This is a genomic window from Aureimonas sp. AU12 (assembly GCF_001463705.1).
Lineage (GTDB): Bacteria > Pseudomonadota > Alphaproteobacteria > Rhizobiales > Rhizobiaceae > Aureimonas.
In genome coordinates this window covers 56,431-111,096 of the sequence record NZ_BBWH01000015.1, presented here as the reverse complement: position 1 = coordinate 111,096, position 54,666 = coordinate 56,431, and the positions used below count along the sequence as shown (strand labels likewise).

Here is a 54,666-nt window from a genome sequence, read left to right as displayed (position 1 = left end):
ACTGATCCGGGCAGTGCGGGCGCGCCATCCCGGCATTCTCCTCTATCTTAACGAGACCTACGGCACGACCCTGTCGGAACTCGTCATGAGCGGGCGCATGGACCTCGCGGTGCTGTATGGCGGGCGGGTCGCAGTGCATGGCCTCGCCTTCCGCCCGCTCCTCTCCGAGCGCCTGTTTCTCGTCGGGCCGGAGACGATGGCGGCGCCCTCGGCCGGTTCGGTGCGGCTCTGCGAGATCCTCGCGCACGAACTCTACATGCCGCGCCCCTACAACGTGGTGCGCAAGATGGTGGACGATGCCTGCGCCGGGATCGGCGTGGCGCCGCGCATCGTCGCCGAGATCGAGTCGGACGGGACCTTGACGGCGGTGCTGGCCGAAGGGCTGGGCGCGACGATCCTGCCCGAGGCCATGGCACGCCAGCTCGTCGCCTCCTGCGACGCCTGGGCCCGGCCGATCTGCGAGCCGGCCATCGAGGCGCCGCTGGCCCTGTGCGAGAGCGACCATCTGCCCTTGTCGGAACCGGCGCAGGCGGTGAGGGACATCCTCCTCGAGCTCGCCGCCGAACTGCCGGGCTTCGCCGCGGCGGGCGTCGGTGCGCCGACACCATAAGATGCCCTTATCCACCAAGAGACAAACCGTCTTGGAAGCGTCTTCCCCCGCTCGATAACCTCGCCCGACCAAGGACGCCCTGTGCGGCGGGACGAGTGGGCAGACGATGGACATCGACGAGATCAAGGCCCTGATGCAGGCCATGGCCGCCTCCGACCTCACGAGCCTTGAGGTGACCCGGAACGGCTGGACGCTCCGTCTGACCCGCGGCAACGAGGCCGAAGGGGCGGCGGTGGGGTCGATCGCCGGCCCGCACGGGGCCATGGTGCCTGCCGCGCCGGCACTTGCGCAGAAGTTCACCGCCAGGCCCGCCGCCGACGCGAACGTGCGCTCGCCGCTCTCGGGCGTCGTCCATTTCCGCCCGGCGCCGGACGCAGCCCCCTTCGTGGAGGCCGGGGGAACGGTCTCGGTCGGCGATGTCCTGTGCCTCGTCGAGGCGATGAAGATGTTCAACGAGGTGCGGGCCGAGCGGGCCGGCACGGTCGAGGCGCTGCTTGCCGCGCCCGGCGCGGAGGTCGAGGCCGGCCAGCCGCTCCTGCGGATCGCGTGAGCGCCATGGTCCGCTCCCTCCTCATCGCCAATCGCGGCGAGATCGCCCTGCGCATCCAGCGCGCAGCCCGCTCGCTCGGCCTCGCCACGATCGCCGTCCATTCGGAGGCCGACCGCGACGCACGGCACGTGGCGCTCGCCGACAAGGCGGTCTGCATCGGGCCGGCCCCGGCGGCGCGCTCCTATCTCGATCCCGCCGCGATCCTTCTGGCGGCCGAGGCGACGGGGGCCGATGCCGTGCATCCCGGCTATGGGTTCCTGTCGGAGAACGCCGATTTCGCCGAGAGCTGCGCGGCGGCCGGCCTCGTCTTCGTCGGCCCCGATGCGCAGGCGATCCGCATCATGGGCGACAAGGTTGCGGCCAAGCGCGCCATGCGCCGCGCCGGCGTCCCCTGCGTCCCCGGTCCCGACACCGGACTTCCCGACGATCCGGACGCGGTGCGCCGCGTCGCCGCCGAGATCGGCTATCCCGTGATCCTCAAGGCGGCCGGGGGCGGGGGCGGGCGCGGCATGCGTGTCGTCGACGGCGAGGCGGGGTTGCTCGACGCCCTCGCCCTGACGCGCGAGGAGGCGCGGCGGGCCTTCGGCAATCCCGAAATCTATGTCGAGAAGTTCCTGACCCGGCCGCGCCACGTCGAGATCCAGGTTCTGGCCGATCGGCACGGCAACGCCCTCTGGCTCGGAAGCCGCGATTGCTCGCTGCAGCGCCGGCACCAGAAGGTGCTGGAGGAGGCACCGGCGCCGGGGCTCGATCCCGCTCTCGTCGCCGAGGTCGGGGAGCGCTGCACGCAGGCCTGCCGGCAGATCGGCTATGTCGGGGCCGGCACGTTCGAATTCCTCTACGAGGACGGCGTCTTCTCCTTCATCGAGATGAACACGCGGGTGCAGGTCGAACATCCGATCACCGAGGAGACCAGCGGCATCGACATCGTGCGCGAGGGCATCCGGGTGGCGCTCGGGCATCCCCTGACGATCCGACAGGACGAGATCGTGGCGCGCGGCCACGCCTTCGAATGCCGCATCAATGCCGAGGACCCGGAGACCTTCCGGCCGTCTCCGGGCTGGGTGACGCGCTTCGACATGCCGGGCGGCCCCGGCATTCGCGTCGACACCCACATGGTTCCGGGCGCGCGCGTGCCGCCGTACTACGATTCCCTCATCGCCAAGATCATCGCCCACGGCCCGACGCGCGAGGAGGCGCTCATGCGCCTGCGCATCGCCCTGTCGGAGGCGCGAGTGGAGGGCGTCGCGACCAACCTGCCGCTGCACCGGCGGATCGTCGACGATCCCGGCTTCTGCGCCGGGGGCGTCGACATCCACCATTTGGAAAAGCTCCTGAAGGGCGGAGATCACGCATGAGCGCCGGCCAGCCCGTCATCAGCCTACTCGGCACCACCGCGCTCCTGTTCGAGGCGCCGGGCGAGACCTCGCTCGATCACCAGCAGCGCATCTGGTCGTTGGCGAGGGAGGCCGAAACCTGGCCGGAGGTGCGCGAGGCCGTGCCCGGCGTCAACAATCTCCTCGTCAGCTTCCGGGGCGTGCCGCGCCGCGTCGAGCCGCTGGAGATGCGGCTCTGCGAGGCCTGGGCGACGGCGGACCTCCTTGCGCTCGGCGGCCGCGTCATCGAACTGCCGGTCACCTATGGCGGTGAGGGCGGGCCGCACATGGCCGACGTCGTCGCTCATACGGGGCTGGATCTGGACGAGATCGTCGCGATCCATTCGGCGCCGGTCTATCCCGTCTTCGCGCTCGGCAGCCATCCCGGCTATTGCTATCTCGGAGGCATGGACCCGCGGATCGCGACGCCCCGGCGCCGGGTTCCGGTGGTGAAGATCCCTGGCGGCGCCGTGTCGATCGGCGGCGCGCAGACCGGCGTCTCCGCCTCCGACGGGCCGAGCGGCTGGAACACGATCGGCTCCACGCAGATGCGCTTCTTCGATCCCTCGCGCGATCCCCCGGTGCTGCTACAGCCCGGCGACAGCATCGCTTTCACGGTTCGGGAGATCCGGCTTTGATCGAGATCCTCTCGCGCACCGCGCTCGCCAGCGTCCAGGATCTCGGCCGGCTCGACGCGTTTCGCTGGGGTGTCGGCCTGTCCGGCGCCATGGACCCGCTGGCGCTTGCCTGCGGCAACATCCTCGTCGGCAACGAGGACGGGGCGGCCGGGGTGGAGATGCAGGTCTTTCCCTTCGCGCTGCGCTTCACCGCCGATACGCTCTTCGCCCTCACCGGGGCCGATTGTGCCGCCAAGCTGAACGACGCGCCGCTTCTGCCCTGGAGCCGCTGCACGGCCAAGGCCGGGGATGTCGTGACCCTTGGATACCCCCAAGCCGGGCGCTGGCGCGGGGCGCGGGCCTATCTCTGCGTCGCCGGCGGCATCGATGTCCCTGAGGTGCTCGGCTCCCGGTCGACGCAGTTGCGCGGCACCATCGGCGGGCATGAGGGGCGCATGCTGCGAGAGGGCGATCAGCTGCCCGTCGGCGTCAAACCCGGCAGCGAGGGAAGGGCGCTGGCGACCGTTGTCGAACTCGGCCTCGTGCCGCCCGGGCTTGCCCTGCCGCTCGACATCGACGGATGTCCGGCCGTGCGCGTCCTCCCCGCCGCCGAATACGAGCGGTTCACCTCGTCCTCGCTCGAGGCGTTCTGGCGCGAGCCCTTCCGCATCACGCCGCAAAGCGACCGCTACGGCTTCCGGCTCGCCGGCCCGAACCTCGACCCGATCGCGCCGATGGAGCTTCGCTCGCACGGCATCGTTCCCGGCGTCATCCAGGTGCCCCATAGCGGCCAGCCGATCGTCCAGATGTGCGAGGGCCAGCCCTCCGGCGGCTATCCCAAGATCGGCACCGTGATCGAGGCCGACCTCTGGCGCCTCGGCCAGATGCCGATCGGCACGCACTTCCGCTTTCTGCGGACCGACTGGGACGGCGCGCTCGAAGCGCTCGACGAGCGGCAGCGCTGGCTCACGGAAACGCGGCGCATCGTCGGCTTGGCGACGTCCTGGAGCGCGGGGCGATGATCCCCGCGGCTTCGAACCCGACGGTATCCGTCCTCGAACCCAAGGCGTTGCCCCCGATGACCACGCCTCTCGACCACATTCCCCTGCTGGCCGCCTGGCTCGCCGAGACCGGGCTGGACTCGCTCGATCTGTCGGGCCCGGAGGGGAGCGTCAGCCTGCGCCGAGGCTCCAGCTCAGCGCCGGGGCTCACGCCCGCTCCGACGCCAGGGGATAAAATCGACGGCGCGGCCGAAACGTTCGTCCGATCGCCCGGCATCGGCGCCTTCCTGCGCGCCCATCCTCTGCGGGACGAACCCTTGGTGGAAGACGGCGCGACGGTCGAGGCCGGACAGATCCTGGCGCTCCTGCGGGTCGGCGCGGCGCTGTTTCCGGTTCGGGCGACCGCGAGCGGTGTCCTCGCCGCCGTCCTGCGGGAGGAGGGCGCGCTGACCGGCTACGGCGATCCGCTCTTCGACATCCGACCGTCCCTCTAGAGGAGCTTCCATGCGGATCGATCTGAACGCCGATCTCGGCGAGGGTTTCGGCCCCTGGCGCATGGGCGAGGACGAGGCCCTGCTGGGCGTCCTGTCCTCGGCCAATGTCGCCTGTGGCTTCCATGCCGGCGACCCGCTCATCATGGAGCACACCGTGAAGGCGGCGCTGGCGCGCGGCGTCGATATCGGCGCCCATGTCGGCTTTCCCGATCTTCAGGGCTTCGGGCGCCGCCGCATGGACCTGCCCGCCGAGGAACTGGCCGCCATCGTCACCTACCAGCTTGCGGCGCTCGCCGGCATCGCCAGGACCTCTGGGCACCGCATGACCCACATGAGCTTTCACGGCGCGATGGGAAATCTCGCGGCTGCCGAGGCGACGGTGGCCGATCCGCTCGTCGAGGCCGTTGCCCGCTTCGACCCCGACCTCACGATCGTCACCTCGTCCAGCCGGGCGATCGAGGGCGCGGCGGCCCGCTGCGGACTGCGGACCGCGATCGCCTTCCTCGCCGACCGCGCCTATCACGCCGACGGCCTCCTCGTGCCGCGCCGGCTGGCGGGGGCGGTGATCCACGACGAGGACGCCGTGCTCGATCGCGTTCGTCGGCTGGTGGGGGAGGGCGTCGTCATCACCCATGAGGGCGAGCGCCTGGCGATGAAGGCCGACAGCATCCTCGTCCACGGCGACACCGCCGGCGCCCTCGATCTCGCCCGCGCCATCCGCACGACGATCGAGGCGGCGGGCGGCAAAGTGGTGCCGGTATCGCGCCTCGGCCGCTGAGATCTCGCGCATCTGCACAAATCGTTAGCGCGGTGCAGCAATAGGCATAAGCCGGTCTTATCGCTCCACAGCCAATCCGTCTTGGCCCCGGCCCTCCACTCTTCGGTAAGCTCCGGGCAACAGTTTGGAACCCAAGTCCCATGCCATTCTCTGACTATCAGACCGCTCTCGTCACCGGCGCTTCGTCCGGCATCGGCGCCGCCGTGGTGGAGCGTCTGGCCCGTGAGGGATTGACCGTCCACGCTCTGGCGCGCAGCGCCGAGCCGTTGCAGGCGCTGGCCGCGAAGACCGGCTGCATCCCGCATGCGATCGACGTCACCGACCGGGCCGCGCTGCGCGCTCTGACCGACGAGGTCGCCTTCGACATCCTCGTCAACAATGCCGGCGTCGACCGTCCGAAGAAGTTTCTCGAGGCCGACGAGAGCGACATCGATCTCCTCGTCGACGTCAATCTTCGCGCGGTCCTCCACCTCTGCCGCATGGTCGTGCCGGGCATGGCGGCGCGCGATCGCGGCCATGTGGTCAACATCTCCTCGATCGCCGGCAACTACAATTTCGGCGGAAACTCGACCTACCACGCCACGAAGGCGGGCGTCGCGATGCTCTCCAACCAGCTGCGCATCGACACGTTTGGCCGCCGCGTGCGCGTCACCGAGATCTGCCCGGGCCGGGTGGCCACCGACATCTTCGCCCATGTCCACGGCGACAGCCCCGAGATCCGCGAGCGCTTCCTCGACGGGTTCGAACTGCCGAACGCGGGCGACATCGCCGACGCCATCGCTTTCGCCATCGCCGCGCCCGTCTCGATGAACATCGGCCACATGGAGATCACGCCGACGCTGCAGGTCATGGGTGGGCTGCAGACCGCCCGGCCCGCGACCGCCGGCGGCGACCCGGAGGCGCAATGAGCGGTTTCGACATCGCGGCGGTTCTTTCCAATCCCGAATTCTTCTGGATGCTGGTCTATGGCCTCCAGCTGACCTTCGTGATCGCGGCCGGCTCTTGGACGCTCGCCATGAGTCTGGGCTTCCTGCTCCTGGTGATCCGGCAGATCCCGGGGCCCATCGCCGACCGCGCGGTTGCCGCCTACGTCTCCTACCACCGCAACGTGCCGACCCTCGTGCAGCTCATCCTCTGGTATTTCGGCATTTCCAGCCTGCTGCCCGAGGCGATGCAATACTGGCTGAGCGACCACAATGCGGAAGCGATCTTCGCGGTGATCGCGCTCGGCCTCTGCCAGGCCGCCTATTTCACCGAGGATCTGCGCTCAGGGCTACGCGCCGTGCCGAAGGGACAGATGGAAGCCGCCCGCGCGCTCGGCCACGGGCATGTCTCCTCCATGCGCTCCATCCTGTTGCCGCAGGCCGTGCGCAACGCGCTGCCCGCGCTCGTCAATCACTCGGTCTCGCTGTTCAAGAATTCCAGCCTCGCCATGGCCATCGGCGTGTCGGAACTGACGCATGCCGTGCGCGAGGTCGAGAACCTCTCCTTCCGCACCTTCGAGGTCTACGCCATCGCGACCATCGCCTATCTCGTCTGCTCGCTGGTCATCATGGCGATCGGGGCGGGGCTGATGAAGCGCGCGGCGATCGTGGGAGCGCGCTGAGCCATGATCGCCAACGTCGTCGCCATCGTCCAGGAGAACTGGCTTCTCCTCCTCGTCGGGCAGTATCCGAACGGGCCGCTGGGCGGGCTCGCCTCGACCTTCATCCTGTCGGTCTTGAGCATCGTCCTCGCCTTTCCCGTCGGCATCCTCCTGGCGCTCGCCCGGCTGTCGCCCTGGCGCCTCGTCTTCTGGCCCGCGACGGGTTTCGTCTACGTGGCGCGCGGCGTGCCGCTCCTGATGCTGATCCTCTGGGTCTACTTCATGGTGCCGCTCCTCATCGGGCGCAACGTTCCGGGCTTCGTCACCATGCTGGTGACGCTCGTCCTCTACGAGGCGGCGTTCCTCAGCGAGATCATCCGCGCCGGCATCCTGTCGCTCGGCCGCGGGCAGATGGAGGCGGCCCGCTCCCTCGGCCACAGCCACTTCAGTGCCATGGCCTACGTTATCCTGCCGCAGGCCCTCTACAACATGCTGCCCAGCATCCTCAGCCAGTTCGTCTCGACCATCAAGGAAACGACGCTCGGCTACGTCATCAACGTGCCGGAGCTGACCTTTGCGGCCAACCAGATCAACAACCGCCTGCTGACGCAGCCCTTCGAGGTCTTCTTCATCCTGGCGGCCGTCTATTACGTGATCTGCTGGAGCCTGACGAAGGTCGCCACCACGCTGGAGCGGCGGATCGCCGACAAGCGCGCGGGACCGCGCCGCGCCGCGCCCGAATTGCGCCCCCAGGCGCTCACCGCCGAGCTTTGAGAAGGACCGTCGCCATGACCGATCCGAAGGGGAGCGACGCCTCCGCCATGATCCGCTTCTCCCGCGTCAACAAGCACTATGGCGAGTATCACGCCCTCGTCGACATCGACGCCTCCGTCGCAAAGGGCGAGGTTCTGGTGGTCTGCGGTCCCTCGGGCTCGGGCAAGTCGACGCTGATCCGCACGGTGAACCGGCTGGAGGAGATCGACTCGGGCTCGATCAGCTTCGACGGGCAGGAGGTGACGGGGCGCCTGCGCCGGGCCGATCTCAACCGGCTGCGCTCGCGCGTCGGCTTCGTGTTCCAGAGCTTCAACCTCTTCCCGCATCTCTCGACGCTGGAGAACGTCACGCTCTCGCCGATCCGCATCAACGGCCTGGCCAGGGACGTCGCGAAGGACAAGGCGATGGCGCTGCTGGACCGCGTCGGGCTCGCCGACAAGGCTGGCGCCTATCCCGCGCAGCTCTCCGGCGGCCAGCAGCAGCGGGTCGCCATCGCCCGCGCCCTCGCGATGGAGCCGCCGGCCATGCTCTTCGACGAGCCGACCTCGGCGCTCGATCCCGAAATGGTCGGCGAGGTCCTGGCCGTGATGAAGAGCCTGGCGGCCGACGGGATGACGATGATCTGCGTCACGCACGAGATGGGCTTTGCCCGCGAGGTCGCCGACCGGATCTGGTTCATGGATGCGGGCCGCATCCTCGAAAGCGCCGATCCCGAGACCTTCTTCACCGATCCGCAGCACCCGCGCGCCCGGCGCTTCCTGTCGGACCTTCGCCACTGACGTTTCAACCCCGCTAGGAGACCTGCATGCTCATCGAACGATATGCCCTCAGCGCCTCGCTGATCGTCCTCGGTCTCGCCGCCGGCGTTTCGGCCGCCAAGGCCGACAAGCTCGCCGACATCCAGGCCGCGGGGACGCTCAAATGCGGCACCTTCGCCGACGTGCCGCCGTTCGCCGCGCCCGATGCGCAGACGCGCGAGATGGTCGGCTTCGACGTCGACCTGTGCACCCTGATCGCCAAGCATCTCGGCGTGAAGGCCGAGATCACGCCGCTCTCCGTCGAGGCCCGCGTGCCCGAGGTCAAGCTCGGCCGCGTCGACCTGACGATCGCCAACCTCGCCTACACGCTCGGCCGCGCCGAGCAGATCCAGTTCAGCGATCCCTACTATCTCGCCAAGGAGATGCTGGCGGTGAAGGCCAGCGATCCCGGCGTCACCAAGGACGACTTCAAGGACAAGCGCATCGCCTCCACCAAGGGCTCGACCTCGGAAGCGGCGATCAAGATGAACGGCTCCGATCCCCTGACCTTCCAGGACACGGGCTCGGCCTTCATGGCGGTGCAGCAGAACAAGGCGCGCGGCATGGTGGCCAACACCATGACGATCACCAAGCTCGTCAACCAGTCGCAGACCGCAGGCGTGCCGCTGAAGATGATCGAGACGCCGATGCTCTACCAGCCGGTGGCGATCGGCATGATGAAGGGCGAGGACGCGCTTCTGGCCAAGGTCAACGAAACCCTGCGCACCATGGACGAGGCCGGCGAGATCAACGCCGCCTGGAACAAGTGGCTGGGACCGACGACCGAGTACAAGATGACGCGCACCGACAAGGTCGTGCCGCTCGGCGAACTGAAGTTCCAGCCCATCCCGTAAGCCGCCCCGGCCCGCCCGCCCCGATCGGCTGCCGCGAATTCTCGGCAGCCGATCGCATTCGTCGTGGTATCGGCCGTGACGAGCATCGACGGCACGATGAACTGGTCGATTGCAAGCACGCCCGAATGGAAGTTGTGGCGGCTTGTAGCAACCAGGGGGTGAGGATCGGTCCTTGCCGAGCATGTCGGATGAAACGAGAATTCGTATTCACCTGCCGATTCTGATGTCCATACTTAGACATGCGGATCAGCAAGTCTGCCTGCTTATTGTCGTGCTCGGGAGCGGCAGCTTAGCTTGAGACGTTCTTCATTGTTTGCGGATAGACTTGAAACGATCAAGCTATTCCCGAACGGAGTCCGTCGCGTGCGTATCGGAATCAAGGCCAAGCTCGTCGGGTCGTCGACCCTTCTGCTGCTCATGCTGGCGGGATCGGGCGTCCTAGGGGTGTCGAGCCTTCGCGAGAGCAAGAACGCAATGGACCGGTTCGCCGAGCGCCAGTTCGTTCAGGTGCAGGCCGCTCAGGCGCTGCAGACCGGGCTCATGGACGTCCGCCGCGCGATCCTTCGCGGCATGACGGTTCCCGACAGTGCCTCGCTCGTCGGGCTCCTGCAGGAATACGAAGGCGCTTGGACGACGATCTCGCAGGAAATCGACCGCTTCAGCGCCAGCCTTCCGCCCGAGCGTCAGGGTGACGTGCGGGAGTTGACGCCGAAGTTCGAAGCCCTTCGAACCATGTCGGACCAGACGCTCCAGACCATCGCCAGCGTCGACATCGCCTTCCAGGATTCGGCTCTGTCGGTGTTATCGCCGGTCATGACGAGCGTCACCGCCGAGCTCGATGGGATCGAGCACCTGCTGGAGGGCAACGAGGCGGCGGCGGCCGAGATCGCAGTCATGCGCGGTGCGCTCTCGAGTGCGATGGCGGCAACGCTGTCGACGCTCGGTTGGAGCGAGACCGGACGAATCCAGGCGGAGACCGAAGCGCTGAACGAGGCGATCAAGCGGTTCTCGACCGCCTTGGACGCCATCCGCGCTTTCGCCTCCTCCGCCGCGTTGGCACAGATCGACATCCAGTGGTCGGTCGCGTCGGATCGCATGCGACGCTACGCGGATGTCGGAACCAAGAACTGGTCGGACGTCGCATTCGCCGATCTCAATCAGAAGGTGGTTCCGGCCGCGGGCGACCTGTCGATCAGTCTCGGCAACCTCGTCCTGCAGGCGCAGTCGGGCGCAGCGGACACGCTGACCCAGTCGCTTGCGACCTACGAATGGACGCGCAACGTCCTCATCGGCTCGATCCTCGCCGGCATCGCCGCGGGTCTGGCCGTCGCGGGCTGGCTGGCCTTTTCGATCTCGCGTCGGCTTCGCCGCGCCGTGGATCACGTCAACGCCATCGCTTCTGGCGACGTGACGCAGGACATCACACCCCAGGGCCGCGACGAGATCGGCGATCTGCTGGTGTCCATGGGCACTATGCGCCTTCGTCTGCGCGAGATCATCGGCAGCGTCCGGCAGTCGGCCGGACAGGTCTCGTCGGGATCGACCCTGTCGGCGCAGACCGCCGAACAGCTGTCGTCCGGCTCCACCGAGCAGGCCGCAGCGTCCGAGCAGGCCTCCGCCGCGATCGAGGAGATGGCGGCGAACGTGCGCCAGAACGCCGACAACGCCTCGACGACCGAGCGCATCGCGGCACAGGCCAGCCAGCGCGCGCAGGCGACGGGCCAGGCGGTGCTGACGTCGGTGGAAGCGATGCGCTCCATCGCCGAACGCATCCATGTCATTCAGGAGATCGCCCGCCAGACCGATCTCCTGGCGTTGAACGCCGCGATCGAGGCGGCGCGGGCCGGCCAGCACGGCAAGGGCTTCGCGGTGGTCGCATCGGAAGTGCGCAAGCTCGCCGAGCGCTCGGCCCTCGCGGCGAGCGAGATCAGTGCGCTTTCCCTGTCGACGTTGAACAGTTCCGAGGATGCCGGACGCCAGCTGGAAGAACTGGTTCCCGACATCCAGCGCACCGCCGAACTCGTCACCGAAATCTCGGCCGCCTGCCGCGAACAGTCGGTCGGCATCGATCAGATCAACCAGGCCATTCAGCAGCTGGACCAGGTCACGCAGGCCAATGCCGGCGCGGCGAACGAGATGTCGGCGACCGCCGAACAGCTGTCGGGAGAAGCGCGGACGCTCGAGGATCGCGCGGCCTTCTTCCGTCTCGAGACGGAAGAAGGCCTGGCGCTTGGCGAAGCCCAGACGGCCCTGTCCCTGCAGATGCCGGGCGGCCCTCCGCTGGGTGAGGGGGCGACGCAGGCATTCGAGCACCGGGGCGCTGGCGAGCGTCCGGCAAGGACGAGACGCGCGAACCTGACGCCGGTGTCGATCCCGCGCCAGCGCCGACACGCCTGACCCCGCCCTTCTCCGCCGATTTCAAGCGAGCTTCTCATGATGGCCAATCTGCACCGCCGCGGCTTCCTTCTCGGATCCGCCTCCCTCCTCGCGGCCCCTTTCGTGCTGCGCCCGACCGGCGCCCGCGCGGCGACGTCGCTGCGCCTCGGTCACGGATCGTCCGAGACCCACAGCAAGCATTTCGCCATGCTGGCGATCGCCGACGCGGTGCGGCGCGGCACGCAGGGCCGGGTCTCGATCGAGGTCGGACCCAACGCCGCCTTCGGCAATGACGGCGAGATGATGAAGCGCCTCGTGTCGGGCGAACTCGACCTGACGCTGAATGCCCAGGGCGCAGCCTCGGCCGTCGTGCCGGAGCTTGCTATCTTCGGCCTGCCGTTCCTGTTCCGCGATGCGGCGGCGGCGCTGGCCATCGCGGACGGTCCTGTCGGGCAGCACGTGAACGGTCGTTTCGAGGCCGCCAAGCTCTTCTGCCTCGGCTACTTCGACAATGGCGTGCGCCACATGACCAATTCCAGGCGCCCGATCCGCGAGCCGAAGGACGTGGCGGGGCTTCGCATGCGCACACCCAGCGATCCGATGACCACCGACATCTTCCAGACGCTCGGCGCGGCGACAAAGACGATTTCCTATCGCGAGGTGCGCGCAGCGCTCGAAAAGGGCGTCGTCGACGGACAGGAAAATCCGCCGACGAACATTTGCGAACTCGGCTTCCAGGAGGTCAATCCCTTCATCAGCCTCACGGCTCACAAGTGGGAATGCTCGCCGCTGCTGATGACGCAGGCGACGCGCGAGCGGCTGGGCGCCGATCTCGACGTGGTTCTGGCAGCGGCGCACGAGGCGGCAACGGCGCAGCGCACCGCCATGCAGCTTGCGCAGGACAAGGCCCTCGCGACCTGCCGGGCGACGCCGGGCGTCCAGGTCATCGAGGTCGATCCCGTGCCCTTCATCGCGGCGACGGCACCGGTGGCGCGTCTGTGGAAGAACCTCGGCTACGGCCAGTTCGTCGCCGAGATCGAGACGGCCGCGCGGGCCTGAACCCGCGCGCTTGCGCGTCACAGCGGGCCGATCGGATCGCGCCGGTGGCCAGGACGACGGCGCGAGGGGGGGCTCGTCAGCCGGCCGGCCGCGGCGATCGGCCGGTCCCGCCGGAGGTGGGGAAGGCGACGCGGATCGTCAGGCCGGGATCGCCGTCCCTCGCCTCGATGGTGCCGCCGTGCAGTTCGACGATGGCCGCGGCGAGGGCGAGGCCGAGGCCGTTGCCCGGCGTCGTCCGGCTGCGGTCGAGCCGATAGAGCCGCCGGAAGATCCGCTCGCGCTCTTCGGCCGGCACGCCCGGCCCGTCGTCGGACACCTCGACGACGACGCCGCTCGGTTCCGCGGCGTGGGCCGCGAGCCGGATCGCGGCGGGGGCGGGGACATGGGTGATGGCGTTCTCGACGAGGTTGGCGAAGAGTTGCTGTAGGAGATCGCGGTCGCCCTCGATGACCTGGCCGGGCGACACGGCGAGTTCGAGCCGGTGGCCGCTTTCCTCCGCTACGGTCTCGAAGACGTCGTGGATCTCCGACAGGAGCTGCGAGAGATCGATCCGGCGAAACTTGGCCTTTCGGGCGCCGGCTTCGATCTGGGCGATGCGCAGGAGCGCGTTGAAGGTCTCGATGATCAAGTCCGTCTCGACCACCGCGCTGTCGATCGCCTCGCGCAGATCAATCGGGTTGGCGGCATCGCGCTGGGCGCCTTCCAGCCGCTGGCGCATGCGGGCGAGCGGGGTGCGCAGGTCGTGGGCGATGTCGGTGGAGACCTGCTTGAGACTGCTCATCAGCACCTCGATGCGCGACAGCATGCCGTTGATGTCGCTCGACAGACGGTCGAGCTCGTCACGCCGCCCGCTGACCGGCAGCCGCTTGTCGAAGCGTCCGTCCGAGACGATGCGCATGGCGGCGGCGATCGCGTCCACCCGGCGCGTCGGGCCGATGCTGACGACGTAGCCGCCGCCGAGTGCCAAGAGGCTCGTTACCAAACTGCCCCAGAGGAGGCCCGCGAGGATGATCTCCTGCGTCTCGTCGAGGACATGGGAGTTGCGGGCCGCCAGCACGTGGAAGGGCCCGAGGGTCTCGCCGAGGGCGAAGAGCCGGACCTCGCGGTCGGAGTTCTTCGCCGCGGCATCGGCGAGCGCGGGGCTCGCCGCGACCGTCGCGCCGTCCACCTTCCACTCGCTCCAGCCGCTGCGCCAGACGCCCGGCGGCACGTTGCCGGCAATCTCGGCGCCCGAGCCATCGGTGAGGAGATAGAAGTGCTCGTCGCTCGCGCCCTTCACCCGATCCTCGACGAGCGCGTGCAAGCCATCGCCGCCGCCCGTCTGGAACGCCTCGCGGAACGTGTCCATGTCCTCCACCACGGAGAGCCGCACGATGCCGGCGACCTCGGCGGTTGCGGCGAGATAGATCGTGCCGAGGATCGCCATCACCGAAAGAAGGAAGAGCCCCGCATAGAAGGTGCCCAGCCGGAAGGACGTCGAGCGGAACTGGTCAGGCAGGCGCATGGAGCGCGTATCCGGCGCCGCGCACGGTGCGGATCATCTCCGCCGCGAAGGGCTTGTCGACCTTGGCGCGAAGCCGGCTGATATGGGTCTCGACGACGTTGGTCTTGGGATCGAAGTGGAAGTCCCAGACCCGCTCGAGCAACATGGTGCGCGTCAGCACGCGGCCGCGATTGCGCATTAGGTATTCGAGGAGGCGGAACTCGCGCGGCTGCAGGTCGATCGGCTGGCCGTCGCGCAGCACCGTGCGGGCGATGAGGTTCATCTCCAGGCCGCCGACCTTGAGCACGGTTTCCTCGCGCTTCGAGGGCGCCCGGCGGCCGAGCGCGTTCAGCCGCGCCAGCAGCTCCGAGAAGGCGAAGGGCTTGAGAAGGTAGTCGTCGCCGCCGGCCTCCAGGCCCTCGACCCGGTCGTCGACGCCGCCGATCGAGGTCAGGAACAGGACCGGCGTGTCGCGCCGCGCGGCGCGAAGGGCCCGCACGATCGAAAGCCCGTCGAGGCCCGGCAGCATGCGGTCGATCACGAGGACGTCGTAGTCGCGCGAGACGGCGAGTTCGAGGCCGTTGGGGCCGCTGGCGCAGTGATCGACGTCGTGGCCTTCCTGGCGAAGGCCGGTCTGCACATAGGCCGCCGTCTGTTCGTCGTCCTCGATCACCAGGATCTTCATCGATGGCGGTTCCGTCAATCCTCGAACGCGACGAGTTCGCGCCGCTCCTCCTTCCAATAGGCCGCAAACCGGGAAAAGGCACGGTCCATGGCGACGGTGCGCGAGCCCAGCCAGGGAAAATGACCGTAGGCGATCGAGAGCTGACCGGCCGCCTGTGCCTCGTCCGAGCGCTCGACCACGAGTTCGTGGATGGCGGCGACGAGGCCGGAGCGATCCGAACCGCCCTGGCAGTGGACGAGGATCGGGCGCGGGGCCTCGTTGAGGATCCGGGCGATCTCGATCATCGTCGCCATCTCCGGCACAGATCGCGCCGAGATCGCGAGCGAGCGATGGTCGATGCCGCTTTCGCGCGCGACCGCCACTTCCTGCCGATACCAGTCCGCTTCCGGATGCGCGCCGCGAAGGTTGAGGATCGTGCGGATGCCCTTGTCGGCGACGAGTCGGCGCAGGGCCGGCCCGTCGAGCTGCCCCGAGCGGTAGAGGACGCCGGCCTCCACCTCGTGCACGTTGCCGCTGGCATAGCGCAGGCCCACCAGGGCGAAGGGGGCCATGAGGAGAAGAAGGCCGCACAGGAGCGCGACCCGGATGCGGGGCCTGTCGATGATCATGGAACCTCGCGGGTGGGTGCGTTGGCTCCGACGAATTACCCGCTGCGCCCGTCAGGGCCATGACGCCCGCTATACGGATCGTCCATCACGGCCGGTGGCGAAACGGCTCGCAAGCCTTGGCGCGCAGGCGCTTGGCCACGATCGGGTCCGCCCGATTGCCAATCGGTATTGTTTCGGACATCTCCCCATGCCTGAAACGAGCTAGGGACCTCCCGTATCGGTCTCGCGCTTCGCGGGGGACCTGACGCTGGAAGAGGCTGCTGCCGCCATGAAAGACGCGACGCCGGGTGGCGTGATGGAAACCGCATCCGGCACGCGCGCTGCGACGGAAGCGCACGGCATGGTCTGGCGCCTCGCGCCCTATCTGGCGCTGGCGCTTCTCTGCGCGGCCTCGCTCGCCTCGCGCCCGCTCCTGCCGCCGGACGAGACGCGCTATCTCACCGTCGCCTTCGAGATGCTGCAGTCGAAGGGCTGGTTCGTCCCGACGCTGAACTTCGCGCCCTACCACCACAAGCCGCCGCTCCTTTTCTGGCTGATCGATCTGTCTTGGTCGGTCTTCGGGGTCGGCAGGGCGCAGGCCATGCTCGTGGTCTTCGCGGTCTCCTCGCTCGTCCTCCGGCTGACGCAGCAGGCGGGCCGGGCGCTCTGGCCAGAGCGCGAGGACGTCGCGCGTCGTATCCCGTGGCTGATGCTCGGCAGCGTTCCCTTCGTCGTCTATTCGAGCCTCGTCCTGTTCGATCTCCTGCTGACGGCCTGCATCCTCTCGGCGTTTCTGGCGCTCCTCGCCTTCGCGCGCGGGAGGGGCCGGCGCTGGGCGGTGCTGGCGGGTTTCGCGATCGGGTTCGGGGTCCTCGCCAAGGGGCCCGTGGTCCTCGTCCACGTCGTCTGGCCCTTCGCGCTCTATCCGCTCTGGCGCACGAAACGAGAGATCGTGTCGGGCGCCGCCTTCGCGCGCGGCGCCGGGCTGGCCTTCCTCGCCGCGCTGCTGCCGGTGGCGCTCTGGCTCGTGCCGGCGCTGCTCAAGACCGACGGGCAGTTCGCCAGGGATCTCGTCTGGGAGCAGTCGGCGGGGCGGATATCCGGCAATATGGAAGCCTCCCACCCGCGCCCGGTCTTCTTCTACCTGCTCATGCTGCCGCTCCTGGCGATGCCGTGGATGCTGTCGCCCGATCTGTGGCGCACCCGGCCGCTGCAGCGCCTGTCACGCGCGCTGCGGGGGCAGGGCGACGAGGGGCGCACGTCGCGCCTTCTCCTCCTCTGGGGGCTCGGCATCCTCGTGGTGTTCAGCGCCATCTCGGGCAAGCAGCCGCACTATCTCGTGCCGATGCTGGCGCTGACGGTGCTGGCGCTGGCGCGCGCCATGGCGCCGGTTTCGCTCGAGCGCATCCGCATCGCCTCGCTCGCCACCGTGGCGGTGCTGGCGCTGGCGCAAGGCATCGCGTCGCCGCTCTACTTCGCGCAGTTCGATCTCGCGCCCGTCTCGGCGCTCATCGAGGCGAAGGGGGATGCGCCGGTCGGCTTCGTCGGGCGCTACCAGGGAGAACTGGGGTTCCTGGCGCGGCTCCGCCGGCCGGTGGATCTCGTCGCCGCCCCGGATGCGGCCTCATGGCTGGCCGCCCATCCCGGCGGCACGCTCGTCGTCGCCGACCGGCGCGACGTTGCGGATATGCCGCCCGAGGCGCTGGAGATCGCCTATCGCGGCCGTCGCCTCGCGCTGTTCGGCCCGAGCGCTTTGCCGGATCAGGCGCGCTGATCGGCGGCCGGTGCGAGCGCTGCGCCCGGCAGCATCAGGTTGCGGGCGTAGATGAAGAGGCCCGTCGCCTGGCCGATAGCGAAGACGGGATCGCGGCGATGCAGCGCATAGCCGAAGAGGACGAGGCCGCCGAGCAGGCTGAAATACCAGAAGGCACGCGGCAGGACGCTCTCGCCGCGGCGCTCCGAGGCGATCCACTGGACGAAGAAGCGCATGAAGAACAGGCCCTGGCCGAGGAGGCCGATGCCGAGCCAGAGCGTGTCGAGGCCGATCATGGACGGGCGCTCCGCAGCTCGGTCGCCGCATGGTCGGACGGCAGGCGGCGGCGGGCGAGCCATGCGACGCCGATGAGATCGACCAGACCGACGAAGGCCCGGTTCCAGAACCCGTACTTGGACCGGCCGGCGACGCGGGGACGGTGCGAGACCGGCACATGGACCAGCCGGACGCCGCCGCGCAGCAGCAGCGCGGGCAGGAACCGGTGCATGTGGTCGAAATAGGGAAGCGCCAGGAAGTCCTCGCGCCGCATCAGCTTAAGGCTGCAACCGGTGTCGCGCGTTTCGTCGCCGAGGATCGTCTTGCGCACGGCATTGGCGAGGCGCGACGAGGCCCGGCGCAGGGGCGAATCGAACCGGTCGCGGCGCTCTCCGAGCACGGCGACGGACCCGTTGCGCAGCGCCTCCTGCCAGAACGAGGCGTAGAGTTCTGCGATGTCGGCGGGGCTGTTCTGTCCGTCGCCGTCGATGAAGACGAGGAGGTCCTGCGTCGCCGCCCGCGCGCCGCTCAGCATGGCCGCGGACTGGCCGAGGCGCCGGGGATGCTGGATCACTCTCAGAAGCGGCGTCGTCGCCCGGCGCGCCGTGAGGACCGCCACCGTGGCATCGTCGCTGCCGTCGTCGACATAGAGGATCTCGCGGATGGGCACGGATTTTGAGGCATCCACGATCTCGGCGACCAGACGGGCGATATTCTCTGCCTCGTTGAGGACGGGGACGACGACTGAGATCATGGGACGGTACTCGAAGAGGCGGCGGAGATCGGGGATCCGTTAGCGCGCCGAGTGCGGTCAGGTGCTGGCCGAAAGTTTACGGTTTCGTATAGTTCGCCGGTGTGCTCGCGGCCGTCGCGAGCGCATGTCCGGTGGAAACCTTGTGCGCGGACGGGAGTTGGAGGCCTATGACGTCCCAAACCCCTTCCGGCGCCGTGCCGATGCGAGCGAGCGAATGGCCGATCCCGGCCGCCGTGGCGCTGGGCTCGGCGGTGCGCGCCAAGGGGATCGAGCGCGAGATCCGGCGACGCCTGCCCATCGAGCTTCGCCCCGGCCTGACGGTGACGGGCGCGCGCGCGGTCCTGAGCCTGCCGGAGGCGGTGGGGCCGGCCTTCGAGGCGGCGGCTTCGAGCGTCTCGGAAATCCTGGCGGGGCTCGACGCGCTGCCGGTGTTTCCGAGGGAAGCCGACGACATCCTGACGATCCTGCCGCGCGAGCGGCTGAAATGGACGAAGGATGGCCGGCTGCAGAGCGCGGGAACGCGGACGGTGAAGCTGCGCGGCCGCGCCAAGGCCGTCACCTTCCACGTCTTCGACCCCCGGCATATCGAGGATGTCCTCGACCGCGACCTGCCGGCGCTCTGGCGTCAGGACGACAAGCAGGCCGCGAGCGAGGCCCGCCGCCGCGCAGCCGGAAAGGCCGCCGTGACGCGGGGCGCAGGCACGGACGGCGCCCAAGCGAAGATCCGCAAAGTGCGGGCCGCCAAGACGAGCGCGAGAGACGAGCGGAAGCCAGCGCTCGACGCTTGGGAGGCGTTCGCCGCCGACGGGTTCCTGCGCTGACGTCCAGCTCCGGTCGGCCTATCGCGGGGTGGCGGACGATGCGGACACGTTCGGTTGAAGCGACCGGCAGACGCCCGACTGCTATACCCTTTCCCGATCCAGCTTCCTAAATGCTTCTGCAGTCATATCGGAACGTCATGAATGCAGCGCGAAGATCTCGTCGACCTCAATGCCTTCCTGACCATCGCCGAGGAGCGCAGCTTCACCCGCGCGGCGGCCAAGCTCGGTACTTCGCAGTCGGCGCTCAGTCATACGCTGCGCCGGCTGGAGGCGCGGCTCGGCGTGCGCCTGCTCACGCGCACCACGCGCAGCCTGTCGCCGACGCTGGCGGGCGAGCGGCTGCTGCGAACGCTTGGTCCCGCGCTCGACACGATCGACGTCGAGCTCGCCTCGCTCAGCGCGTTGCGCGACAAGCCGGCGGGGACGATCCGCATCACCGCGGCCGAACACGCCGTCGACACGATCCTCTGGCCGGCCCTGGAGCGCCTGCTGCCCGAGCATCCCGACATCGTCGTCGAGACCACGATCGATTACGGCCTGACCGACATCGTCGCCGAGCGCTACGATGCCGGCATCCGCTTCGGCGAGCAGGTGGCCAAGGACATGATCGCCGTGCGCATCGGCCCGGACACGCGCATGGCGGCGGTTGCGACGCCCGCCTATTTCGCCGAGCGCCCCAAGCCGCTCGTGCCGCAGGATCTCGTCGAGCATCGCTGCATCAACCTGCGCCTGCCGACGCTCGGCGGACTCTATGCCTGGGAGTTCGAGCGGGACGGGCGGGAATTGCGGGTGCGTGTCGACGGGCAGCTCGTCTTCAACAATTCCACGCAGGTTCTCAAGGCCGCGCTCAAGGGCTTCGGCCTCGCCTTCCTTCCCGAGGACCACATGCAGCCGGGACTGGAGAGCGGCGCGCTCGTGCGGGTGCTGGAGGACTGGTGCCCGCCCTTTCCGGGCTATCACCTCTATTATCCCAGCCGCCGCCAGTTGACGCCGGCCTTCGCGCTTCTCGTCGAGCAACTGCGCTATCGCCCCCGCGCGGCGAGTTGAGGACGCGGCATCGGGCAAAGACGAAAAAGGCCCGGACGCGATGTCCGGGCCTTCTCGTCGTCCGTCTTGTGAGCCGTCAGGCGACGTCGGGCAGGCGGTCGATCAGCTTCTCGAGGGTGATCGGATACTGGCGCACGCGAAGACCGGTGGCGTTGTGGATCGCGTTGGCGACCGCCGCGCCGACCCCGCAGATGCCGAGTTCGCCGACGCCCTTGGCCTTCATCGGCGAGGACATCGGATCGGTCTCGTCGAGGAAGATCACCTCCTGATGCGGGATGTCGGCGTGAACCGGCACCTCGTAGCCCGCGAGATCGTGGTTGACGAAGAAGCCGCGGCGCTTGTCCACGACGAGGTGCTCCATCAGCGTCGAGCCCGCGCCCATCACCATGCCGCCGATGACCTGGCTGCGCGCCGACTTGGGGTTGATGATGCGCCCGGCCGCGCAGACCGCGAGCATGCGCCGGATGCGGACTTCGCCGGTGGCGGCATCGACGCCGACCTCGACGAAATGGCCGCCGAAGGTCGACTGCTGATGGGTCTTGTCGAGATCGCCGAACTCGATCGTGTCCTCGGCGACGATCTCGCCGTCACGGGCGGCGTCGCCCAGCGCCACACTGGTATTGCCGACCCGCACCATGCCGTCCTCGAAGACGGCCGCGGCGGCATCGAGATCGAGCTTGCGGGCCACCGCCTCGCGCAGCTTGACGCAGGCCGCATAGACGCCGGCGGTGGCGGAGTTGGCGCCCCACTGGCCGCCCGAGCCCGCCGAGACCGGGAAGCTGGAATCGCCCAGACTCACCGCGATCCTGTCGATCGGCAGGCCCATCATTTCGGCCGCCGTCTGGGCGATGATCGTGTAGGAGCCGGTGCCGATGTCGGTCATGTCGGTCTCGACCGTCACGACGCCTTCGGCATCGAGCCGCACGCGGGCGCCCGAGCTCATCACCTGGTTGTTGCGGAAGGCGCTGGCGACGCCCATGCCGACGAGCCACCGGCCGTCGCGAACCGTTCCCGGCGTCTTCGCCCGGTTCGCCCAGCCGAAGCGTTCGGCGCCCGTCTCGAGGCACTGGACGAGCTGGCGCTGCGAGAAGGGACGCGAGGGATCTTCCGGGTCGACCTGCGTGTCGTTGAGGACGCGGAAGGCCACGGGATCGAGGCCGAGCTTCTCGGCCATCTCGTCCATCGCGACTTCGAGCGCCATCAGCCCCGGCGCCTCGCCGGGCGCGCGCATGGCGTTGCCCTCGGGCAGGTCGAGCACCGCGAGCTTCAGCGAGGTCATCCGGTTGGCACCGGCATAGAGCAGGCGCGTCTGCTGGGTCGCGACCTCGGGGCTGCCGCCCGGCAGGTCGCCCGACCAGCTCTCGTGGCCGATCGCGGTGATGTGGCCGTCGCTGGTGGCACCGATGCGCACGCGCTGGATCGTGGCGGGACGATGGGTCGTGTTGTTGAACATCAGCGGGCGCGGCAGTGCCACCTTGACCGGACGGCCGGCGGCGCGGGCGCCGAGCGCGGCGAGGATCGCATCGGCGCGCACGAAGAGCTTGCCGCCGAAACCGCCGCCGACATAGGGCGAGATCAGGCGGACCTTCTCCTTGGGAATGCCGAGCGTCTTGGCGACGTCGCCGGTGCTCCAGTCGATCATCTGGTTCGAGGTCCAGAGGGTCAGCTCGTCGCCTTCCCACAGGGCCATCGAAGCGTGCGGCTCGATCATCGCATGGGCGTGGTCGGGCGTCTCGTACATGGCATCGAGCTGCACCGGGGCAGCCGCGAAGGCGCCGGCGAAGTCGCCGACCGAGGTCTGCATCGGGCTTTCGGGCTTCGACGGCGCATCGGGGGCGCCGTCCTTCTCTTCGGCGAGATCGAAGGCGCCTTCGGCTTCGTCATAGGTCACGTGGATCAGCGAGCCGGCGGCGCGCGCCTGTTCGAAGGTCTCGGCGACCACGAGCGCGATCGCCTGATGGTAGTGCTGGATCTCGGGCCCGCCGAGGAGTTTGGCGGTGTTGTAGTCGCCCTTGGCGAGCGAGCCGGCGGTCTCGGCGGTGACCACCGCGAGGACGCCGGGCGCGCGGCGGGCCTCGGCGGTGTCCATCCTGGTGATCCGGCCCTTGGCGATGCCGGCGCCGACGACATGGCCATAGGCTTGGTTCGGCACGGCCTCGTGGTGCTCGTAGGCGTAGGGCGCGGTGCCCGTGGTCTTGAAGCGGCCGTCGATGCGGTCGAGCGGGTGACCGACGACGCGCAGGCGGTCGATCGGATTGGTGCCGGCGGGGGTGTCGAACTTCATCGTCTCAGCTCCTCGCCTCTGCCAGCACGGCTTTGAGCGTGCGCTCCACCAGCGGCAGCTTGAATGCGTTCTCTTCGGTGGTCCGGGCGCCGTCGAGCAGCACGGCGGCGCTCGCCTTGGCGCCGCGCGGCAATTCGGCTTCGGCCGCCTCGACGCGCCAGGGCTTGTGCGCGACGCCGCCCACCGCGACGCGGCCCGTGCCGTCGGGCTGCACCACGGCCGCGACCGAGATCAGCGCGAAGGCGTAGGACGCGCGGTCGCGGACCTTGCGGTAGATCTGCGTGCCGCCGAGCGGCGCGGGCAGGGTGACCGCGGTGATCAGCTCACCGGGCTCCAGCGCGGTCTCGACATGAGGCGTGTCGCCGGGCAGGCGGTGGAAGTCGGCCATTGGGATGGCGCGGGTCTCGCCGTCCGGCTTCACCGTCTCCACCACGGCGTCGAGCGCACGCAGCGCGACGTTCATGTCGGACGGGTTGGTCGCAATGCAACTCTCGCTCGTGCCGACCACCGCCAGAAGGCGCGTGAAGCCGCCGATCGCGGCGCAACCCGAGCCGGGGACGCGTTTGTTGCAGGGCTGATTCGTGTCGTAGAAGTAGGAGCAGCGGGTGCGCTGCAGGAGGTTGCCAGCGGTCGTCGCGCGGTTGCGCAGCTGGCCGGAGGCGCCGGCGAGAAGGGCGCGCGACAGGAGCCCGTAGTCGCGGCGAACGCGCGCATCGGCGGCGAGATCGGTGTTGCGCACGAGCGCGCCGATGCGAAGGCCGCCCTCGGGCGTCGCCTCGATCGTGTCGAGGGCGAGCCCGTTGACGTCGATGAGATGGGCCGGCGTCTCGATCTGCAGTTTCATGAGATCGAGGAGATTGGTGCCGCCGGCGATGAAGCGCGCGCCTGGCTTGGCGGAGGCCGCCGCCGCAGCGGCCGCGGGCGAGGTCGCCTTCTCGTAGGTGAAGGATTTCATGCGGGCCTCCCGGCGACTTCGGTCATCGCCTCGACGATGTTGGAATAGGCGCCGCAGCGGCAGATGTTGCCGCTCATGCGCTCGCGCAGCTCCTCGCCCGTCGCCTCTGGCGCGGCGTTGAGATCGGCGCTGACATGGCTGGGAATGCCGGCCTTCACCTCTTCGAGCACCGAGACGGCCGAGCAGATCTGTCCGGGCGTGCAGTAGCCGCACTGGTAGCCGTCGTGCTTGACGAAGGCGGCCTGCATGGCATGCAGGTCGTCGGGCGTGCCGAGACCCTCGATCGTGGTGATGGCGTCGCCCTCGTGCATGACGGCGAGCGACAGGCAGGAATTCATCCGCCGTCCCTCGACGATCACCGTGCAGGCGCCGCACTGGCCGTGGTCGCAGCCCTTCTTGGTGCCGGTGAGTTGCAGGTGCTCGCGCAGCGCGTCGAGAAGCGTGGTGCGCAGGTCGAGGTCGAGCTCGCGGCGCTCGCCGTTCACCTCGAAGGAGACCTTCGACAGGACGGGCGCCTCGCTGTCACCGGACACCGCGGCAGGCGCGCCCTGCGCCATCGCCATGGCCGGCATGGCGGTCACGGCGGCGGAAGCCGAGGCGCCGACGAGGAGATCCCGCCTGCTGAGTTCGAAGTCGGAAGGACTTGGCATGGGATGACCGATCCTGGGTTTGCGGCCGCGCGGGAGATGCTGCGGCGTGTCTCGAAACTGCGCGGGATGCACGGGCTCCTACCCGCGCGAGGTTCGGGCCGTGCTCCTGCCGGACGTCGCTCCACCCGGTCGGGCAGTTTGGAGCGTTTCCAATCTGATGGGGAGCTAGGCCGTTCGCGAGCCGCGATTACCCGTTGCGGATGGCATGATGTGATGCGCGGGATTCATGAATGACGCGAACCCCGTCAGCGGGCGGGTCGCTGGTGCCGGAAGCGGGTCGCGCGAAAGCCAATGCCGCGAACGTGAAGTTCGTTCGAGGGGTCAGGCGAGTTCCGTGAGACCGGCGCGCAACCGGTCGGGATCGACCGTCGACAGTGCGGCCTCGACCTCGACATGGGTGCGGTCCCAGATCGGGACGGCTTGGCGGAGGAGGGCGCGTCCCGCCTCCGTCAGTCGCAGCCGGCGGGCGCGCTTGTCGGTCTCGTCGGGCGCGACGACGAGAAGACCACGCCGCTCCAGCGGCTTGAGGTTGGCAGTCAGGGTGGTCCGGTCCATCGCCAGGAGCCGGGCGACCGAGCCGAGGGTCGGCGGCTCCGGGCGGTTGAGCGAGATGAGGAGCGAGAACTGCCCGCTCGTCAGCCCGATCGGGCGCATCGCCTCGTCGAAGCGCCGCGCCAGCGCCCGCGCCGCCCGCTGCGTGTGGAGGCACAGGCAATGGTCGCGCACCAGCAGCGTCGTCGCATAGGGAATATCGGGTTCGGCAGGGCGCTTTACAGTCATGGCCACTTATGTTGATATCAACTCAAATGATCAAGGGAGGTTGGTCATGCTGAAGTATCAGACGTCGTCGGCGATCGTCGCCGTGTCGGATCTCGATCGCGCCCGCCGCTTCTACCGCGACATGCTCGGGCTGGAGGTGGTGGAGGACGACGGGGAGATGGTGATCGTGCTGCGCACCGGCGCCACGCATCTCGTTATCTATGTCTCTGCGGAGGCCGGCACGAACCGCGCCAACGCCGCGGTCTGGACGGTCGGCGAGGGGATCGAGGCCATCGTCGCCGACCTGAAGGCCAAGGGCGTCGCCTTCGAGCATTATCATGACATGGAGGGCCTGATGCTGGATGGCGATATCCACCGTGCCGGCGACCTCAAGCTCGTCTGGCTGAAAGATCCCGACGGCAACATCCCGCATCTCAACACGATGCCGGCCGCAGCGTGAGGGCGGGCGGGTCCATGCGAACCATCCGCGTCACCGCCTTCGACTGGGTGCCCGCCTTCGCGCAGGGTCAGGTCCGCGACCTCCGGGTGCGCTGGGCGCTGGAGGAGGCCGGCCTGCCCTACGAGGCGATCCTCCTCGACCAGGGCACGCAAGGCGACCCCGAGAACCTCGCCCGCCAACCGTTCGGCCAGGTGCCGGCGCTGGAGATCGACGGGCGCACGCTGTTCGAATCCGGCGCGATCGTCTGGCGCATTGCAGAGGAAAGCGAGGCGCTCCTGCCGGCCGATCCGGCAGCCCGCGAGCGGGTTCTCTGCTGGCTTCTCGCCAGCCTCAACTCGGTCGAGCCGCCGGTCGGCGCGCTCGCCGATCTCGATTTCTTCGTCGCGGACGAGGGCGTGAAGGCCGCGCAGCGCCCCGGCGCGCTGGCTGCCGTTCAGGCCCGTCTCGGCCAGCTTCAGGCGGCGCTCGGCAAGGCGGATGCGCTCGTCGATCGCTTCAGCGCCGCCGACCTGATGATGACGAGCGTGCTGCGCATCCTCGACCACACCGACATCCTCGCCGGGTTCCCCGCACTCGCCCGATATGTCGAGCGGCACACGGCGCGTCCGGCCTTCCGCAAGGCGCTGGCCGACCAGATGCGGCCCTTCCGCGAGAACGCCGCTCGTTACGAGGCGGCCTGAACGGCGCGACGACGACCGTTCCACCCCCCGAGAGAAGGAGACTGGCATGACCTATGTCGATGGCTTCGTCGCCGCCGTGCCGACGGCGAACAAGGACCGGTATCGCGAGCATGCGGCCAGCGCCCTAACGCTGTTTCTCAAACACGGCGCGATCCGCTGCGTCGAATGCTGGGGCGACGACGTGCCGAAGGGAACGGTCACGGACTTCCATCGCGCGGTGCAGGCCAGCGAGGACGAGACGGTGATCTTCTCCTGGATCGAATGGCCGGACAAGGCGGCGCGCGATGCCGGCATGGCGAAGGTCTTCGAGGAAATGCCGCAGGCGATGAAGGACAATCCGATGCCCTTCGACGGCAAGCGCATGATCTTCGGCGGATTCCAGTCGCTGCTCGACGAGCGCGACGGCTGAAGCCCTCGCATCCGCTGGCGGATCGGCCTTTGGCGGATCCGTCCTAGACGTCGGCGGCTTCCGTCCGGGCCGGGTTCGCCGGCCGGGGCGCGGCGGCGGGACCCGGGGCGACGTCCGGCTCGAAGCGGCGCAGCGCACTTGGCAGGATGCCGCCGGCGGCCAGCACCGTCGCCAGCACCAGCGCGATGCGCGCCCCATCGGTCGGAACCAGCCCGAAGATCACCGCGAGGAAGGCGACGCCGAGCGACTGGCCGACGAGGCGCGCGGTGGACTGTATGCCGCTCGCTCCGCCCGAACGCTCGCGCGGGGCGCTGGCGATCAGCACCTTGTTGTTGGGCGACTGGAACGTGCCGAAGCCGAGGCCTGCCAGAACGAGACGCCAGACGAGGTCCGCGTCGCTCGGCGCATCGGGCATCAGCACGAGCGCCACAAGGCCGGCGGCGAAAACGGCGAGGCCGACCGCGGCGAGCCGTCCCGGCGCCATGCGGTCGGCCAGGCGCCCCGAGACGAAGGCGGCGGCCGCCGTCGCGATCGGCCAGGGGGTCATCAGCAGGCCCGTCTCGGCGGCCGAACGCCCGAGCGTGTCGTGCAGGAGAAAGGGCAGCGAGACGAAGGCGATCGACTGTGCCGCAAAGGAGCAGATCGAGGTCACGGCCGACAGCGCGAAGACCGGCCGTGCCAGGAGATCCACCGGCAGCATGGGCGCGGGCAGGCGCAGCTGCGAGCGCACGAAGACGACGCCGATCGCCAGACCCAGCACGATCTGGCCGAGCGCGAGGCCGAGGCCCTCGGAATGGCCGAGCCCGTTGATGCCGGAGATCACGAGGCCGAAGGTCGCCGCGCTGAGAAGCGCGCTGCGCCAGTCGAACGGATGAACCGAGAGCGGCGTCGCGGGCAGGGTCCGCCATCCCACGAAGAGCGCGAGAAGCCCGACCGGCACGTTGACCAGAAACAGCGCCTGCCACGGCGCGATCGACAGGATCAGGCCCGCGATCGACGGGCCGGCGGCGGCGGAGACGCCGACGATCACCGCGACGTTGCCGACGGCGCGCCCTAACATGGCGCGCGGGAAGATGAAGCGCACGAGCGCGATGTTGATGCTCATGACGCCCGCCGCGCCGAGCCCTTGCAACGTGCGCGCGGCGACGAGCGTCGGCAGGCTGGAGGAGAGGGCGCAGAGGAGCGAGGCCAGCGTGAAGAGGGCGAGGCCGCCGAGATAGACGCGGCGATAGCCGATCCGCTCGCCGAGCGAGGCCAGCGGCAGCAGCACCATCGTGACGGCGAGCTGGTAGGCGTTGACCACCCAGATCGCATCCACGGGACGGATGCCGAGTTCGCGGGTGATCGGCGGCAGGGCGATGTTGGCGATGGCGCCGTCGAGAACCGCGACGAAGAGCGCGAGCGCGATCGTCGCAAAGGCGAGCGAGCGCTGGGGTTGGGGCAGACCGTCCTGTGGGGGCATGGACTCGGGGCCTTCGTCCGGGCAGCCCGCTCGGGCTTCTGCGGCACTGCATCGAAGAAGCCGGCGGCATAGCGCGCGCGGCGTCGATTGCCTAGCCCACTGCCGTCGCTTCGTAAGCAAGACATATCGTCGCCGCTGGCGTGACCTGCAGGTGGCCGGAAGGGGATGATGCGCTGGTCGTCTTGCGGCAGGACATCGATCAGGCGCGATGTCGATGACCGGAAAGTTTGCCCCTGTCGCTTCCCGCGCCTTGGCGGACGCGATGCGGGTTCGGTGGCGCGGCTTACGCCTGCAATGGTCCCTGGTTCGGCAGGCTCGGCAACGGCCCGTCGAAGTTCGCTCCACCCATCCAGTTCAGGCGTCGTGAACAGTCCGCTGCGGCTGGATCTCGTGCGTTGGAGATAGACCGTCAGGCGTGAGGCGTATCGAGACAGCCGAGCTCGACGGCCTTTCCGCTCCCGTGGTGATGCAAGACTGCAGTGACGGTGCGATCAGCAGGGTCGGATGGCGCCGCGACCGACAGCGCAGAAGAAGGCGTCGCCTTGCAGCGCGTCATCTTGGGAACCGCAGCAGACACTACAGGCTCGGATAGAACGTTCCGAGCTTCGCCGTTGCCGGATCGTCCGAGGTCACGAGCTTGAAGCGCCCGTCGGGATCGTCCTCCCAGCGCGCGATGTCGGCTTCGCCGATCGCGAGCGAGTATTGGCGAAAGGTCACCGAGCCCGGCGCCTTCGCACGTGCAATATCATTCCATCCGATCGTCAACATTGCTTTGCCCCGAAATGTCGTCCCAGGCAGACTGTACAACGTTGTTCTGACTCGAAGATGTCGAGAACAGGGAAAATCTTCGCCTGTGTTCGCAAGGTCACGGTCATCTTTGACGCGGCGTCCCGGCGAGGCGTGCGCGCAGCGGCCGAACGTGTCCGAAGGCCATCGGCGTTGCCGATGGTCAGAGTTCGGCCGGAAGGGCGCCCATCGTCCGTTGCACCGTGTCGAGCACGAGCTGCGGCGTGAAGGGTTTGTTGATGAACTCGGCCTGGTCGGGCAGGTCGCCGGGGCCGGGACGGACCGCACCGGAGGCAACGATCACCGAGACATGCGGCCAGCGCTCGGCCACCAGCCGGGCGAGCTGGAACCCGTCGAGATCGCCGGGCATCTGCACGTCGGTGAAGACGAGGCGCAGGCTCGGGTGCCGTTCGAGGAAGGCGAAGGCCTCGTCAGCCGTTCGCGCTTCCACGACATGAAAACCGGCGTCGCAGAGGATGTCACCCGTGTCCATGCGGATCAACGGTTCGTCGTCGACCACGAGGGCGATGGGCTGTTCGATGTCGTCGGTGCGGGGGCGATCCATAGGCGGACAAGTGGATGGGTCGGCTTCGGTTCCCGCATTGCGACAGTTTCCCCGGATTGTTCGCAAGGGATCAACGAGTTGCAATCGGTTCCTATCGTCGAAGCGTCACTCGCTCCCTTCGGCGCATGGCACCTATGCAAAAATGCCTCTCGTCATGTGCGTTGCAGCATGGCTATATCGCACTGCATCGTTTCCTCCCAGATACATGCATTGACTAGCCCGCTCGGTCCTCCCCCGAGCGGGTTTTTTCTGTCTGCATGTCCGGATCGTGCCTCAGGCCACCGTTGCCGACAAACGCGCTGCGGGTTCGTCGGCGCTTGGGGGCGCATGCTCGTGCCCATCGGCGCGCTGGTCGCCGGGACCCTTGGCGCGCGACAGGTTGAGCGCGGTGACGACGAGGCCGACATGGCTGAAGGCCTGTGGGAAGTTGCCGAGCATCTCGCCGGCCTTCGGGTCGTACTCTTCCGCCAGCAGGCCGACGTCGTTCTGGAGCATCCGCAACCGTTCGAAGAGGCGCGCGGCGTCCTCGATGCGCCCGAGCAGCACATAGGCGTCGGCGAGCCAAAAGGAGCAGGCGAGAAACGCCCCTTCCTCGCCGGCCAGCCCGTCGTCGGTCTCGCTCGTGTCGTAGCGCAGCACGAAACCGTGGTGCAGCAGGCGCCGCTCGATCGCCGCCACGGTGCCGACGACGCGAGGGTCCTCCGGCGGCAGGAAGCCGGTCAGCAGGATGTGGAGGAGGCTGGCATCGAGCGACTTCGAGCCGTAGGCCTGCACGAAGCTGCCGAGCTCAGCGTCGAAGCCGCGCGCGCAGACATCGGCGTGGATCTCCTGCGCCACGGCGCGCCAGGCCACGGCCTCGTCGGCGCCGCCCTCGCGGGTCTCGGCCATCTTGGCGGCCCGGTCGAAGGCGACCCAGGCCATCACCTTCGAATGCACGAAATGCTGGCGCTCGCCGCGGACCTCCCAGATCCCCTCGTCGGGCTCGCGCCAGTTCGCTTCGAGGAAGGGCATGATGGCGCCCGCAATGGCGGGGGTGCGGGGATGAGGCTCGAGGCCGCCGGTCTGGGCCTGCGCCAGCATGTCGGCCAGCTCGCCGTAGACGTCGATCTGGAACTGGCCGGCGGCGGCGTTGCCGACCCGCACGGGCTTGGAGGCACGGAAGCCGTCGAGCCACGGCACCTCCCATTCGAGGAGGTGGCGCTCGCCGGCGACGCCGTACATGATCTGCATCTGCGCGGGATTGCCGGCCACCGCGCGCATCAGCCAGTCGCGCCAGGCATGGGCTTCCTCGTAATAGCCCAGATGCATGAAGGCCATCAGCGTCAGCGTGGCATCGCGCAGCCAGCAGTAGCGATAGTCCCAGTTGCGCGCGCCGCCGGCCAGTTCCGGCAGCGACGTGGTGGCCGCCGCGACGATGCCCCCGGTCGGGCGGTAGGTCAGCGCCTTCAGCGTGATGAGCGAGCGCTTGACGTCCTCGGTGTAGCCGTCGACCTCGGGGCAGCGGTCGGAGAATTCGCGCCAGAAGGCTTGCGTGTCCGCCAGCGAATGTTCGGGGTCGATGGGGGCGAGCGGGGCGAGATGCGAGGGCTGGTGGCTCATGGTGAAGGCGACACGTTGGCCGGCAGTGACGCGGAAGCTACCGCGCGTGTGCATGTCCTCGCCGTGGAGGTCCACCGGGGCCGAGAGCACCAGCATGTCGGGGCCGGCGATCGCCGTCAGCGTGCCGTCATCGAGCGTGCTGACCCAGGGGACCGAGCGGCCGTAGTCGAAGCGCATGACGAGATCGAAGTCGAACTCGACCGCGCCCTCCAGCCCGACGACGATCCGCACGAGATCCGGGCGCCCGTCGCGGGGCGGCATGAAGTCGATCAGCATCGCCGCGCCGGTGGGCGTGCGGAAGGTCGTTTCGAGGATCAGCGTGCCCGCGCGGTAGCGGCGCTCGCAGGTGGCGCCCTCATCGGTCGGCGCGATGCGCCAGCGCCCGTTCTCGGGCGAGCCGAGGAGGGCGGCGAAGACGGCGGGCGAATCGAAGCGCGGAAAGCAGAGCCAGTCGATCGAGCCGTCGCGCCCGACGAGCGCCGCCGTCTCGCAATCGCCGATGAGGGCGTAGTCTTCGATCCGGGGATGCATCGCAGGGTCTCCTGACGGGTCTCGGGCTTCGGCTGGCGTGCGGGGCCGAATGGAAGGGCGCGACTGCAAAGAGGCCGCGTGCCGCCGACGTCAAGCCGGTGACCGCCGTGTTCCGCGGGTAGGGCGGTCCCGTCAGGCGAGTTCGCCGGCGGAGACGACATGCGTCCCCGGCCGTGCTCTGATCGCGGCCTCGACCAGCGTGGCTGCGATGGTGTCGGCGGGGTTGATGCGCCAGCGGCGCGGCAGGACCGGCGCGAGCGCGCCGAGAACGAGGCCGGCGACGTGCTCGCCGGTCCGGCGTTCGGCGCGTTCGCCGCCGATGAGGCCCGGTCGAATGAGCGCGAGGGAGGAAAAGCCGAGGTGCGCCAGATCCTCTTCCAGTTCGCCCTTCACCCGAAGGTAGAAGATCCGCGATGCCGCATCGGCGCCGGCCGCCGAGTTCAGCGCCAAAATGCGGGCGCCGTGCTCGTAGGCCAGCCGGGCGACGGCCAGCGGCACGCCGTGGTCCACCCTGCGGAAGGCGTCTTGCGAGCCCGCCGCGCGGATCGTGGTGCCGAAGGCCGAGATCATCGCGTCCACCGGTCCGATGTCGTCGATCTCGCCGGGACGCTCGAAATCGACGAGGGGCGCGGAGAGCTTGGGCTGCGGCGCGATCGCGCGTCGCACCGGCGCGACCACAGCGGTGACGCGTTCGTCGCGCAGCAGGCGAGTGAGGACATGGCCGCCGACGAGGCCGGTGGCGCCGAGGAGAAGGATGCGCATGGGCGGGTTCGTCTCCGTTCGGCGGATGGCCTCGTGCGGCCGCCTATGCCGTCAGCTGGCGCCGGCGTCGGGCGCGGGTTCCTCGGTGGAGATGGCGTCGGTGGTGCGTCCCGGCAACTCGGACGAGCCGTCGGCGTGCTCGATCGTGATCTTCACCGGGCCGGGCTCCATGTCGCCGAAGGGCGAGGCGAAGGCGATCTCCGCGGCGTCGCGCCCGACGCCGATGCGCACCAGCCCGTCGAGATTGGCCTGCCGCGTGCCGTCGAAGAGCCACCAGCGCCCGCCGAGATAGGCCTCGAACACGGCGTGGAAGTCACGCGGCTCCAGCCCGTAGGCGTAGCAGGAGACGAAGCGGGCGGGGATGTTCAGCGCCCGGCAGAAGGCGATGCCGAGATGGGCGAAGTCGCGGCAGACGCCGGCGCGCAGGATCAGGCTCTCGTCGGCGGTGGTCTGTTCGTCCGACGAGCCGCGGCGATAGTCGAGATTGTCGTAGAGCCAGTTGCAGATGGCGTTGACGCGCCCGTGGCCCGTCGGCATGTGGCCGAATTCCTTCTGCGCGAAGGCGGCGAGCCGATCCGACGACACGAAGCGCGAGGGCAGGAGGAAGGGCATGATGTCGAGCGGGATCTCGGCGAGCGGCGTCTCGTCGATCCCGGCCGGCTCGGCGCGGAAGACGTCGAGCGTCACCTCCGCCTCGTAATGCACGTTGAGCGGACCGGGCTGGGCCTCGATCGCGAAGTAGCGGTTCTGGACGGACGGCACCGTATAGACCCGGCGCGCCGTGTCCGGCGTGATCGTCAGGCGCTCGACCAGGTCGTGATGACGCTGGAGCTTCGCCACTTCGAGGTTGAAGATGAAGACGGTGGTCGACTTGATCTCGTAGGAAAGATCGCAGCCCAGTTTGTAGCGAACCGTCATCGTCCGTCCCTCTCGCATGGTCGCGACCCTCCGAGGCCGCTGGCAGAGGGGAAAATGGACTTCGCATGTGCGAAACGAAGATGCCGTTCGAAGATTTTCGTGAGGTCGGCGCAGCCGTGGTTCGTTTGGGAGACCGTGCGTCGCGCTTGAGCCCGCGTGGCGGGCATGCCAAGCCGTCGCATCCGCTTCCTTGATGAAGGACATGAGACCCGATGAAACTCTTCTACAAGCCCGGCGCCTGCTCGCTCGCACCCCACATCGTCGCCTGCGAGGCCGGCGTCGCGATCGATCTCGTGCCCGTCGATCTCGCGGCCAAGTCGCTTCCCGATGGCGGCGACTATTTCGCCGTCAACCCGAACGGCTACGTTCCCGCGCTCGACATCGGCGACGGTCCGGTTCTGACCGAGGCCTCGGTGGTCGTCCAGTATCTCGCCGACCAGAACCCGTCCTCCGGCCTGATGCCGCCGGCCGGCGATCCCGCGCGCTACCGGGTGCAGCAGTGGCTCGCCTTCGTCGCCACCGAGTTGCACAAGTCCTTCAGCCCGCTGTTCAAGCCCGGCACGCCCGAGGAGACGAAGGCGGCATCGCGCACGCTTCTCGCCAAGCGCCTCGGCTTCGTCGACGAAGCGCTGAAGGACCGGACCTTCCTCACCGGCGAGACCTTCACGGCGGCCGATGCCTACGCGTTCACGGTGCTGCGCTGGGCCGCGCCGATGAAGATCGACCTGTCGGGCTTCCCGGCCGTCGAGCGGTTCATGGCGGCGGCGGGCGCGCGTCCGGGCGTCCGGCAGGCGCTCGCGGCGGAAGGCATCGCCTGATCCGAAAAGAGGGGGCCGGCTCGCCGGCCCCACTTACAGCGCCAGCGCGAACTGCACGGGCGCGGCCTCGCCCGGCTCGGCGAAGGACGACACGGTGACGCCCAGAAGCCGGATGCCCTTCGGCGCCGGCAGCAGTGCCTGCAGAAGCTCAAGCACGGGGCGCTCCAGCGCGGCGCGCGAGGCCACGGGCGCAGCGTTCGAGCGGGCGCGGGTGATCTGCTGGAAGTCGGCGAACTTGACCTTCAGCGTCACGGTTCGCCCGGCGAGGCCATGCGTCTCGCAATGGCGCCAGACCTTGTCGATGAGCGGCGCGAGTGCGGCCTCCAGGTCCTCGCGCTCGCGAAGATCGTTCGAGAACGTGGTCTCCGACCCCACCGACTTGCGCTCCCGATTGGCCCGCACCGGGCGATGGTCGATGCCCCGCGCGATGCCGTGATAATAGGGGCCGGCCTTGCCGAAATGGGCGGTGAGGAACTCCATCGTCTGGGCCCGCAGGTCCGCCCCGGTGTGGAGGCCGAGTCGGTGCATGCGCTCGGCGGTGGCGGGGCCGACGCCGTGGAACTTCTTCACCGGCAGGGTTTCCACGAAGCCCGGCCCCATGGCGGGGGTGATGACGAAGAGCCCGTCCGGTTTCATCTGGTCCGACGCGATCTTGGCGAGGAACTTGTTGTAGGAGACCCCGGCCGAGGCGGTGAGACCGGTGCGCCGGCGGATCTCGGCCCGGATCGCCTCGGCGATGGCGGTGGCCGAGGCGATGCCCCGGATGTTCTCGGTCACGTCGAGATAGGCCTCGTCGAGCGACAGCGGCTCGATGATCGCGGTGTGCTCGGCGAAGACGGCGCGGATCTCGGCGGAGATCGCCTTGTAGACCTCGAAGCGCGGCTTGACGAAGACGAGGTCGGGGCAGCGCCGGCGCGCGGTGACGGAGGGCATGGCGGAATGGACGCCGAAGCGGCGCGCCTCGTAGCTCGCCGCCGCGACCACGCCGCGTTCGCGCGAGCCGCCGACCGCCACCGGCAGGCCGCGCAGCGAAGGGTCGTCGCGCTGTTCGACCGAGGCGTAGAAGGCGTCCATGTCGACATGGATGATCTTGCGCCGGGGTGGCCCCGCTGCCGCCGAATCATCCGATGATCTCGTTTCGTTCTGCACGGGTCGTTCATACCAAACGGGGGCGCCTCCTTTCCAGAGGCGCCCCCGCGGCAGGTCGTCGATCAGGCCGGCCCTTCTAGCGCGCGTCGGCCTCGGCGGGCCGCAGCCGGCCCAGAGCGGCGGAGACGAGCGGCCAGACGAGGAGGAGAATGGCGAGGCCCATCAGCGAGCCCACCAGCGGGTTCGACCAGAAGATCGAGAGCGAGCCGCCGGAATAGAGCATCGACTGGCGGAAGGCGTCCTCGGCCTTGTCGCCGAGCACCATGGCCAGCACCAGCGGCGCGATCGGATAGTCCAGCCGCTTGAAGACGTAGCCGACGATGCCGAAGGCCACGGCCAGCCAGACGTCGAAGGCCGCGTTCGCCACCGTGTAGGCGCCGATGAGGCAGACCACGATGATGATCGGGCCGATGATGCCGAAGGGAATGCGCAGGATCGAGGCGAAGAGCGGCACGGTGGCGAGCACCAGCACCACGGCGATGACGTTGGAAAGATACATCGAGGCGATGAGGCCCCAGACGAAGTCGGGCTGCTCGACGAAGAGGAGCGGGCCGGGCTGCAGCCCCCAGATCATCAGGCCGCCCATCATCACCGCGGCGGTCGCCGAGCCGGGGACGCCGAGCGCCAGCATGGGCAGCAGGGCCGAGGTGCCGGCGGAATGGTCGGCGACTTCCGGTGCGACGACGCCTTCCGGCTCGCCCTTGCCGAAGTTCTTGCCGTAGCGGCCGAAGCGCCGGCCGATGCCGTAGCTCATGAAGGAGGCCGCGGTCGGCCCGCCCGGGGTGATGCCCATCCAGACGCCGATCGCCGCCGAGCGCATGAAGGTCGCCCAGTAGTGCGGCAGGCGAGCGAGCGCCTTGAAGATCTCGCGGATCTCGATCTTCGAGGAGACGCCCTTGAACTTCAGCTCCTCCTGCACCGTCAGGAGCAGTTCGCCGATGCCGAAGAGGCCGATCACGGCGACGAGGAAGGAGACGCCGCGCAGGAGATCGGTGAAGCCGAAGGTGAGGCGCAACTCGCCCGAGACCGTGTCCATGCCGACGGTGGCGAAGGCGAGGCCCGCCAGCAGCGAGACGCCGGCCTTCATCGGATCACCGCCGCCGAGCCCGATGAAGGAGCAGAAGGCGAGGAGGTAGATCGCGAAGAATTCTGGGCTGGAGAAGCGCAGCGCGAACTCGGCGATCCAGCCGGCCAGCAGCGTGATGACGATGACGCCGGTGAGCGCGCCGATGCCGGCCGAGAAGAAGGCGGTGGCCAGCGCTTCCGTGGCGCGGCCCTGCTTGGCCATCGGATAGCCGTCGAAGGTCGTGGCGACGGAGGAGGGCTCGCCGGGAATGTTGAAGAGGATCGAGGTGGTGGAGCCGCCGAACAGCGCGCCCCAGTACATCGAGGAGAGGAGGATGATCGCCGAGACCGGATCCATCGTGAAGGTCAGCGGCAGGAGCAGCGTCACGCCGTTGGGCGCGCCGAGGCCCGGCAGCACGCCGACGAGGATGCCGAGCAGCACGCCGGCGATGATCAGCGCCACATGGTAGAAGGACAGCGCGACCGAGAAGCCGTGCATGAGGTTTGCGAAATCGGCCATGTCAGCGGATCCTCAATAGATGCCGAGGAGCGGCATCAGCACGCCCTTGGCGAGCGGCACCTGGAACCAGAATTCGAAGAGCACGAAGAAGGCGCCCATCGTGCAGAGCGCGATCAGGAGGGCCTTGGCCACCCCGACCTTGCCGAGAGTCATCATCGAGAAGACGAGGAAGAGCGCGCCGGACAGATAGAGCCCGAGCCAGGGGATCAGCGCCGCCGAGACGGCGGTGGGAATGAAGACCGAGGCGATGCGCCCGAGGGAGCCGGGCTCGAAGAAGCGCTCGTCGAAGCTCGTCGGCGCATGCAATGCGGCCGGGCCGGCAATCTCCGTGTCGGTGACGACGGCGGTGCTCAAAGCCGCCGCGCGGCGCCCGGTCAGGCCGTACTTGACGGCGATGGCGAGCCCCAGAGCCACGAGGAGGAGGCCGATGCGCAAGGGGAAGTAGCCGGCGGCGGGACCGAAATCGGTCCATCCCGTGCCGTTCTCCAGGCTGCCATAGGCGGTGATGCCGCCGAGCGCGGCGAGCGCCAGGCCGGTGGCGACTTCGACATGACGACGCGTCAGCATCGGCGGGCTCCCTCGATGTGTCGGGACGGGAAGGCGCGGGGCGGCGACTGCGGGCCGCACCGTCGGCGTCCCGTCCGCCTCATCGGGCGAACGGGACGCCGGGGCGCGAGGCTTACTTCGCGAGCCAGCCGTCGGCGGCGAACTGCGCCTTGGACTTGTCCAGATCGGCGGCGATGAAGCTCTTGAACTCGTCGCCGGTCATGAAGCGCGAGGTCTGCGACGTCGTCTTCAGATAGTTCTGGAATTCCGGCGTCTCCGACGCCTTCTTCAGAAGCTCGGTGTAGTAGGCGAGCGCCTGCGGATCGGCATCCTTCGGGGCAAAGACGGTGCGCGGCATCTGGAAGCCCTCGAGCGCCAGACCCTGCTCCTTGCAGGTCGGGATGTCGTTCCACGACATCGTCTCCGTTACCTTCTCCTTGTAGGCCATGCGCTGGGGCGCGACCACGCAGAGCGGCTTGGCCTGTCCGGCGCGCCACTGGCCGACATTCTCGGCCGGATTGTTCGTGTTGCCGTCGATGTGGTTGCCGGCGAGTTGCACCGCCGCTTCCGAGCCCGACTTGAAGGGGATGTAGACGAACTTGGCGCCTGTGGCGTTCTCGATCTGGCGCAGCAGGGTCTGGTCGACATCCTTCGACTGCGAGCCGCCGAACTTCAGCTTGCCGGGGTTCTCCTTGCCGGCCGCGGCGAGATCCATGATCGTCTTGTAGGGCGCATCGGCCTGGACCCAGACGATGAACTCGTCGAGGGCGAGCGCGGCGACCGGCGTCAGGTCCTCGGCCTGGAAGCCGAGCTTGGTGACGAGCGGCAGGGTCCACTCGTTCGAGGTGCCGAAGATCAGCTTGTGATCGTCGCCGGCCGCACCCTTGCCGTAGATGAAGGCTTCCGCGCCGGAGCCGCCGCCCTTGTTGGCGACGACGACGTTCTCGTCCGTGAGGTTTGCCTTGGCGATCGCCGCCTGGATCTGGCGGGCGAACTGGTCGGTGCCGCCGCCTGCGCCGCCGGCGGCGATGAACTCGATGGGCTTGGACGGCGCCCATTGCGCCTGCGCCGACGTCGCGAGCGTGGCGGCGGCAATGGCGATGAGGCTGGCTGCGATACGGGTGTTCATGGTGTCATCCTCCCAGATGGATCGAAGGGTTGAAGGGGGCCGGTCGGCACCCTCGTAGAGGGCATGCGTCAGGCGGGCTGTGCCTGGGTCTGCGGGGTCTGTCCGCCGGTGTCGTCGTCCGTCAGCAGCGCGGCGACGGTGCGGGCGCAGAGCGCCAGCGACACCGCGCCGGCATCGGGATGGCCGAGGCTGCGGGTGGCCAGCGGCCGGGCGCGGCCGAGTTTCGGGGTGAGCTCGGCGGTGGCGTCGGCCGCTTGCGTCGCAACCGCGGCGGCGGCGGCCCAGCTCTCGGGAAGGGAGCGGCCGGCCTCGATCTTAGCCGCCAGCGTCTGCGTGAAGGGCAGGAGCGCATCGACGAGCGTCTTGTCGCCGAGCCTGGCGCGGCCGAGCGTGGTCACCGCGTCGGCGCCGGCCCTTGCACCGGCCGCGACGCGTGCGGCGTCCGCCGTGCCGGTGTCACCGAGCGCGCCGCCCCAGGCCCGCAGGAGCAGGCCCCAGATGGCGCCGGACGTGCCGCCGGCCGTGTCGGCCCAGGCATCGCCCGCCGCCGCCAGCAGCGAGCCTGCGCCGGCGCCCGCCGAAAGGGCGGAGCGCGCCGCGACGGCTGCGGCCTGCGAGCCGCGATGCATGCCCTGTCCGTGGTCGCCGTCGCCGGCGATCGCGTCGATCCGGCCGAGTTCCGCTTCGGCATCCGCGAGCGCCCCGGCGATCGCCTCGATCGCGGCCAGCACCTTGGCGGCCGATGCCTTCGAGGCTTCGTCGGCCGGCGCGAAGCTCTGCGTCTCGTCGGCGAGGACGATCGGGGGCGCGGCCTCGCGTTCAGTCACCGCGCCGCGCCGGAAGGCGGCGGTGTCGGTGGGCGCGCACCAGAGCGGCTCCAGCTCCTCGTCGAGCCAAGTCAGCGTCAGGGAGCAGCCGGCCATGTCGAGGCTGGTGACGAACTCGCCGACTTCCGGCTGCACCAGCGTCAGGTCCTCGTCCGCCAAGCGCGCGGCGATGTGGGTCCAGAGGACGAAGAGTTCCTCATACTTCGTGGCGCCGAGCCCGTTGAGGATCGCAGCGACGCGGCCGCTGGCGCCCGACGGGCGTTCCGCGAGGAGCGGCGCCACGAGAAGGTCTGCGAGCTTGGCGGCCGGCATCGCCGCCTCGTCGCGAATGCCGGGCTCGCCGTGAATGCCGAGACCCACCGCCACCGTGCCGGGCTCCACCGTGAAGAGCGGGCCCTCGGCGCCGGGCAGGCGGCAGCCGGAAAAGGCGATGCCGAAGGAGCCGGTGCGGGCGTTGGCGAGGCGCGCGAGGCGCTCCACCGTGTCGAGGTCGTGCCCGGCCTCGGCGGCCGCGCCGGCGATCTTGAAGACCGCGACGTCGCCGGCGACGCCCCGGCGAAGCGCCGGGGTCTCGGCCGGTGCGCTCGCGACGTCGTCGGTCACGGCGAGAATGCGAACGTCGATGCCCTCGGCGCGAAGGCGCGTCGCCGCCGCACCGAAGTTGAGCACGTCGCCGGCATAGTTGCCGAAGCCGAGCACGATGCCGCCGCCCCGGTTCGCCAGCCGGCAGATGCGCGCGACGCCTTGCGTCGAGGGCGAGGCGAAGACGTCGCCGGCCACCGCGGCATCGGCGAAACCGGGGCCGACATAGCCGAGGAAGGCGGGATAATGGCCCGAGCCACCGCCGATCACGAGCGCGACCTTGCCAGCGTCTGTGACGCTGGCGCGCAGCGCGCCCGACGGCACGGGGCGCACGAGGCGGGCATGGACGTCGCAGAAGCCCTTGAGCGCGCTGGCGGCGAAGCGTTCGGGTTCGTCGGATATCGAGGTCATACGTCCGCCTCCGGGCGCGGCAGGATGCGACGCAGGTAGTCGCGGTTGGTGGCGCTGACGCTCAGGCCGTCGCCGCCGTAATGCTCGACGAGAAGGGCGGAGCGGAAGCCGTGGGCGAGCGCCATGCGCAGGGCGGTGCGGTAGTTGATGAGACCGAATTCGAGCGGGGCGGGCGCGGTCATCACAGCGCCGGTGGTCTCGTCCTCGATGCGGATGTAGTTCTTTACGTGCCAGTAGCCGGCGAAGGGCGCGACCTTCTCCATCATCGCCTGCCAGTGCTCGACGGGGCGATGCAGGCGGATGAGATTGCCGAGATCGGCGTTGATCTTCACGTTCGGCAGGTCGACGTCGGTGACGAAGCGCACGGCGCTGTCGGCGGTGCCGAGATAGGTGTCCTCGTACATTTCGAGCGCAATCTCGAGGCCGAGATCGGCGGCGTGGCGGCCGAGGTCGCGCACCCGCCGGGTGCCGAGCGCCCAGGTGGCTGCATCGTCCGGATTGCGCTCGCCCTGCACGGTCCAGAACCACAGGGCCTTTTTCTGTGCCTCGTTCAGCGGTCCGAAGAAGCCGAAGGAGACGGCCTTTGCGCCGATCGCCGCGGCGGTGTCGAGAAGCCGGTGGCCATAGGCGACATGGGCCTCGCCGTGCACGGGATCGACGAGGTTCTTGCGCGCGGTGGAGACGGCGGGGATCGTCAGGCCGCGGTCGCGCACCACGCCCATGAACTCGTCCAGCCGCGAGGCGTCGAGGTCGGCGATGCGCAGCCAGCCGTCGGTCGGATCGAGTTCGGTGAAGCCGGCGTCGGAGACGTCGGCGAGCGTCGCCGACCATTCGTCCGCGGACTGATCCTGCGTCGATCGGCCGTCCGGCAGGGTGCCGGGATACTGGATCATCGCCGCGGCGATGGGCCAGTTCGTCCGGTCGAGCTTGGTTTGAGATGTCATGCGCTTGGGCTCCCCCGCTGGACTGACGACTGTTCGGCTGGGGGCCTCCACCCCCGGCCGAAGGCGGGTCGAACTACTCGGCGGCGACGCGGAGCTGGTGCTGCTGGTTGGCCATGCGCACGGCGAGGCGGAAGGCCTCGCGGGTGGCGCCGATATCGGCCTTGCCGGTGCCGGCAATGTCGTAGGCGGTGCCGTGGGCGGGGGTGCAGAGCGGGAAGGGCAGGCCACCCATCATCGTCACGCCCTTGTCGAAGCCCATCATCTTCATCGCGATCTGACCCTGGTCGTGATACATGGTCAGCACCGCGTGATAGCCCTCGTTGAGCGCCCGCAGGAACACCGTGTCGGCCGGGAACGGCCCCTCGACGTCGAAGCCTTGAGCCTTCGCCGCGGCCACGGCCGGCTCGATGATGTCGATCTCCTCCATGCCGAAGGATCCGCCGTCGCCGGCATGCGGGTTGAGCCCGGCGACCGCGATGCGCGGGCGCTCGATGCCCGACTGCAGGAGGCAGCGATGGGTGAGGTCGACCTCGGCGAGGATCGCCTCGACGCTGAGATGATCCGACACCGCCTTCAGCGGGATGTGCGAGGTGACGCGGGCGTTCCAGACCTTTTCCAGAACGTTGAACTCGCGAACCTTGCCGCGAAAGCCGGTGACGTCGACCACGAAGCGGATCTCGTCGTCGTAGCCCTCATAGGCGTAGCGCATCGCCTTCTTGTTGAAGGGCGTGAAGCAGACGGCGTCGGCCTCGCCGCGATGGGCCATTTCGAGCGCGGCGCGAAAGTTCTGGGTGGCGAAGGTGCCGCCGGCGAGCGTCGCCTCGCCGCGCGAGACCGTCTCGGGCGCGCAGTTGGCGAGATCGACGAAGACGGCGCGCGGGCCGGTCGGGGCACGGGTGGCATCCGCCGGGACGACTTCGAGGTCGAGGGTGACGCCGGCCTCGCGGGCGCCCTTCTCGAGGATGCGCAGGTCGCCGAACACGGTGAGAGCCGCCGTCTTCGAGGTCTCGGGCAGCGCCAGCAGCATCGCCGTCAGTTCGGGGCTGATGCCGGCGGGGTCGCCCATGGCGAGCGCCACGACGGGACGGTGGCTTGAGGATGATGCCGGCGCTTCGTTCGTCATCGCGAACCTCCCAATTCGAAATCGTCAGGCAAGGCTAACGTTCCTGAATGCCCGCATCAAGCATTTTGTATGCTGCATACAGAATTTAATCGTTTGACGCGTGATGGCGCTCATGGTGATTGGCGGGACGATCGGGATCGGCGCGGGTGACGTGCGGCCGGTTCCGCGGGGATCTGAGGACTGCGACCGATGAGCGACACGCTGGTTTCCCGCCAAGACGGCGCGCCCGCCGCGATCGAGCCGATCGAGCCGGGGCGCATCTCCCGTCATTCGCTGCACGACACGATCGTCACGCGGCTGCGCGACATGATCATCGAGGGCGCGCTGGCGCCCGGCACGCGCCTGCACGAGGGCCAGCTCGGCGAGCAGCTCGGCATTTCCCGCACGCCGCTGCGCGAAGCCATCAAGTATCTGGCGAGCGAAGGGCTGGTCGAACTCGTTCCCAGCCGGGGCGCGGTGGTCCGTCGCTTCGACCGCAAGGACGTGCGGGACATGATGACCGTCATCCGCGCGCTGGAGGAGCTGGCGGGGCGCCTTGCCGCCGCGGCCGCCAGCGACGAGGGCATCGCCGCCGTGCGCCGCCTCCACGACGAGATGCTCGCCCGTTACGACGCGCGCGACCGGCTCGCCTACTACAAGCTCAACCAGTCGATCCACACGGCGATCGTGGCGCTCGCCGACAATCCGGCGCTCGCCCACGTGCACGGGACGCTGCAGATGCGCCTGAAGCGCATCCGCTTCATCGGCCACGAGGAGCCGGACATGTGGGCGGCGGCGGTCACCGAGCACGAGGAGATGATCGCCGCGCTCGAAGCGCGCGACGGCGAGCGCCTCGCCGAAATCCTCGGCCGCCATCTTGCCAATGCCTGGACGCGGGTCGAGACCGGGCTCTGATCCTCGCGGTCAGCCCGCGCCCTTGACCTTCCCATCGTGGCAGACCCCAGATGGGATCCGACGCCACGCTCCTGGGAGGTCCCCGATGAAGTTCGCCATTCCCGACATGCATTGCGGCGGCTGCCTACGCTCCGTGACGAAGGCCGTGCAGTCGTCCGATCCGGACGCCGCGGTGGTCGGCCATCTGGGCACGCGCGAGATCGAGGTCGCGACGACCCGGCCAACGGGCGACCTCCTCGCGGCGCTGGCCCGCGCCGGCTTTCCCGCGACCCCTGCCGACTGATCCTTCGGGACCGAGGCGGCTCGCCGCCTCGGCTCCGGCATGACGTCAGCTCCGATAATTGTTCATGCGCCGCTGATCTGGGCCCTGACCGGGCAGCGCGTCGGAATGGACATTTTGCTGCCGCGCTGACGGCCGCGGCGCATCGCGCCGAACCACCACCGCCCAAAAATCGCATCTGAACTCTTGTCGTCGTTCTTGAACAAATGTATCAAGAGCCATGGGAGGAAACACGATGACGCTTCTACAGGTGGGTCTTGCGGCCGAGCTGAACGCTTACGCCGAACAGCACGGTCCGGTGACGGTGGGTCTGGCGGGTTCGGGCCAGATGGGCACGGACATGGTGGTCCAGCTCGGCCTCATGCCGGGCGTTCGTCTCGGTGCGCTGTCGGAGCTGAACATCGCGGGTGCCGAGGCGGCACTGCGCATGGCCGGTTCCGAATTCACGCGCGCCTCCAGCGCCAGCGAGATCGACCGCGCCATCGAGGGCGGTCGCGTCGCGCTGACCGAGGACTACAAGGCGCTCTGCTCGTCGGGCCGGGTCGACGTGGTCATCGACGCCACCGGCAATCCCAATGTCGGCACGCTCATCGCGCTCGAGGCCTTCAAGAACGGCAAGCATGTCGTCATGCTGAACGTCGAGGCCGACATCACGATCGGCCGCTTCCTGCGCGAAGAGGCCGCCAAGGCCGGCGTCGTCTACACGGGCGCCGCCGGCGACGAGCCTGCGGCGACGATCGAGATCGTCGGCTTCTCGCAGTCGCTCGGCTTCGACATCGTCTGCGCCGGCAAGGGCAAGAACAACCCGCTGAAGTTCGATGCGACGCCCGACGCCTACGAGGAGGAGGCGCGCCGCCGCAACATGAACGCGCGCATGCTCGTCGAATTCGTCGACGGTTCCAAGACGATGATCGAGATGGTGGCCGTCGCCAACGCCACCGGCCTCGTGCCGGACGTGCCGGGCATGCACGGCCCCAATGCAACGCGTGACGAACTCGCCTCGGTGCTCTGCACCAAGGAGGACGGCGGCGTGCTCTCGGCGCCCGGCCGGGTCGACTACTCGATCGGCAAGGGCGTCGCGCCCGGCGTCTTCTGCGTCGTCAAGCCCCGGCACGAGCGGGTGCTCGAGCGCATGAGCGATCTCAAGATGGGCCCCGGCCCCTGCTACACGATCTTCCGCCCCTACCACCTGACCAGCCTCGAAGTGCCGCTCTCGGCAGTGCGCGCGGTGATCAAGAAGGCGCCGGACATGCAGCCGGCCGAGCGCCCGGTGGCCGAGTGCGTGACGCTGGCCAAGCGCGACCTGCAGCCCGGCGACACGCTCGGCAAGATCGGCGAATACGACTATCGCGGCTTCGCGATGACCTGGGAAGGCGCGCGCGACGAGGGCGCACTGCCGCTGGGTCTGGCCGAAAACGCCCGCGTCACCCGCGCGGTGAAGGCCGGCGAGAAGCTGACCTATGCCAATTGCGAGCCGGACGACAGCCTGGTGATCTCCCAGATCCGCAAGCGTCTGGACCAGGCCGACAGCCGCTTCGCGGCCAGCACGCCCGCTTGACGCGAGAAGGAGACGGCCCGATGTCCACGATCTCCGAAGCCGCTCCGAGCGCGGCTCCCAAGCCCGCCGATGTGGCCGCCGCCACGGATGCCGCGGCCCCGCGCGAGGGCGACAACCGGCCCTTCGCCTTCCGCCACTTCTCCGTCGAGGTGCTGAAGGACGCGCTGCGCCAGATGCATCTCATCCGTCGCTTCGAGGAGGGCGCGGAGGAGAGCTACACCCGCGGCCTCATCCACGGCACGATGCATCTTTCGATCGGGCAGGAAGCCTCGGCGGTCGGCACCTGCCTGGCGCTGACCGACACCGATCAGATCACCTCGACGCATCGCGGCCACGGCCACTGCATCGCCAAGGGCGCCGAGGTCGGCAAGATGTTCGCCGAGTTCTTCGGCAAGGAGACCGGCTACTGCCGGGGCCGCGGCGGCTCCATGCACATCGCCGACGTCTCGAAGGGCAATCTGGGCGCCAACGGCATCGTCGGCGGTGGTCTTCCGATCGCGGTGGGCGCGGCCCTGTCGATGAAGATGCAGAAGCGCCGCGACGTCGTCATCTCCTTCTTCGGCGACGGCGCCAACAACGAGGGCGCCTTCCACGAGGCGCTCAACATGGCCTCGATCTGGAAGCTGCCCGTCGTCTTCGTCTGCGAGAACAACAAATACGGCATGTCGGTCTCGACCGAGCGCTCGACGGCGGTGAAGAACGTCGCCGATCGCGCCGTCGCCTATTCGATGCCGGGCGTCATCGTCGACGGCAACTCGCTGTCGGACGTCGCGGAAGCCTCCGTCGCCGCCATCGAGCGGGCGCGCGCCGGCGAGGGGCCGACCCTCATCGAGTGCAAGACCTACCGCCATCGCGGCCATTCCAAGAGCGACCGCAACCGCTACCGCACGAAGGAAGAGATCGACGACTGGATTGCCAAGGATCCGATCGGACGGTTCGAGGCCGAGATGCTGGAATACGGTCTCGTCGATGCCGAGGGCATCGAGGCGATCCGCGCCGACGTGGAACGCGAGATCGCGGACGGTGTCGAGTTCGCCAGAAACTCGCCGTCGCCCGATGTGAGCGATGCGACGCGCTTCGTCTACACGGCCTGACCGCCACGCCAGATTTGACAGGAACGGCAGTCTTCGATGGTGAAGCGTTCGCGCTTCGCCAGGAGATGCCCGGGGGGAACACGACGATGAGCGAGACCATCGCTGCGGCGTCCGGCCGCGAACTTTCCTATGCGCAGGCGATCCAGGAGGCGATCGGCATCGCCATGGAGGAGGACGAGCGCGTCTTCATCATGGGCGAGGATATCGGCGTCTACGGCGGTGCCTTCCAGGTCACCGGCGACCTCGTCCACCGCTTCGGCGCCGACCGGGTGATCGATACGCCGATCTCCGAGCTCGGCGGCGCAGGCGTCGCGGTGGGCGCCGCGCTGACGGGCATGCGCCCGATCTACGAGTTCCAGTTCTCCGACTTCGCGACGCTGGCGATGGAGCAGATCGTCAACCAGGCCGCCAAGCTGCGCTTCATGCTGGGCGGCGCGGTCTCGGTGCCGCTCGTCATGCGCTTTCCATCGGGCTCCGGTACGGGCGCGGCCGCGCAGCACAGCCAGAGCCTCGAAGCCTGGCTCGGCCATGTGCCCGGCCTCAAGGTCATCCAGCCGGCAACCCCCTACGACGCCAAGGGCATGCTGCTCGCGGCGATCGACGACCCCGATCCCGTGATGATCTTCGAGCACAAGATCCTCTACAAGATGAAGGGCGAGGTGCCGGAAGGGCGCTACACCGTGCCGATCGGCAAGGCGCTGGTGCGCCGCGCGGGACGGGACGTGACGATCGTCGCCACAGCCATCATGGTCCACAAGGCGCTGAGCGCCGCCGAGGACCTGGCCAAGGACGGCATCGACGCCGAGGTCGTGGATCTCAGAACGATCCGGCCGATGGACCGCGAGACGATCATCGCCAGCGTGATGAAGACCGGGCGTCTCATCTGCGTCTATGAGGGCGTCAAGACGCTCGGCGTCGGCGCCGAGATTTCCGCGATGATCGCCGAGAGCGAGGCCTTCGACTATCTCGACGCGCCGATCGTGCGGCTCGGCGGCGCCGAATCGCCGATCCCCTACAATCCCGAACTCGAGAAGGCCGTGGTGCCGCAGGTGCCCGACATCATTCAGGCCGCGCGGGCGCTCGCCCGCCGGGAGCGCTGAGCCATGCCGACCGAGGTCATCTTCCCCAAGGTCGACATGGACATGGCGACCGGACAGATCTCCCGCTGGTTCTACAAGGAAGGCGACGTGATCAAGAAGGGCGAGCCGCTCTTCGAGATGGAGACAGACAAGGCGGCGATGGAGATCGACGCGCCGGCCTCCGGCACGCTGCGCAACGTCACCGGCGTCGAGGGCACCGACATCGCCGTCGGCGCGCCCGTCGCCTGGATCTACGCCGAAGGCGAGGCGGTGGATGACGCCATTGCCTCGCCCGACACGGCCAAGCCCCAGGTCGTCGGTCCCGATCCCGACGTCGAACTGGACGCGCGCCCGGCCGATGCCGGCGCGGTGCAGGCGCTGACGGAAACGCCGCCGGCGACGACGGATGCTGCGAGTTGCAAGCCGTGCGCCGACCCCGAGGGCGAACGCAACGGCGTTCGCGCGACGCCGCTCGCCCGGCGCATCGCACGCGAGCGGGGCATCGACCTGTCGAGCCTTCGGGGGCGCGGACCGCACGGGCGCATCCAGCGCGAGGACGTCGAAGAGGCCAAGAGGGCTGCGCCGGTTTCTCCCAAGGCGCCTGAAGCCTTCATGCAAAGCGAGGCCGCGCCGGCTTCCGTGCCGTCCTCCTCGGCCGCTCCCACACCGGCCCGCAGCACGTCGACGCCGAACGCCTCGCCGCTCCATCTCGTTCGCCTGCGCGAAGGGGAGGGCACGCCGATCGTCCTCGTCCATGGCTTCGGCTCGGAAAGCGCCAGCTGGCGACCGCTGCTTGCGGAGCTCGGCGAGGGCGGCGGGCCGATCCTCGGCGTCGATCTCGCCGGCCACGGCGGATCGCTCGATGCGCCCGCACAAGGGTTCGACGACCTCGTCGCCGGAGTGGAAGAGGCGCTGGTGGCAGAGGGGATCTCCGGCTGCCATCTCGTCGGCCATTCGCTCGGCGGCGCGGTGGCCGTCGCGGTCGCGTCCGGGATCGCCGTCGACGTGCGCTCGCTGCTGCTCGTCTCGCCCGCCGGCTTCGGGCCCGACATCGACACGGGCTTCGTCGAGGGCTTCGCGGCGGCTCGGCAGGAGGCGCCGGTGCGGAGCTGGCTCCGCCATCTCGTCGCGGACCCCGCGAGCCTGTCGGACGGGTTCGTGCGCGCCACCGCCCGCGCCCGTGCGGACGGACGCCATGCGGAGGCGCAGACAAAGCTGGCCGGCGCGCTCTTTTCGAACGGCACGCAGCATTTCGAGGTGCGCAGCCTGCTGCCCCATCTCGCCATGCCAGTGGCGCTCATTGCGGGCGCCGACGACAGGGTGGTGCCCATCCGGCACTTTGCGGGCCTGCCGGGCACGATCGCCCTGCATGTCTTCGCGCGGACCGGGCACCTGCCGCAGATCGAGCGGCGTACCGAGGTCGCGCGCCTGTTGCGCCGGCACGTGCGATAGGGCAACGAAGCAGGCATGGCCGATTTCGATCTCATCATCTTCGACTGCGACGGGGTTCTCGTGGACAGCGAGATCCTCGCCCGGCGGGCCGTGCAGTCGGTGTTCCGCAAGGCCGGGATCGAGGTCACCGCGAGCATGGTGGACGAGGTCGTCGGCAAGAAGTTCGCCGATCTCCTGAGCGGGCTGGAAGAGCGCACGGGCAAGCCCCTGCCGGCCGAATACCATCCGATGTTCTGGAGCGAGACGAAGGCGCTGTTCACCGCGCATCTGGCGCCGGTGCTCGGCGTCATCGACTTTCTCGAAGAGTCCGATGCGCCGCGATGCGTCGCCTCGTCCTCCGATCACCAGCGCATCCGGCACAGTCTGTCGGTCTGCGACCTCGAGCGCTTCTTTCCTGAGGGCTCGATCTTCTCGTCGCACGACGTGGCGCACGGCAAGCCGGCGCCCGATCTCGTGCTGCATGCCGCCCGGCAGATGGGCGCGGCGCCCGAGCGCTGCCTGGTGATCGAGGACTCGCGCTTCGGCATTCTCGGTGCCAAGGCGGCTGGAATGACCGCCTACGGCTTCCTCGGCGGCGCCCATCTCCTGGCCAATACCGGCGAGGCTCTGCGGACGGCCGGCGCCGACTTCGTCGCCCGGTCCTGGGACGAGATCGCCATCCAGCTCGCACGCTGAGTTTTTCTCAATGATCCGGTCTCAAGAGCCGCGAGCGCCCATCGGTGCTCGCAGCTTTTTCGTCAGATCTCGGTGACGCACTTCTTGGCGCGGGGGATCGAGGCCGGGCTCATCGACAGCTCGGTCACGCCGTTCTCGACGAAGAAGGGAATGAGGTCCGGCCGCGCCGCGGCCTCGCCGCAGACGCCGATCCAGATGCCGGCCTCGCGCGCTGCTCGCGCCGCCTGCCGGATCGCGGCGAGCACGGCCGGGTGCTCCGTCCGGTTGAGCTTGGCGACCTTCGGGTTCAGCCGGTCGGCGGCCATGACATATTGCGTCAGATCGTTCGTGCCGACCGAGAAGAAATCGACCTCGCGCGCGATCTCGGCGGCGAGGAAGACGGCCGCCGGGGTCTCGATCATGACGCCGAGCTCGGCCGCGCCATGCACCACACCGGCGGCGTCGAGCTCGGAGCGGCACTCCGCGAGCAGCGCCTGCACGGCGCGAACCTCGTCGACATCGGCGATCATCGGCAGGAGGATCTTGACGTTGCCGGCGACGGCGGCGCGCAGGAGCGCCCGCAGCTGCGGCTTGAAGACGTCCGGCCGCTCCAGGCACATGCGCACGCCGCGCCAGCCGAGGAACGGGTTGTCCTCGTGCTCGAAGTCGATCCCCGCCACCGGCTTGTCGCCGCCGATGTCGAGGGTGCGGATCACCACGGGATGGGGCGCGAATGCCTTCGCCAGCGCGGCATAGGTCTCGGCCTGCTCCTCCTCGTCCGGCAGGGTGCGCCGCTCCATGAACAGGAACTCGGTGCGGAAGAGGCCGACGCCCATCGCGCCCGACGCCAGCGCCCCCTCGATCTCGCCGAGCGAGCCGAGATTGGCGGCAACCTCGATACGCCGGCCGTCGCGGGTGCGGGGCTCCAGCGTGCGGTAGGCGTCGAGGCTGCGCCGCTCGCCGGCCTCGCGCTCGATCGCCGCTTCGAACCGGGCGCGATCGGTCTCGCCGGGGTCGAGCACGATCTCGCCGGTCGTGCCGTCCATGCCGACGCTCGACGCCGCGCGCAGCGTCGCCTCGTCGATGGCCGCGCCGAGCACCGCCGGAATGGCATGGGCGCGAGCCATGATCGCGACGTGGCTCGTGGCCGCGCCCTTGCGGCAGACGATGCCGCCGATGTCGGCGAGCGTCGCCTTGGCGAGGTCGAGCGCGGCGATCTCGTCGGCGACGATGATCGAGCCCTTCGGCATCTCGGCGAGCGAGGCGTCCCGCCGCCCGAGAAGGGCGAGGACGAGGTTGCGCGTCACCGAGCGAATGTCCTCGGCACGGGCGCGAAGATAGGGATCGGCCATGGCTTCGAAGCTCGCGGCGATCTCCTGGCCGGCGCTCGTCACGGCGCTTTCCGCGTCCCGCCCGGCACCGATCGCGGCCTCGCTCGCCGCGATGAAGTCGGCATCCTCGGCGACGCCGATGAGGGCGTCGATGATGGCGCCGTCGTCGCGTTTCAGGCCCGGCCGGCTCTTGGCCTCACCGAGCGATGCGACCGTCGCGGCGAGCGCCGTCCGGTAGCGCGCGACTTCGCCGGGGATCTCGGCAGGTGAGACGGTGCGGGGTTCGAGAACGAGCGGCTGGGGAAAGAAGGCGAAGGCGGGACCGATCGAGGTGCCCTCGCTGGCGGCAACGCCCCGGCAGCCGGGACGAACCGGCGCTGGTGACGACGACGCGGGCGGGGCGGTCTCGGCCGCAGCGGCGGCCGGGGCGCGCGCTGGCGTCAGCGCGATGTCGCCGGCACCGGGGGTCTGGAGGAAGGTCGCAAGCGCCGACACGGCGTCGGCGGCATCTTCGCCCTCGGCGCGCAGCACCGCCTCGTCGTTTTCCTTCACGCCGAGCAGCATCAGCTTGACCGCGCTCTTGGCGCTGGCCCCCCGCCCGTTGCACCGGATCTCGATGTCGCAGGCGAAGCCCTTGGCGAGCTTGACGAACTGCGTGGCGGGGCGGGCATGCAGCCCCTCGTGCACGCGCACGACGACGGATCGCTCGATCATGGGTCCGATGTCCGATTCTCAAAAACGGAGGAAGGGCAGGCGCCCCGGCCTAGCTGCCGATGACGATCTCGGCACCGGCCGTGAGCGCGGCCGCAAGCGCGGCACCATCGACCTCGCTGGCGGCGATCTCTCCGGGACGCTCCGGCGCGCTCGCGCCGTTGAAGTTGATCACGACATGGCCGATGTCGCGCACCTTCGCCCAGGCGAGGTCGCCGAGCCCCGTCAACGTCGTCGCCACCGACCCGATGCGGATCGCCGCGCCGACCGCAGGCGCTGCGATGCTCGGTCCGTCCGTCACGCGGTGGAGAACGGAGACCTCTGCAAGTTCCGGCGGGGCGCCGTCGGCGAAGAGGATGAGGACGCCGCCTTCCAGAAGATCGGGCACGTCGGGGCCGACCGCGGTGACGACGGTTCGAAGATGGACGGGCATGGGGAGTGTCCGGGGCTGGGCCGGGCGCCGAGGCGCGATGCCGGCCGATGGTCGGGAAGGGCCGGCGCGTCGCGCGCGCCGACCGGTCTTGGGGGTGCCGGCTCAGAGGAAGAAGCTGGCGCCCCAGGCGATGAGCACGGAGACCGGGCCCATGATCTGCCGGCTGATGAGAACGGCGGGGACGCCGATCTCGATCGTCTTGGGCTTGGCCTCGCCGAGCGCCAGACCCACCGGCACGAAGTCGCAGCCGACCTGCGTGTTGTAGGCAAACAGCGCCGGCAGGGCCATCGCCGGGGCGATGGTGCCGTTGGCGATCTGCGGACCGATGATGGCGACGCCGATCACCTGCGCGATGACGGCGCCGGGGCCGAGGATCGGCGACAGGAAAGGCAGGCCGCAGATCGCCGAGAGGATGATGAGGCCGACGATGTTGTTGGCGAGCGGGCCCATCGGCGCGGCGAGGAGATCACCGACACCCGTGTAGAGGATGATGCCGATCAGCATGGTCACGAAGGCCATGAAGGGCAGGACGTTGCGGATCACCATGTCGATGGTGCGCCGCCCGGCATTGAAGAAGATGCCGACCGCCCGGCCCATGACGCGGCCGACCGAGGTGATGGCGCCGATGAAGCCGCCCTGCGACGAGATGGGAATCGCGGAGCCGAGCGCGGCGGTGGCTTCCGCCGGCGAGGAGAAGGAGCGCGGGGCCGCCGCCGGCTGGCCCATCCCGGCCGGCGAAGCCGCGCCCTGGCCGCTGGCGCCATCCACCGGCGTCATGTCGCCGACGGTCACGCCGGAGACGTAGATGTCTTCGGTGATGAACTGGGCGAGCGGACCGGACTGGCCCACCTGCATGATGTTGATGGTGGGGATGCGCTTGCGGGCATAGACGCCGCAGCGCGCGGTGCCGCCGCAGTCGATCACCACGGCCGCCATCTCGCTTTCGAGCGGCGGGTTGCGGAAGCCGTCCACGACGGTGGCGCCCGTCAGTTCGGCGAGGCGCAGGGCGACGGCGGGAATGCCGCCGCCGGTCACGGCGACGATCTTGTCGCGCTCGGGGGTCGGCTGGATCACCAGCGGGCCGCCCCAGCCGCCCTTGCCCTGCGAGACGCGAATGGCGTTGTAGGTCTTGATCATGAAACTGTCCCTCCCGTTCGCGCGCCTAGAGCGTCACGCCTTCGCGCTGTGCGAGAAATCGCGTGATGCGCTCGGTGACGATGCCCTTGAGGAGGATCACCACGATGCCGACGATGAAGTAGTAGATCGCGAGGTTGATGTGGTAGCCGGGCGGCACGACGCCCCGATTCTCCAGTTCCAGAAGCGCCACGAGCACCCCGCCCCAGACGAAGTACTCGCCGGCATTGGCATGCGGAAAGAGGCCGAGGATCGGGTGGCAGAAGGACACCGCCGAATCGTAGAAGGCGGGCTTGTGCTTCTCTTCGAGGAACGTGCCGAACGTGTAGGCCATCGGGTTGGTGAGGAAGAACATCGCCAGCACCGGCAGGACGGTGTAGCGCGTCAGCGCGATGCGGCCGGCCTTGCGGGCGAGGCCGTGGACGCGCTCTTCGCCGATCATGCCGGTGAGCGCGTAGAAGGCGGTCATCAGCACGACGAGGGTGGGTATGATGCCGGTGACGAAGCCGAGGAAGACCTCGCCGCCCTTCTGGAAGACGCCGATGAAATGGCGCCCGATCGTGGCGAGCCAGCCGAGCTGCTCCTCCTGATTGCCGGGGGAGAGCTGCTGGACCCGGCGGGCGTATTCCTCCGCCGAGATCGGCCCGCCGGCGGTGGCGGGAACCGTCGCCTGCGCAGTGCCGGCGTCGGTGGCCTGAGCCAGAAGCGTCGCGCCGTGGCCGGCCTGGTCGGCCAGAGCGTTGTGGCCGGCGAGATCGGCCAGCGGCGCCGCCGCGGCGGGGTCTCCCAAAACGTGCGCATAGGCGGCGCCGTGCGCGGCGAACTCCGCCGCTCCCTGCGCCAGCATCATCGTCAATGTCATCGGACCCTCCCAGGCCTGCCCGCTGCGGGCGTGGCGACGTTCGTCGAAACTTGGATACTGAAACCGAAGGGATCGTCCGCGCTCCCACGGCGCGACCCCTCGAGACGATGTTGCCGATCAGGCGGGGACGGGCATCCCGGCCGGGCGGGCCTCGCGCGCCGTCCGGTTGGCGCGCACGGTCTCGATCTGGTCGAGCGCGGCGACGATGGCCTGTCGGGTCGAGGATTTCGGCGAGCCGGCGGTCTCGCGGCGCAGCGCCTGGACCGGCAGGCCCTCATAGGCGGCCAGCCGCTCGGCTTTGGCGAAGACGGTGCGCCCGGCGATCACCACGACGCGCCGGACGGTGTCGTCGGGGGCGACGACGATCATGGCGATGGCACCCGCGCGGGGAAACCGCCCGCCCTTGCCGGCGCCCATCCAGCCGTCCGCCCAGCCCGACGAGAGCTCACGGAAGGCGGAGCGGTAGCGCTGGATCTGAACCCATGTTCCCACGCACTGGAGCAGCCAAGCCGCCGCCAGAAGCATCAGCACCCCTTGCCAACCCCACATGTGGAACCTCCCCCGACGGGCTCTTTTCGGCCCGCTATCGGCGATCATGAACATTTGACTTCGACCGTGTCAAGATGTTCGATTTCGTCTATCGCAGGAGATCAGATGTCGGCAGTCTGGTCGAGGAGGGATGTCGCGGTGAGTTCGTCGGTGATGAGGACGCTCGGCCGCACGAAGGCGAGCGAAGCGCGCAGGATGTCGATCTTGTCGGGGCCCCCGGATGCGACGACGCGCCGGGCTGCGCCCCGGATCGAGGCCATGTCGGCCGACATGATGAGGGAATTGATGGGATGATCGACGAGCGTGCCGTCGCGGTCGATGAAGTGGAACAGAAGGTCGCCGACCGCGCCGGCCTCTTGCAGCGACAGGCGGTCTTCCTCGGCGATGTAGCCGGTGCGGTAGGTCGTGGCATTGGCGGCGATGC

56 protein-coding genes (2 of these 56 cut by a window edge) are annotated in these 54,666 nt (G+C 69.1%); 28 read left to right on the top strand and 28 right to left on the bottom strand.

All coding sequences use genetic code 11. The annotated features are described in order from the left end of the window. From nac to AUL33_RS06325, 14 genes are all read left to right on the top strand, one after another. Positions 1–610: the 3' portion of a nitrogen assimilation transcriptional regulator NAC gene (gene nac, locus AUL33_RS06390; RefSeq protein WP_062205368.1), read on the top strand. Its footprint begins 326 nt before the window's first position; 610 of the gene's 936 nt are visible here — the last part of the coding sequence; its start codon lies beyond the left edge, outside the window; its stop codon occupies positions 608–610. A 106-nt stretch (positions 611–716) separates the two neighbouring features. Then, entirely contained in the window at positions 717–1,160 is a 444-nt protein-coding gene (locus AUL33_RS06385) for a biotin/lipoyl-containing protein (RefSeq protein ID WP_062205363.1), read from the top strand. 5 nt (positions 1,161–1,165) lie between these two features. Next, positions 1,166–2,518: an acetyl-CoA carboxylase biotin carboxylase subunit gene (accC, locus tag AUL33_RS06380; protein WP_062205359.1), complete on the top strand. Its 1,353-nt coding sequence runs from the start codon at positions 1,166–1,168 to the stop codon at positions 2,516–2,518. Then, entirely contained in the window at positions 2,515–3,174 is a 660-nt protein-coding gene (gene pxpB, locus AUL33_RS06375; RefSeq protein WP_062205355.1) for a 5-oxoprolinase subunit PxpB, read from the top strand. The genes accC and pxpB overlap by 4 nt, the downstream gene beginning before the upstream one ends. Continuing rightward, positions 3,171–4,175, top strand: coding sequence for a biotin-dependent carboxyltransferase family protein (locus AUL33_RS06370; RefSeq protein ID WP_062205352.1), 1,005 nt, complete (start codon positions 3,171–3,173; stop codon positions 4,173–4,175). Before pxpB ends, AUL33_RS06370 begins: the two co-directional genes overlap by 4 nt. A gap of 56 nt (positions 4,176–4,231) precedes the next feature. Continuing rightward, positions 4,232–4,648, top strand: coding sequence for a biotin/lipoyl-containing protein (locus AUL33_RS06365; RefSeq protein ID WP_192843147.1), 417 nt, complete (start codon positions 4,232–4,234; stop codon positions 4,646–4,648). A gap of 10 nt (positions 4,649–4,658) precedes the next feature. Next, the gene (locus AUL33_RS06360; RefSeq protein WP_062205346.1) at positions 4,659–5,426 is read left to right on the top strand and encodes a LamB/YcsF family protein; all 768 of its coding nucleotides are present in this window, start codon (positions 4,659–4,661) and stop codon (positions 5,424–5,426) included. Between the two features lie 140 nt (positions 5,427–5,566). Then, entirely contained in the window at positions 5,567–6,334 is a 768-nt protein-coding gene (locus AUL33_RS06355) for an SDR family oxidoreductase (RefSeq protein ID WP_062205341.1), read from the top strand. Continuing rightward, positions 6,331–7,032, top strand: a complete 702-nt coding sequence (locus tag AUL33_RS06350; RefSeq protein WP_062205337.1) for an amino acid ABC transporter permease — start codon at positions 6,331–6,333, stop codon at positions 7,030–7,032. Before AUL33_RS06355 ends, AUL33_RS06350 begins: the two co-directional genes overlap by 4 nt. A gap of 3 nt (positions 7,033–7,035) precedes the next feature. Then, complete coding sequence (locus AUL33_RS06345) at positions 7,036–7,785, top strand: amino acid ABC transporter permease (protein WP_062205333.1); 750 nt, start codon at positions 7,036–7,038, stop codon at positions 7,783–7,785. 14 nt (positions 7,786–7,799) lie between these two features. Next, positions 7,800–8,564: an amino acid ABC transporter ATP-binding protein gene (locus AUL33_RS06340; protein WP_062205330.1), complete on the top strand. Its 765-nt coding sequence runs from the start codon at positions 7,800–7,802 to the stop codon at positions 8,562–8,564. A 26-nt stretch (positions 8,565–8,590) separates the two neighbouring features. After that, positions 8,591–9,436, top strand: a complete 846-nt coding sequence (locus AUL33_RS06335) for an ABC transporter substrate-binding protein (protein ID WP_062205325.1) — start codon at positions 8,591–8,593, stop codon at positions 9,434–9,436. 363 nt (positions 9,437–9,799) lie between these two features. After that, positions 9,800–11,833, top strand: a complete 2,034-nt coding sequence (locus AUL33_RS06330; protein WP_062205322.1) for a methyl-accepting chemotaxis protein — start codon at positions 9,800–9,802, stop codon at positions 11,831–11,833. 36 nt (positions 11,834–11,869) lie between these two features. After that, positions 11,870–12,871 (top strand): TRAP transporter substrate-binding protein, encoded by a 1,002-nt coding sequence (locus tag AUL33_RS06325; protein WP_062205319.1) that lies wholly within the window; start codon positions 11,870–11,872, stop codon positions 12,869–12,871. A 76-nt stretch (positions 12,872–12,947) separates the two neighbouring features. Here the strand turns inward: AUL33_RS06325 and AUL33_RS06320 are convergent, their stop codons facing one another. Genes AUL33_RS06320 through AUL33_RS06310 form a run of 3 tightly spaced genes read right to left on the bottom strand, consistent with a single transcriptional unit; the run spans position 12,948 to position 15,647 of the window. Next, positions 12,948–14,375 carry a cell wall metabolism sensor histidine kinase WalK gene (locus tag AUL33_RS06320; protein ID WP_062205316.1) on the bottom strand — a complete coding sequence of 476 codons (1,428 nt, stop codon included), beginning with the start codon at positions 14,373–14,375 and terminating at the stop codon, positions 12,948–12,950. Beyond that, positions 14,362–15,039: a response regulator transcription factor gene (locus tag AUL33_RS06315; protein ID WP_062205313.1), complete on the bottom strand. Its 678-nt coding sequence runs from the start codon at positions 15,037–15,039 to the stop codon at positions 14,362–14,364. Before AUL33_RS06315 ends, AUL33_RS06320 begins: the two co-directional genes overlap by 14 nt. A 14-nt stretch (positions 15,040–15,053) precedes the next feature. Next, complete coding sequence (locus AUL33_RS06310; RefSeq protein ID WP_062205310.1) at positions 15,054–15,647, bottom strand: tyrosine-protein phosphatase; 594 nt, start codon at positions 15,645–15,647, stop codon at positions 15,054–15,056. Positions 15,648–15,915: 268 nt separating this feature from the next. Here AUL33_RS06310 and AUL33_RS06305 point away from each other — a divergent pair, with 268 nt between their 5' ends. Next, positions 15,916–17,400 carry a glycosyltransferase family 39 protein gene (locus AUL33_RS06305; protein ID WP_062205307.1) on the top strand — a complete coding sequence of 495 codons (1,485 nt, stop codon included), beginning with the start codon at positions 15,916–15,918 and terminating at the stop codon, positions 17,398–17,400. On the opposite strand, the gene AUL33_RS06300 is transcribed toward AUL33_RS06305, so the two are convergent. Together AUL33_RS06300 and AUL33_RS06295 are read right to left on the bottom strand one after the other, a co-directional pair. Then, a complete protein-coding gene (locus AUL33_RS06300) occupies positions 17,388–17,675 on the bottom strand; it encodes a lipid-A-disaccharide synthase N-terminal domain-containing protein (protein ID WP_062205304.1) in 288 nt (95 codons plus the stop codon). The genes AUL33_RS06305 and AUL33_RS06300 overlap by 13 nt on opposite strands. Next, complete coding sequence (locus AUL33_RS06295) at positions 17,672–18,409, bottom strand: glycosyltransferase family 2 protein (RefSeq protein WP_062205301.1); 738 nt, start codon at positions 18,407–18,409, stop codon at positions 17,672–17,674. The genes AUL33_RS06300 and AUL33_RS06295 overlap by 4 nt, the downstream gene beginning before the upstream one ends. Positions 18,410–18,576: 167 nt before the next feature. On the opposite strand from AUL33_RS06295, the gene AUL33_RS06290 reads away from it, so the two are divergent. Next, positions 18,577–19,230 (top strand): hypothetical protein, encoded by a 654-nt coding sequence (locus tag AUL33_RS06290; protein ID WP_244492025.1) that lies wholly within the window; start codon positions 18,577–18,579, stop codon positions 19,228–19,230. A 141-nt stretch (positions 19,231–19,371) separates the two neighbouring features. Continuing rightward, a complete protein-coding gene (locus AUL33_RS06285) occupies positions 19,372–20,277 on the top strand; it encodes a LysR family transcriptional regulator (protein WP_062205298.1) in 906 nt (301 codons plus the stop codon). A gap of 76 nt (positions 20,278–20,353) precedes the next feature. Here AUL33_RS06285 and paoC read toward each other — a convergent pair whose 3' ends face one another. The 4 genes from paoC to AUL33_RS06265 form a co-directional block, all read right to left on the bottom strand. Next, the gene (gene paoC / locus AUL33_RS06280; protein WP_062205294.1) at positions 20,354–22,561 is read right to left on the bottom strand and encodes an aldehyde oxidoreductase molybdenum-binding subunit PaoC; all 2,208 of its coding nucleotides are present in this window, start codon (positions 22,559–22,561) and stop codon (positions 20,354–20,356) included. 4 nt (positions 22,562–22,565) lie between these two features. Continuing rightward, positions 22,566–23,516 (bottom strand): xanthine dehydrogenase family protein subunit M, encoded by a 951-nt coding sequence (locus AUL33_RS06275; RefSeq protein ID WP_062205291.1) that lies wholly within the window; start codon positions 23,514–23,516, stop codon positions 22,566–22,568. Then, a complete protein-coding gene (gene paoA / locus AUL33_RS06270; RefSeq protein WP_062205288.1) occupies positions 23,513–24,166 on the bottom strand; it encodes an aldehyde dehydrogenase iron-sulfur subunit PaoA in 654 nt (217 codons plus the stop codon). The genes AUL33_RS06275 and paoA overlap by 4 nt, the downstream gene beginning before the upstream one ends. A gap of 321 nt (positions 24,167–24,487) precedes the next feature. Next, entirely contained in the window at positions 24,488–24,946 is a 459-nt protein-coding gene (locus tag AUL33_RS06265) for a MarR family winged helix-turn-helix transcriptional regulator (protein ID WP_062205285.1), read from the bottom strand. A 46-nt stretch (positions 24,947–24,992) separates the two neighbouring features. Between AUL33_RS06265 and AUL33_RS06260 the strand changes: the two genes are divergently transcribed. From AUL33_RS06260 to AUL33_RS06250, 3 genes are read left to right on the top strand one after another with little or no spacing between them, the layout of a single operon-like run. Continuing rightward, entirely contained in the window at positions 24,993–25,385 is a 393-nt protein-coding gene (locus tag AUL33_RS06260; protein ID WP_062205282.1) for a VOC family protein, read from the top strand. 14 nt (positions 25,386–25,399) lie between these two features. Further along, positions 25,400–26,065 (top strand): glutathione S-transferase family protein, encoded by a 666-nt coding sequence (locus tag AUL33_RS06255; RefSeq protein ID WP_062205280.1) that lies wholly within the window; start codon positions 25,400–25,402, stop codon positions 26,063–26,065. 46 nt (positions 26,066–26,111) lie between these two features. After that, positions 26,112–26,474 (top strand): DUF1428 domain-containing protein, encoded by a 363-nt coding sequence (locus AUL33_RS06250; RefSeq protein ID WP_062205277.1) that lies wholly within the window; start codon positions 26,112–26,114, stop codon positions 26,472–26,474. A gap of 43 nt (positions 26,475–26,517) precedes the next feature. Here AUL33_RS06250 and AUL33_RS06245 read toward each other — a convergent pair whose 3' ends face one another. The 6 genes from AUL33_RS06245 to AUL33_RS06220 all read right to left on the bottom strand — a co-directional run bounded on the left by AUL33_RS06245 (position 26,518) and on the right by AUL33_RS06220 (position 33,097). Next, positions 26,518–27,936, bottom strand: a complete 1,419-nt coding sequence (locus AUL33_RS06245; protein ID WP_082652360.1) for an MFS transporter — start codon at positions 27,934–27,936, stop codon at positions 26,518–26,520. A gap of 576 nt (positions 27,937–28,512) precedes the next feature. Continuing rightward, positions 28,513–28,653 carry a hypothetical protein gene (locus AUL33_RS06240; RefSeq protein WP_156419305.1) on the bottom strand — a complete coding sequence of 47 codons (141 nt, stop codon included), beginning with the start codon at positions 28,651–28,653 and terminating at the stop codon, positions 28,513–28,515. Between the two features lie 232 nt (positions 28,654–28,885). After that, positions 28,886–29,287 (bottom strand): response regulator, encoded by a 402-nt coding sequence (locus tag AUL33_RS06235; RefSeq protein ID WP_192843146.1) that lies wholly within the window; start codon positions 29,285–29,287, stop codon positions 28,886–28,888. Positions 29,288–29,560: 273 nt separating this feature from the next. Beyond that, positions 29,561–31,417 carry a glycoside hydrolase family 15 protein gene (locus AUL33_RS06230; RefSeq protein WP_062205270.1) on the bottom strand — a complete coding sequence of 619 codons (1,857 nt, stop codon included), beginning with the start codon at positions 31,415–31,417 and terminating at the stop codon, positions 29,561–29,563. Positions 31,418–31,549: 132 nt separating this feature from the next. Continuing rightward, entirely contained in the window at positions 31,550–32,179 is a 630-nt protein-coding gene (locus tag AUL33_RS06225) for an NAD-dependent dehydratase (RefSeq protein WP_062205267.1), read from the bottom strand. A 51-nt stretch (positions 32,180–32,230) separates the two neighbouring features. Further along, the gene (locus AUL33_RS06220; RefSeq protein ID WP_062205264.1) at positions 32,231–33,097 is read right to left on the bottom strand and encodes a transglutaminase family protein; all 867 of its coding nucleotides are present in this window, start codon (positions 33,095–33,097) and stop codon (positions 32,231–32,233) included. A 212-nt stretch (positions 33,098–33,309) separates the two neighbouring features. On the opposite strand from AUL33_RS06220, the gene gstA reads away from it, so the two are divergent. Next, positions 33,310–33,915 carry a glutathione transferase GstA gene (gstA, locus tag AUL33_RS06215; protein WP_062205261.1) on the top strand — a complete coding sequence of 202 codons (606 nt, stop codon included), beginning with the start codon at positions 33,310–33,312 and terminating at the stop codon, positions 33,913–33,915. Between the two features lie 33 nt (positions 33,916–33,948). Here the strand turns inward: gstA and dinB are convergent, their stop codons facing one another. The 7 genes from dinB to AUL33_RS06180 form a co-directional block, all read right to left on the bottom strand. Beyond that, positions 33,949–34,989, bottom strand: a complete 1,041-nt coding sequence (gene dinB / locus AUL33_RS06210) for a DNA polymerase IV (protein ID WP_082652364.1) — start codon at positions 34,987–34,989, stop codon at positions 33,949–33,951. Between the two features lie 151 nt (positions 34,990–35,140). Then, positions 35,141–36,649 carry a tripartite tricarboxylate transporter permease gene (locus AUL33_RS06205; protein ID WP_062205255.1) on the bottom strand — a complete coding sequence of 503 codons (1,509 nt, stop codon included), beginning with the start codon at positions 36,647–36,649 and terminating at the stop codon, positions 35,141–35,143. Between the two features lie 12 nt (positions 36,650–36,661). After that, positions 36,662–37,216 carry a tripartite tricarboxylate transporter TctB family protein gene (locus AUL33_RS06200; RefSeq protein ID WP_062205252.1) on the bottom strand — a complete coding sequence of 185 codons (555 nt, stop codon included), beginning with the start codon at positions 37,214–37,216 and terminating at the stop codon, positions 36,662–36,664. A 112-nt stretch (positions 37,217–37,328) separates the two neighbouring features. After that, positions 37,329–38,324 (bottom strand): tripartite tricarboxylate transporter substrate binding protein, encoded by a 996-nt coding sequence (locus tag AUL33_RS06195; RefSeq protein WP_062205250.1) that lies wholly within the window; start codon positions 38,322–38,324, stop codon positions 37,329–37,331. Between the two features lie 68 nt (positions 38,325–38,392). After that, positions 38,393–40,144 (bottom strand): dihydroxyacetone kinase family protein, encoded by a 1,752-nt coding sequence (locus AUL33_RS06190; protein ID WP_062205248.1) that lies wholly within the window; start codon positions 40,142–40,144, stop codon positions 38,393–38,395. Continuing rightward, entirely contained in the window at positions 40,141–41,088 is a 948-nt protein-coding gene (locus AUL33_RS06185; protein ID WP_062205245.1) for a sugar phosphate isomerase/epimerase, read from the bottom strand. Before AUL33_RS06185 ends, AUL33_RS06190 begins: the two co-directional genes overlap by 4 nt. 73 nt (positions 41,089–41,161) lie before the next feature. Beyond that, positions 41,162–42,211 (bottom strand): 4-hydroxythreonine-4-phosphate dehydrogenase PdxA, encoded by a 1,050-nt coding sequence (locus tag AUL33_RS06180; RefSeq protein WP_062205241.1) that lies wholly within the window; start codon positions 42,209–42,211, stop codon positions 41,162–41,164. 189 nt (positions 42,212–42,400) lie between these two features. Between AUL33_RS06180 and AUL33_RS06175 the strand changes: the two genes are divergently transcribed. The 7 genes from AUL33_RS06175 to AUL33_RS06145 all read left to right on the top strand — a co-directional run bounded on the left by AUL33_RS06175 (position 42,401) and on the right by AUL33_RS06145 (position 49,243). Beyond that, positions 42,401–43,105 carry a GntR family transcriptional regulator gene (locus AUL33_RS06175; RefSeq protein ID WP_062205238.1) on the top strand — a complete coding sequence of 235 codons (705 nt, stop codon included), beginning with the start codon at positions 42,401–42,403 and terminating at the stop codon, positions 43,103–43,105. 85 nt (positions 43,106–43,190) lie between these two features. After that, positions 43,191–43,388, top strand: coding sequence for a heavy-metal-associated domain-containing protein (locus AUL33_RS06170; RefSeq protein WP_062205236.1), 198 nt, complete (start codon positions 43,191–43,193; stop codon positions 43,386–43,388). Between the two features lie 232 nt (positions 43,389–43,620). After that, positions 43,621–44,943 (top strand): NAD(P)H-dependent oxidoreductase, encoded by a 1,323-nt coding sequence (locus tag AUL33_RS06165; RefSeq protein ID WP_156419304.1) that lies wholly within the window; start codon positions 43,621–43,623, stop codon positions 44,941–44,943. A gap of 20 nt (positions 44,944–44,963) precedes the next feature. After that, complete coding sequence (locus AUL33_RS06160; protein ID WP_082652359.1) at positions 44,964–46,037, top strand: thiamine pyrophosphate-dependent dehydrogenase E1 component subunit alpha; 1,074 nt, start codon at positions 44,964–44,966, stop codon at positions 46,035–46,037. Between the two features lie 86 nt (positions 46,038–46,123). Beyond that, positions 46,124–47,137, top strand: a complete 1,014-nt coding sequence (locus tag AUL33_RS06155) for an alpha-ketoacid dehydrogenase subunit beta (protein WP_062205229.1) — start codon at positions 46,124–46,126, stop codon at positions 47,135–47,137. A 3-nt stretch (positions 47,138–47,140) separates the two neighbouring features. Further along, positions 47,141–48,568 (top strand): acetoin dehydrogenase dihydrolipoyllysine-residue acetyltransferase subunit, encoded by a 1,428-nt coding sequence (locus tag AUL33_RS06150; protein WP_062205227.1) that lies wholly within the window; start codon positions 47,141–47,143, stop codon positions 48,566–48,568. Positions 48,569–48,583: 15 nt separating this feature from the next. Continuing rightward, positions 48,584–49,243 (top strand): HAD family phosphatase, encoded by a 660-nt coding sequence (locus AUL33_RS06145; protein WP_062205224.1) that lies wholly within the window; start codon positions 48,584–48,586, stop codon positions 49,241–49,243. Positions 49,244–49,305: 62 nt separating this feature from the next. On the opposite strand, the gene ptsP is transcribed toward AUL33_RS06145, so the two are convergent. The 6 genes from ptsP to AUL33_RS06115 form a co-directional block, all read right to left on the bottom strand. Then, positions 49,306–51,267 (bottom strand): phosphoenolpyruvate--protein phosphotransferase, encoded by a 1,962-nt coding sequence (gene ptsP, locus AUL33_RS06140; RefSeq protein ID WP_306302790.1) that lies wholly within the window; start codon positions 51,265–51,267, stop codon positions 49,306–49,308. Positions 51,268–51,316: 49 nt separating this feature from the next. Continuing rightward, positions 51,317–51,697, bottom strand: a complete 381-nt coding sequence (locus AUL33_RS06135) for a PTS glucitol/sorbitol transporter subunit IIA (protein ID WP_062205221.1) — start codon at positions 51,695–51,697, stop codon at positions 51,317–51,319. A 102-nt stretch (positions 51,698–51,799) separates the two neighbouring features. Next, on the bottom strand, positions 51,800–52,834 hold the full coding sequence (locus AUL33_RS06130; protein WP_062205218.1) for a PTS glucitol/sorbitol transporter subunit IIB: 1,035 nt from the start codon (positions 52,832–52,834) through the stop codon (positions 51,800–51,802). A gap of 25 nt (positions 52,835–52,859) precedes the next feature. Continuing rightward, complete coding sequence (locus AUL33_RS06125) at positions 52,860–53,693, bottom strand: PTS glucitol/sorbitol transporter subunit IIC (protein ID WP_156419303.1); 834 nt, start codon at positions 53,691–53,693, stop codon at positions 52,860–52,862. 117 nt (positions 53,694–53,810) lie between these two features. Continuing rightward, positions 53,811–54,242: a transcriptional regulator GutM gene (locus AUL33_RS06120; RefSeq protein WP_062205216.1), complete on the bottom strand. Its 432-nt coding sequence runs from the start codon at positions 54,240–54,242 to the stop codon at positions 53,811–53,813. Between the two features lie 101 nt (positions 54,243–54,343). Further along, on the bottom strand, positions 54,344–54,666 hold the end of the coding sequence (locus AUL33_RS06115; RefSeq protein ID WP_062205213.1) for a sugar-binding transcriptional regulator. 670 nt of this gene lie beyond the right edge of the window; the window shows 323 of its 993 coding nt (coding positions 671–993); the start codon falls outside the window, past its right edge; its stop codon occupies positions 54,344–54,346.

Excerpts from the sequence above, each read along its gene's own strand:
- AUL33_RS06385 (WP_062205363.1), top strand. The coding sequence starts at position 717 with ATGGACATCGACGAGATCAAGGCCCTGATGCAGGCCATGGCCGCCTCC.
- accC (WP_062205359.1), top strand. The coding sequence starts at position 1,166 with ATGGTCCGCTCCCTCCTCATCGCCAATCGCGGCGAGATCGCCCTGCGC.
- pxpB (WP_062205355.1), top strand. The coding sequence starts at position 2,515 with ATGAGCGCCGGCCAGCCCGTCATCAGCCTACTCGGCACCACCGCGCTC.
- AUL33_RS06365 (WP_192843147.1), top strand. The coding sequence starts at position 4,232 with ATGACCACGCCTCTCGACCACATTCCCCTGCTGGCCGCCTGGCTCGCC.
- AUL33_RS06360 (WP_062205346.1), top strand. The coding sequence starts at position 4,659 with ATGCGGATCGATCTGAACGCCGATCTCGGCGAGGGTTTCGGCCCCTGG.
- AUL33_RS06355 (WP_062205341.1), top strand. The coding sequence starts at position 5,567 with ATGCCATTCTCTGACTATCAGACCGCTCTCGTCACCGGCGCTTCGTCC.
- AUL33_RS06350 (WP_062205337.1), top strand. The coding sequence starts at position 6,331 with ATGAGCGGTTTCGACATCGCGGCGGTTCTTTCCAATCCCGAATTCTTC.
- AUL33_RS06345 (WP_062205333.1), top strand. The coding sequence starts at position 7,036 with ATGATCGCCAACGTCGTCGCCATCGTCCAGGAGAACTGGCTTCTCCTC.
- AUL33_RS06340 (WP_062205330.1), top strand. The coding sequence starts at position 7,800 with ATGACCGATCCGAAGGGGAGCGACGCCTCCGCCATGATCCGCTTCTCC.
- AUL33_RS06335 (WP_062205325.1), top strand. The coding sequence starts at position 8,591 with ATGCTCATCGAACGATATGCCCTCAGCGCCTCGCTGATCGTCCTCGGT.
- AUL33_RS06325 (WP_062205319.1), top strand. The coding sequence starts at position 11,870 with ATGATGGCCAATCTGCACCGCCGCGGCTTCCTTCTCGGATCCGCCTCC.
- AUL33_RS06320 (WP_062205316.1), bottom strand. The coding sequence starts at position 14,375 with ATGCGCCTGCCTGACCAGTTCCGCTCGACGTCCTTCCGGCTGGGCACC.
- AUL33_RS06315 (WP_062205313.1), bottom strand. The coding sequence starts at position 15,039 with ATGAAGATCCTGGTGATCGAGGACGACGAACAGACGGCGGCCTATGTG.
- AUL33_RS06310 (WP_062205310.1), bottom strand. The coding sequence starts at position 15,647 with ATGATCATCGACAGGCCCCGCATCCGGGTCGCGCTCCTGTGCGGCCTT.
- AUL33_RS06305 (WP_062205307.1), top strand. The coding sequence starts at position 15,916 with ATGAAAGACGCGACGCCGGGTGGCGTGATGGAAACCGCATCCGGCACG.
- AUL33_RS06300 (WP_062205304.1), bottom strand. The coding sequence starts at position 17,675 with ATGATCGGCCTCGACACGCTCTGGCTCGGCATCGGCCTCCTCGGCCAG.
- AUL33_RS06295 (WP_062205301.1), bottom strand. The coding sequence starts at position 18,409 with ATGATCTCAGTCGTCGTCCCCGTCCTCAACGAGGCAGAGAATATCGCC.
- AUL33_RS06290 (WP_244492025.1), top strand. The coding sequence starts at position 18,577 with ATGACGTCCCAAACCCCTTCCGGCGCCGTGCCGATGCGAGCGAGCGAA.
- AUL33_RS06285 (WP_062205298.1), top strand. The coding sequence starts at position 19,372 with ATGCAGCGCGAAGATCTCGTCGACCTCAATGCCTTCCTGACCATCGCC.
- paoC (WP_062205294.1), bottom strand. The coding sequence starts at position 22,561 with ATGAAGTTCGACACCCCCGCCGGCACCAATCCGATCGACCGCCTGCGC.
- AUL33_RS06275 (WP_062205291.1), bottom strand. The coding sequence starts at position 23,516 with ATGAAATCCTTCACCTACGAGAAGGCGACCTCGCCCGCGGCCGCTGCG.
- paoA (WP_062205288.1), bottom strand. The coding sequence starts at position 24,166 with ATGCCAAGTCCTTCCGACTTCGAACTCAGCAGGCGGGATCTCCTCGTC.
- AUL33_RS06265 (WP_062205285.1), bottom strand. The coding sequence starts at position 24,946 with ATGACTGTAAAGCGCCCTGCCGAACCCGATATTCCCTATGCGACGACG.
- AUL33_RS06260 (WP_062205282.1), top strand. The coding sequence starts at position 24,993 with ATGCTGAAGTATCAGACGTCGTCGGCGATCGTCGCCGTGTCGGATCTC.
- AUL33_RS06255 (WP_062205280.1), top strand. The coding sequence starts at position 25,400 with ATGCGAACCATCCGCGTCACCGCCTTCGACTGGGTGCCCGCCTTCGCG.
- AUL33_RS06250 (WP_062205277.1), top strand. The coding sequence starts at position 26,112 with ATGACCTATGTCGATGGCTTCGTCGCCGCCGTGCCGACGGCGAACAAG.
- AUL33_RS06245 (WP_082652360.1), bottom strand. The coding sequence starts at position 27,936 with ATGCCCCCACAGGACGGTCTGCCCCAACCCCAGCGCTCGCTCGCCTTT.
- AUL33_RS06235 (WP_192843146.1), bottom strand. The coding sequence starts at position 29,287 with ATGGATCGCCCCCGCACCGACGACATCGAACAGCCCATCGCCCTCGTG.
- AUL33_RS06230 (WP_062205270.1), bottom strand. The coding sequence starts at position 31,417 with ATGCATCCCCGGATCGAAGACTACGCCCTCATCGGCGATTGCGAGACG.
- AUL33_RS06225 (WP_062205267.1), bottom strand. The coding sequence starts at position 32,179 with ATGCGCATCCTTCTCCTCGGCGCCACCGGCCTCGTCGGCGGCCATGTC.
- AUL33_RS06220 (WP_062205264.1), bottom strand. The coding sequence starts at position 33,097 with ATGACGGTTCGCTACAAACTGGGCTGCGATCTTTCCTACGAGATCAAG.
- gstA (WP_062205261.1), top strand. The coding sequence starts at position 33,310 with ATGAAACTCTTCTACAAGCCCGGCGCCTGCTCGCTCGCACCCCACATC.
- dinB (WP_082652364.1), bottom strand. The coding sequence starts at position 34,989 with ATGGACGCCTTCTACGCCTCGGTCGAACAGCGCGACGACCCTTCGCTG.
- AUL33_RS06205 (WP_062205255.1), bottom strand. The coding sequence starts at position 36,649 with ATGGCCGATTTCGCAAACCTCATGCACGGCTTCTCGGTCGCGCTGTCC.
- AUL33_RS06200 (WP_062205252.1), bottom strand. The coding sequence starts at position 37,216 with ATGCTGACGCGTCGTCATGTCGAAGTCGCCACCGGCCTGGCGCTCGCC.
- AUL33_RS06195 (WP_062205250.1), bottom strand. The coding sequence starts at position 38,324 with ATGAACACCCGTATCGCAGCCAGCCTCATCGCCATTGCCGCCGCCACG.
- AUL33_RS06190 (WP_062205248.1), bottom strand. The coding sequence starts at position 40,144 with ATGACCTCGATATCCGACGAACCCGAACGCTTCGCCGCCAGCGCGCTC.
- AUL33_RS06185 (WP_062205245.1), bottom strand. The coding sequence starts at position 41,088 with ATGACATCTCAAACCAAGCTCGACCGGACGAACTGGCCCATCGCCGCG.
- AUL33_RS06180 (WP_062205241.1), bottom strand. The coding sequence starts at position 42,211 with ATGACGAACGAAGCGCCGGCATCATCCTCAAGCCACCGTCCCGTCGTG.
- AUL33_RS06175 (WP_062205238.1), top strand. The coding sequence starts at position 42,401 with ATGAGCGACACGCTGGTTTCCCGCCAAGACGGCGCGCCCGCCGCGATC.
- AUL33_RS06170 (WP_062205236.1), top strand. The coding sequence starts at position 43,191 with ATGAAGTTCGCCATTCCCGACATGCATTGCGGCGGCTGCCTACGCTCC.
- AUL33_RS06165 (WP_156419304.1), top strand. The coding sequence starts at position 43,621 with ATGACGCTTCTACAGGTGGGTCTTGCGGCCGAGCTGAACGCTTACGCC.
- AUL33_RS06160 (WP_082652359.1), top strand. The coding sequence starts at position 44,964 with ATGTCCACGATCTCCGAAGCCGCTCCGAGCGCGGCTCCCAAGCCCGCC.
- AUL33_RS06155 (WP_062205229.1), top strand. The coding sequence starts at position 46,124 with ATGAGCGAGACCATCGCTGCGGCGTCCGGCCGCGAACTTTCCTATGCG.
- AUL33_RS06150 (WP_062205227.1), top strand. The coding sequence starts at position 47,141 with ATGCCGACCGAGGTCATCTTCCCCAAGGTCGACATGGACATGGCGACC.
- AUL33_RS06145 (WP_062205224.1), top strand. The coding sequence starts at position 48,584 with ATGGCCGATTTCGATCTCATCATCTTCGACTGCGACGGGGTTCTCGTG.
- ptsP (WP_306302790.1), bottom strand. The coding sequence starts at position 51,267 with ATGATCGAGCGATCCGTCGTCGTGCGCGTGCACGAGGGGCTGCATGCC.
- AUL33_RS06135 (WP_062205221.1), bottom strand. The coding sequence starts at position 51,697 with ATGCCCGTCCATCTTCGAACCGTCGTCACCGCGGTCGGCCCCGACGTG.
- AUL33_RS06130 (WP_062205218.1), bottom strand. The coding sequence starts at position 52,834 with ATGATCAAGACCTACAACGCCATTCGCGTCTCGCAGGGCAAGGGCGGC.
- AUL33_RS06125 (WP_156419303.1), bottom strand. The coding sequence starts at position 53,693 with ATGACATTGACGATGATGCTGGCGCAGGGAGCGGCGGAGTTCGCCGCG.
- AUL33_RS06120 (WP_062205216.1), bottom strand. The coding sequence starts at position 54,242 with ATGTGGGGTTGGCAAGGGGTGCTGATGCTTCTGGCGGCGGCTTGGCTG.